Origin of the sequence: Oceanisphaera sp. (assembly GCF_048268965.1) — a bacterium.
GTDB lineage: Bacteria > Pseudomonadota > Gammaproteobacteria > Enterobacterales > Aeromonadaceae > Oceanimonas.
This window is the reverse complement of sequence record NZ_JBLWUK010000012.1, coordinates 1-57,671: the sequence shown is the minus strand read 5'-3', so window position 1 is coordinate 57,671 and position 57,671 is coordinate 1. Positions and strand designations below refer to the sequence as shown.

General features: G+C 57.5%; 50 protein-coding genes (1 of these 50 running past the window's edge). 43 read left to right on the top strand and 7 right to left on the bottom strand.

All coding sequences use genetic code 11. The features are described 5' to 3' along the window. On the top strand, positions 1 to 232 hold the end of the coding sequence (gene hslO, locus ACN0VL_RS07645; RefSeq protein ID WP_417616099.1) for an Hsp33 family molecular chaperone HslO. 629 nt of this gene lie to the left of the window's left edge; only the last 232 of its 861 coding nucleotides appear in the window; its start codon lies off the left edge, out of view; it ends in the stop codon at positions 230 to 232. Between the two features lie 170 nt (positions 233 to 402). Next, positions 403 to 2,016 (top strand): phosphoenolpyruvate carboxykinase (ATP), encoded by a 1,614-nt coding sequence (gene pckA, locus ACN0VL_RS07640; protein WP_417616097.1) that lies wholly within the window; start codon positions 403 to 405, stop codon positions 2,014 to 2,016. An 84-nt stretch (positions 2,017 to 2,100) separates the two neighbouring features. On the opposite strand, the gene ACN0VL_RS07635 is transcribed toward pckA, so the two are convergent. Both ACN0VL_RS07635 and ACN0VL_RS07630 read right to left on the bottom strand, forming a co-directional pair. Further along, complete coding sequence (locus ACN0VL_RS07635; RefSeq protein WP_417616095.1) at positions 2,101 to 4,620, bottom strand: EAL domain-containing protein; 2,520 nt, start codon at positions 4,618 to 4,620, stop codon at positions 2,101 to 2,103. A 121-nt stretch (positions 4,621 to 4,741) separates the two neighbouring features. Then, positions 4,742 to 5,662 (bottom strand): LysR family transcriptional regulator, encoded by a 921-nt coding sequence (locus ACN0VL_RS07630; RefSeq protein ID WP_417616093.1) that lies wholly within the window; start codon positions 5,660 to 5,662, stop codon positions 4,742 to 4,744. A 274-nt stretch (positions 5,663 to 5,936) separates the two neighbouring features. On the opposite strand from ACN0VL_RS07630, the gene ACN0VL_RS07625 reads away from it, so the two are divergent. The 30 genes from ACN0VL_RS07625 to ACN0VL_RS07480 all read left to right on the top strand — a co-directional run bounded on the left by ACN0VL_RS07625 (position 5,937) and on the right by ACN0VL_RS07480 (position 38,637). After that, a complete protein-coding gene (locus ACN0VL_RS07625; protein WP_417616091.1) occupies positions 5,937 to 8,240 on the top strand; it encodes an FdhF/YdeP family oxidoreductase in 2,304 nt (767 codons plus the stop codon). Positions 8,241 to 8,429: 189 nt separating this feature from the next. Then, on the top strand, positions 8,430 to 9,155 hold the full coding sequence (locus ACN0VL_RS07620) for an AzlC family ABC transporter permease (protein ID WP_417616089.1): 726 nt from the start codon (positions 8,430 to 8,432) through the stop codon (positions 9,153 to 9,155). Beyond that, positions 9,148 to 9,477: an AzlD domain-containing protein gene (locus ACN0VL_RS07615; RefSeq protein ID WP_417616087.1), complete on the top strand. Its 330-nt coding sequence runs from the start codon at positions 9,148 to 9,150 to the stop codon at positions 9,475 to 9,477. Before ACN0VL_RS07620 ends, ACN0VL_RS07615 begins: the two co-directional genes overlap by 8 nt. Positions 9,478 to 9,850: 373 nt before the next feature. Beyond that, positions 9,851 to 10,336, top strand: a complete 486-nt coding sequence (locus ACN0VL_RS07610) for an Lrp/AsnC family transcriptional regulator (RefSeq protein ID WP_417616085.1) — start codon at positions 9,851 to 9,853, stop codon at positions 10,334 to 10,336. A 49-nt stretch (positions 10,337 to 10,385) separates the two neighbouring features. Then, on the top strand, positions 10,386 to 10,631 hold the full coding sequence (locus ACN0VL_RS07605) for a Rho-binding antiterminator (protein ID WP_417616083.1): 246 nt from the start codon (positions 10,386 to 10,388) through the stop codon (positions 10,629 to 10,631). A 232-nt stretch (positions 10,632 to 10,863) separates the two neighbouring features. Then, a complete protein-coding gene (locus tag ACN0VL_RS07600) occupies positions 10,864 to 11,235 on the top strand; it encodes a hypothetical protein (RefSeq protein WP_417616081.1) in 372 nt (123 codons plus the stop codon). A gap of 66 nt (positions 11,236 to 11,301) precedes the next feature. Then, positions 11,302 to 11,595 (top strand): hypothetical protein, encoded by a 294-nt coding sequence (locus tag ACN0VL_RS07595; RefSeq protein ID WP_417616079.1) that lies wholly within the window; start codon positions 11,302 to 11,304, stop codon positions 11,593 to 11,595. Between the two features lie 248 nt (positions 11,596 to 11,843). Next, positions 11,844 to 12,272: a hypothetical protein gene (locus ACN0VL_RS07590; protein ID WP_417616077.1), complete on the top strand. Its 429-nt coding sequence runs from the start codon at positions 11,844 to 11,846 to the stop codon at positions 12,270 to 12,272. Between the two features lie 335 nt (positions 12,273 to 12,607). After that, the gene (greB, locus tag ACN0VL_RS07585) at positions 12,608 to 13,087 is read left to right on the top strand and encodes a transcription elongation factor GreB (protein WP_417616075.1); all 480 of its coding nucleotides are present in this window, start codon (positions 12,608 to 12,610) and stop codon (positions 13,085 to 13,087) included. Positions 13,088 to 13,159: 72 nt separating this feature from the next. Further along, on the top strand, positions 13,160 to 15,523 hold the full coding sequence (locus tag ACN0VL_RS07580) for a Tex family protein (protein WP_417616073.1): 2,364 nt from the start codon (positions 13,160 to 13,162) through the stop codon (positions 15,521 to 15,523). Positions 15,524 to 15,777: 254 nt separating this feature from the next. Then, positions 15,778 to 16,668 carry a polysaccharide lyase gene (locus ACN0VL_RS07575; protein ID WP_417616071.1) on the top strand — a complete coding sequence of 297 codons (891 nt, stop codon included), beginning with the start codon at positions 15,778 to 15,780 and terminating at the stop codon, positions 16,666 to 16,668. A 506-nt stretch (positions 16,669 to 17,174) separates the two neighbouring features. Continuing rightward, the gene (locus ACN0VL_RS07570) at positions 17,175 to 19,040 is read left to right on the top strand and encodes an ATP-binding protein (RefSeq protein WP_417616069.1); all 1,866 of its coding nucleotides are present in this window, start codon (positions 17,175 to 17,177) and stop codon (positions 19,038 to 19,040) included. Beyond that, entirely contained in the window at positions 19,037 to 19,420 is a 384-nt protein-coding gene (locus tag ACN0VL_RS07565) for a response regulator (RefSeq protein WP_417616067.1), read from the top strand. The genes ACN0VL_RS07570 and ACN0VL_RS07565 overlap by 4 nt, the downstream gene beginning before the upstream one ends. 3 nt (positions 19,421 to 19,423) lie before the next feature. Then, complete coding sequence (locus ACN0VL_RS07560; protein ID WP_417616066.1) at positions 19,424 to 21,550, top strand: putative bifunctional diguanylate cyclase/phosphodiesterase; 2,127 nt, start codon at positions 19,424 to 19,426, stop codon at positions 21,548 to 21,550. 6 nt (positions 21,551 to 21,556) lie between these two features. Next, on the top strand, positions 21,557 to 23,683 hold the full coding sequence (locus tag ACN0VL_RS07555; RefSeq protein WP_417616064.1) for an ATPase, T2SS/T4P/T4SS family: 2,127 nt from the start codon (positions 21,557 to 21,559) through the stop codon (positions 23,681 to 23,683). A 12-nt stretch (positions 23,684 to 23,695) separates the two neighbouring features. Then, positions 23,696 to 24,805, top strand: a complete 1,110-nt coding sequence (locus ACN0VL_RS07550) for a type II secretion system F family protein (RefSeq protein ID WP_417616062.1) — start codon at positions 23,696 to 23,698, stop codon at positions 24,803 to 24,805. A 152-nt stretch (positions 24,806 to 24,957) separates the two neighbouring features. Next, on the top strand, positions 24,958 to 25,515 hold the full coding sequence (locus tag ACN0VL_RS07545) for a type IV pilin protein (protein WP_417616060.1): 558 nt from the start codon (positions 24,958 to 24,960) through the stop codon (positions 25,513 to 25,515). 12 nt (positions 25,516 to 25,527) lie between these two features. Then, positions 25,528 to 26,082 (top strand): pilus assembly FimT family protein, encoded by a 555-nt coding sequence (locus tag ACN0VL_RS07540; RefSeq protein ID WP_417616058.1) that lies wholly within the window; start codon positions 25,528 to 25,530, stop codon positions 26,080 to 26,082. A gap of 62 nt (positions 26,083 to 26,144) precedes the next feature. Further along, positions 26,145 to 26,579, top strand: a complete 435-nt coding sequence (locus ACN0VL_RS07535; RefSeq protein WP_417616056.1) for a type IV pilus modification PilV family protein — start codon at positions 26,145 to 26,147, stop codon at positions 26,577 to 26,579. After that, positions 26,576 to 27,484: a PilW family protein gene (locus ACN0VL_RS07530; RefSeq protein ID WP_417616054.1), complete on the top strand. Its 909-nt coding sequence runs from the start codon at positions 26,576 to 26,578 to the stop codon at positions 27,482 to 27,484. The genes ACN0VL_RS07535 and ACN0VL_RS07530 overlap by 4 nt, the downstream gene beginning before the upstream one ends. Then, the gene (locus ACN0VL_RS07525; protein WP_417616052.1) at positions 27,481 to 30,339 is read left to right on the top strand and encodes a DNRLRE domain-containing protein; all 2,859 of its coding nucleotides are present in this window, start codon (positions 27,481 to 27,483) and stop codon (positions 30,337 to 30,339) included. The genes ACN0VL_RS07530 and ACN0VL_RS07525 overlap by 4 nt, the downstream gene beginning before the upstream one ends. A 140-nt stretch (positions 30,340 to 30,479) precedes the next feature. Next, positions 30,480 to 31,613: a pilus assembly protein PilM gene (gene pilM / locus ACN0VL_RS07520; protein ID WP_417616050.1), complete on the top strand. Its 1,134-nt coding sequence runs from the start codon at positions 30,480 to 30,482 to the stop codon at positions 31,611 to 31,613. Beyond that, positions 31,606 to 32,262 carry a PilN domain-containing protein gene (locus tag ACN0VL_RS07515; protein WP_417616048.1) on the top strand — a complete coding sequence of 219 codons (657 nt, stop codon included), beginning with the start codon at positions 31,606 to 31,608 and terminating at the stop codon, positions 32,260 to 32,262. The genes pilM and ACN0VL_RS07515 overlap by 8 nt, the downstream gene beginning before the upstream one ends. After that, positions 32,259 to 32,822, top strand: coding sequence for a type 4a pilus biogenesis protein PilO (pilO, locus tag ACN0VL_RS07510; RefSeq protein ID WP_417616046.1), 564 nt, complete (start codon positions 32,259 to 32,261; stop codon positions 32,820 to 32,822). The genes ACN0VL_RS07515 and pilO overlap by 4 nt, the downstream gene beginning before the upstream one ends. Further along, positions 32,819 to 33,154: a hypothetical protein gene (locus ACN0VL_RS07505; RefSeq protein WP_417616044.1), complete on the top strand. Its 336-nt coding sequence runs from the start codon at positions 32,819 to 32,821 to the stop codon at positions 33,152 to 33,154. Before pilO ends, ACN0VL_RS07505 begins: the two co-directional genes overlap by 4 nt. Positions 33,155 to 33,185: 31 nt before the next feature. Further along, positions 33,186 to 34,430, top strand: coding sequence for a type II secretion system protein GspD (locus ACN0VL_RS07500; RefSeq protein ID WP_417616042.1), 1,245 nt, complete (start codon positions 33,186 to 33,188; stop codon positions 34,428 to 34,430). A 211-nt stretch (positions 34,431 to 34,641) separates the two neighbouring features. Next, positions 34,642 to 35,061, top strand: coding sequence for a GNAT family N-acetyltransferase (locus ACN0VL_RS07495; protein WP_417616040.1), 420 nt, complete (start codon positions 34,642 to 34,644; stop codon positions 35,059 to 35,061). A gap of 93 nt (positions 35,062 to 35,154) precedes the next feature. Continuing rightward, a complete protein-coding gene (locus tag ACN0VL_RS07490) occupies positions 35,155 to 35,871 on the top strand; it encodes a pseudouridine synthase (protein WP_417616038.1) in 717 nt (238 codons plus the stop codon). Positions 35,872 to 35,875: 4 nt separating this feature from the next. Next, positions 35,876 to 37,306 carry a mannose-1-phosphate guanylyltransferase/mannose-6-phosphate isomerase gene (locus tag ACN0VL_RS07485; protein ID WP_417616036.1) on the top strand — a complete coding sequence of 477 codons (1,431 nt, stop codon included), beginning with the start codon at positions 35,876 to 35,878 and terminating at the stop codon, positions 37,304 to 37,306. Between the two features lie 95 nt (positions 37,307 to 37,401). Continuing rightward, positions 37,402 to 38,637 (top strand): glycosyltransferase, encoded by a 1,236-nt coding sequence (locus tag ACN0VL_RS07480; RefSeq protein WP_417616034.1) that lies wholly within the window; start codon positions 37,402 to 37,404, stop codon positions 38,635 to 38,637. Between the two features lie 19 nt (positions 38,638 to 38,656). Here ACN0VL_RS07480 and ACN0VL_RS07475 read toward each other — a convergent pair whose 3' ends face one another. Together ACN0VL_RS07475 and ACN0VL_RS07470 are read right to left on the bottom strand one after the other, a co-directional pair. Continuing rightward, positions 38,657 to 40,681 carry a diguanylate cyclase domain-containing protein gene (locus ACN0VL_RS07475; RefSeq protein ID WP_417616032.1) on the bottom strand — a complete coding sequence of 675 codons (2,025 nt, stop codon included), beginning with the start codon at positions 40,679 to 40,681 and terminating at the stop codon, positions 38,657 to 38,659. Further along, a complete protein-coding gene (locus ACN0VL_RS07470; protein WP_417616030.1) occupies positions 40,672 to 42,972 on the bottom strand; it encodes an EAL domain-containing protein in 2,301 nt (766 codons plus the stop codon). Before ACN0VL_RS07470 ends, ACN0VL_RS07475 begins: the two co-directional genes overlap by 10 nt. Positions 42,973 to 43,318: 346 nt before the next feature. Here ACN0VL_RS07470 and ACN0VL_RS07465 point away from each other — a divergent pair, with 346 nt between their 5' ends. Both ACN0VL_RS07465 and ACN0VL_RS07460 read left to right on the top strand, forming a co-directional pair. Beyond that, positions 43,319 to 44,251 carry a TAXI family TRAP transporter solute-binding subunit gene (locus ACN0VL_RS07465; protein WP_417616029.1) on the top strand — a complete coding sequence of 311 codons (933 nt, stop codon included), beginning with the start codon at positions 43,319 to 43,321 and terminating at the stop codon, positions 44,249 to 44,251. Between the two features lie 5 nt (positions 44,252 to 44,256). Beyond that, on the top strand, positions 44,257 to 46,155 hold the full coding sequence (locus ACN0VL_RS07460) for a TRAP transporter permease (protein ID WP_417616027.1): 1,899 nt from the start codon (positions 44,257 to 44,259) through the stop codon (positions 46,153 to 46,155). Positions 46,156 to 46,689: 534 nt separating this feature from the next. Here ACN0VL_RS07460 and ACN0VL_RS07455 read toward each other — a convergent pair. Next, on the bottom strand, positions 46,690 to 47,424 hold the full coding sequence (locus ACN0VL_RS07455) for an endonuclease/exonuclease/phosphatase family protein (protein ID WP_417616025.1): 735 nt from the start codon (positions 47,422 to 47,424) through the stop codon (positions 46,690 to 46,692). Between the two features lie 174 nt (positions 47,425 to 47,598). Here ACN0VL_RS07455 and ACN0VL_RS07450 point away from each other — a divergent pair, with 174 nt between their 5' ends. From ACN0VL_RS07450 to ACN0VL_RS07415, 8 genes are all read left to right on the top strand, one after another. Further along, on the top strand, positions 47,599 to 49,161 hold the full coding sequence (locus ACN0VL_RS07450) for a BCCT family transporter (protein WP_417616023.1): 1,563 nt from the start codon (positions 47,599 to 47,601) through the stop codon (positions 49,159 to 49,161). A gap of 227 nt (positions 49,162 to 49,388) precedes the next feature. Then, the gene (locus ACN0VL_RS07445) at positions 49,389 to 49,790 is read left to right on the top strand and encodes a DUF2170 family protein (protein WP_417616021.1); all 402 of its coding nucleotides are present in this window, start codon (positions 49,389 to 49,391) and stop codon (positions 49,788 to 49,790) included. Beyond that, the gene (locus ACN0VL_RS07440; protein WP_417616020.1) at positions 49,787 to 50,473 is read left to right on the top strand and encodes a PspA/IM30 family protein; all 687 of its coding nucleotides are present in this window, start codon (positions 49,787 to 49,789) and stop codon (positions 50,471 to 50,473) included. The genes ACN0VL_RS07445 and ACN0VL_RS07440 overlap by 4 nt, the downstream gene beginning before the upstream one ends. A gap of 1 nt (position 50,474) precedes the next feature. Further along, positions 50,475 to 51,122, top strand: coding sequence for a YjfK family protein (locus tag ACN0VL_RS07435; RefSeq protein ID WP_417616018.1), 648 nt, complete (start codon positions 50,475 to 50,477; stop codon positions 51,120 to 51,122). 133 nt (positions 51,123 to 51,255) lie between these two features. After that, positions 51,256 to 51,672: a DUF350 domain-containing protein gene (locus tag ACN0VL_RS07430; protein ID WP_417616016.1), complete on the top strand. Its 417-nt coding sequence runs from the start codon at positions 51,256 to 51,258 to the stop codon at positions 51,670 to 51,672. 9 nt (positions 51,673 to 51,681) lie between these two features. Next, entirely contained in the window at positions 51,682 to 52,299 is a 618-nt protein-coding gene (locus tag ACN0VL_RS07425) for a DUF1190 domain-containing protein (RefSeq protein ID WP_417616014.1), read from the top strand. Next, on the top strand, positions 52,299 to 53,465 hold the full coding sequence (locus tag ACN0VL_RS07420) for a glutathionylspermidine synthase family protein (protein ID WP_417616012.1): 1,167 nt from the start codon (positions 52,299 to 52,301) through the stop codon (positions 53,463 to 53,465). Before ACN0VL_RS07425 ends, ACN0VL_RS07420 begins: the two co-directional genes overlap by 1 nt. A 185-nt stretch (positions 53,466 to 53,650) precedes the next feature. Beyond that, positions 53,651 to 54,034, top strand: a complete 384-nt coding sequence (locus tag ACN0VL_RS07415; RefSeq protein WP_417616010.1) for a VOC family protein — start codon at positions 53,651 to 53,653, stop codon at positions 54,032 to 54,034. A 77-nt stretch (positions 54,035 to 54,111) separates the two neighbouring features. Here the strand turns inward: ACN0VL_RS07415 and ACN0VL_RS07410 are convergent, their stop codons facing one another. Continuing rightward, positions 54,112 to 55,647: an acetyl-CoA hydrolase/transferase family protein gene (locus ACN0VL_RS07410; protein WP_417616008.1), complete on the bottom strand. Its 1,536-nt coding sequence runs from the start codon at positions 55,645 to 55,647 to the stop codon at positions 54,112 to 54,114. 358 nt (positions 55,648 to 56,005) lie between these two features. Beyond that, on the bottom strand, positions 56,006 to 56,617 hold the full coding sequence (locus ACN0VL_RS07405) for a LysE family translocator (RefSeq protein ID WP_417616006.1): 612 nt from the start codon (positions 56,615 to 56,617) through the stop codon (positions 56,006 to 56,008). A 201-nt stretch (positions 56,618 to 56,818) separates the two neighbouring features. On the opposite strand from ACN0VL_RS07405, the gene yjjG reads away from it, so the two are divergent. After that, on the top strand, positions 56,819 to 57,508 hold the full coding sequence (yjjG, locus tag ACN0VL_RS07400; RefSeq protein WP_417616004.1) for a pyrimidine 5'-nucleotidase: 690 nt from the start codon (positions 56,819 to 56,821) through the stop codon (positions 57,506 to 57,508). The last annotated feature ends 163 nt before the right edge of the window (positions 57,509 to 57,671 follow it).

The window sequence follows — 57,671 nt, the reverse complement described above, 5'->3', positions numbered from 1 at the left end:
CTATCATCAGGAAGCGGTACGGGTGTTTGATCCACAGCCAGTGTGTTTCAAGTGCACCTGCTCTCGCGAAAAGTGTGAACAGGCACTGCTGCAGTTAGGCCAGGAAGAGGCCCAGGAGGCGGTAAAAGAAGCAGGTAAAATAGAGATGCACTGCGACTACTGCGGTCAGCACTATCACTTTAATGGTGCAGACGTGCAAAGCATCTTTAATGACTCACCAACAGTTCATTAACATTGTGTGCGATAATGGGGGCCATTGTGCCCCTTTTTTATTAATTTACTATGCAATTCTCTAAATTTTGACACTGATCCCCTAAATTCAACGAATTTACTGCTAACCTCCCCGCAATAAACCATACCAATAATTACGCTTAACCAACCCCCTTTGTACCAGGAGATAATATGACGTCCAAGGCGCAGGAATTAGGCCTTTCGCAATACGGTATCAACGATGTTACCGAGATCCTTCATAACCCCTCTTACGAGCAGTTGTTCGCCGAAGAAACCCGTGCGGATCTGGAAGGCTACGAAAAAGGCGTGGAAACCAGCCTGGGCGCCGTTGCCGTGGACACCGGTATCTTTACCGGCCGCTCTCCAAAAGATAAGTACATAGTGCGTGACGACGTCACCCGTGACACCGTCTGGTGGGCCGATCAGGGCAAGAACGACAACAAGCCGATGAGCCAGGAAACCTGGACCGAGCTGAAGGCCCTGGTCACCGGTCAACTGTCCGGCAAGCGCCTGTTCGTGGTTGACACCTATTGCGGTGCCAACCCGGATACTCGCCTGGCCGTGCGCTTCGTGACCGAGGTGGCCTGGCAGGCGCACTTCGTGAAAAACATGTTCATTCGCCCCTCCGAGGCCGAGCTGGAAGGCTTCGAGCCTGACTTTGTGGTGATGAACGGCGCCAAGTGCACCAACCCCAACTGGAAAGAACAGGGCCTGAACAGCGAAAACTTCGTTGCCTTCAACCTGACCGAGCGGGTCCAGCTGATCGGTGGCACCTGGTACGGCGGCGAAATGAAAAAAGGCATGTTTTCCATGATGAACTACCTGCTGCCGCTGAAGGGCATCGCCTCCATGCACTGCTCTGCCAACGTGGGTAAAGACGGCGACGTGGCCATCTTCTTCGGCCTGTCCGGCACCGGCAAGACCACCCTGTCCACCGATCCCCAGCGTCAGCTGATCGGCGACGACGAGCACGGCTGGGACGATGACGGCGTGTTCAACTTCGAAGGTGGCTGCTACGCCAAGACCATCAAGCTGAGCAAGGAAAACGAGCCAGAAATCTACGCTGCTATCCGCCGCGATGCACTGCTGGAAAACGTCACCGTGAAAGAAGACGGCACCATCGACTTCGATGATGGCTCCAAGACCGAGAACACCCGTGTCTCCTACCCCATCTATCACATCGACAACATCGTCAAGCCAGTCTCCAAAGCCGGCCATGCCAAGAAGGTGATCTTCCTGACTGCCGATGCCTTCGGCGTGCTGCCTCCGGTGAGCAAGCTGACCCGCGAACAGGCCGAATATCACTTCCTGTCCGGCTTTACCGCCAAACTGGCCGGTACCGAGCGCGGCATCACAGAGCCAACGCCGACTTTCTCCAGCTGTTTTGGTGCCGCCTTCCTGAGCCTGCACCCAACCCAGTACGCCGAAGTGCTGGCCAAGCGTATGGATGCGGCCGGCGCCGAAGCCTACCTGGTCAACACCGGCTGGAACGGCACCGGCAAGCGGATCTCCATCAAGGCGACCCGCGCCATCATCAATGCCATCCTCGACGGCTCCATTGAAGATGCCGAGTTCGTGCAACTGCCCTACTTCAACATGGCGATCCCGACCGCGTTGAACGGCGTGGAAGACGGCTCCATTCTGGACCCGCGCAAAACCTATGCCGACCCGGCCGAGTGGGACGTCAAGGCACAGGATCTGGCCAAGCGTTTCGTGGACAACTTCGACAAGTTCACCGACACCGCAGAAGGCAGAGCCCTGGTTGCTGCGGGCCCACAGCTGTAACCGCAGGTAAACACACGCAATAAAAAGACCCGGGCTTAGTCCCGGGTCTTTTTTTAGAGGCCATTGGCCGATCTGCAGCGGACATCAATGGGGTAAATACTTGTCGTTCCATTCCTGCAGCCAGCTTCCAACCTGTTCGGCCGGCATGGGCCGAGAGATGCCATATCCCTGAACATAGTAACAGCCCAGCTCCTTCAGCCGCTCGCCCTGCTCAAACCTTTCCATCCCCTCAACCACTACCACCATTCTCAAGGTCGCGGCCAGTTGCACCACCACTTCAATCATGCAGGCATCATGGGTATTCGATAGCAGGTTACAGACAAAGCTGCGATCGATTTTAATGCTGTCGAGCGGCAATCGTTTCAGGTGGGATAACGAGGAATAACCGGTGCCAAAGTTGTCCATCGACACACATATCCCCAGGCTGCGGCATCGCTCCAGCACGGCCACGGCAGCCTTGATGTCAGTCAGCACGGCATTTTCCTGAAACTCCAGCGCCAGCAGGCTGGGGAGAGCCTGCGGATACAGGGCCAGCAAGCGGTTCAGCTCCTTGCTGAAGTCCGGGTGCAGCAGCTGACCGCCACTGACGTTGAAACTGACTTTGAATACCAGCCCTTGCTGGCTCCATTGCGTCATTTGCGCCAGCACCTGCTCTATGACCCACATCCCCAGTTCAAATTCCATATGACTGCCGACGATAACGGGTAAAAAACCCTCCGGAGTCACTATGCCATGCTCGGGGTCATTCCAGCGCAGCAAGGCTTCCATCCCCACCACCTGCTGGGTAAACAGATCCGTCGTGGGCTGGTAATACAGCAGAAACTCTCCCTGACGAAAAGCATTAATCAGCCGCGTCAGTTGCTGCAGCCTGTTTTGCTCTTGCAGATGAAGCGCGGCATCAAAAAATACATAGGCATTCTTGCCCTGCTTTTTCGCCTGATACATGGCCTGGTCGGCATAGCGCAGCAGCAGCTCGGCATCCAGGCTGTCTTGCGGATACAGCGCCACACCTATACTGGCCGATATCCTGACACTGTGCCCGTCCAGTTCAAGGGGCTCATTCACCACGCTTTGTACCCGTTCGAGTATTTCATCGCACTCCAGGCTATTGTGCAGCTCGGTAAACAATAGCGCGAACTCGTCCCCACCCAGGCGACACATGGCATCACAGCTACGGGTGACTTTTCCCAGGCGGCGACTGATTTCGATTAACAGCCGATCTCCCGCGGCATGACCCAGGCCGTCGTTTATCGCCTTAAAGCCATCCAAATCGAGATAGCAGACCGCCAGGCGCCCGTAGTTACGCTGTGCCGACGCAATCGCGTGCTCCAACAACTCGCCAAACAACACCCGGTTAGGCACCCCAGTGAGGGCATCGTGACAGGCTCTATGCTCCAGCTCGGCCTCATGATCTTTCAAATAGCTGATATCGGAAAAGATGGCGACATGATTGAGCACCCTGCCTTCATCATCCTTTACTACAGAAATAGCCAGTAACAATGAATAGCTCTCGCCATTCTTGCGCAGGCTCGACAGCTCACCCTGCCAATGATTTTCCGTCTTGAAGTGCTGGTGCAGCTGGTTGTAGAAATCATCATCAAAATGAAAATACTGCAACACTTTGGGGGTGCGCCCCAATACCTCGGCAGACGAATAACCGGTAATGCGGGTAAAAGCCGGATTGATATGAATAATACGGTGGTCGGGATCCGTAATCATGATGCCATCGTAACTCGCCCCGAATACGCTGGCGGCCAGGCGTTGCTGATTCGCTATTTCTTTCTGTTCGCTGACATCGTGCCCCACACTCAACATGTCGCCATTGGGCAGCATGATGTTGGCCCACAGGGTAGTCAGCTTTTTTCCTGCCCGGTTGGTGGGCCGCCACTCTCTGAACACAGAGTTGTTATGAGTGCTCAAGGTAGCCATGACCTGTTGTTGCTCGGCGGGATCGGGATAAAAAAGACTGATGGGAGCCGGGTGTTCCCTGATCTCCGTAAAGCTCCAGCCGAATAGCCGCTCACATTCGTTATTCCACAGAATACAGCGCCCTTGCGCATTGAAGGCGTTAATTGGAATGGGCACATGCTCGAACAACGCCTTGAGCCGGTTCAGAAACCGCCGGGAGGAGCCTTCCCGTTTGTGGGTCCGTAATTGCCGTGTGTGCTCACGCCACAACAAGGCACCATGTGCCGCCATGGTATCCAGCAACTGGCGTTGCCGGGGCAGGAGTGCCGGCGGCGAGGCCGGATACTTAAGCAGCAATAGTCCGTTGAGTGCCTCATGCAGGATGGGCACCGCCAGATAACTTTCATCCAGGCTGGAGCCAGGCCCGGCAATGGCACAGTAGAATTTTTTCTGCTGCCAGACGGCCTGATAATCGGCGGGGGACCACCGAGGTAACAAGGGCCATGTTGAACCTGCCACCACAGACGGCGTGGGCTCATGGGCGTGAAAAAAAACAAAGCAGGCAGACAAGGCGTCTACACTAGCAGCCACCTGTTCACACAAATGACGCCAGTCATGACTGCCCTGAGCATTAATATCAGCCATAGGGTGCAAATAATCGTCCTGATGATACTGCCGTCGCATATCCATGCTCATGGTGGTTATCGCTTTAATTCAGTGATATTGATGCAGAATGACTAGAGGGCCCAGGCGCTGCCTTGCATAAAGTCCTCCCACACGGCTACAAAAACCATCTAGCAAGCACAACAAACCTTAATCATAGAACAGCTTCGTCATTTGTGTGGGCCGAGCCTGATGGCTGCCAGCATTCTTTGGCAACATCAAAAAAGCCCCTCGCCAGGACACTGGCCTGGGAGTCACCACGCATCACCAGGGCGCCAAGCCGGCTCATGGCCGGCAATGCCAAGGGCCGGCTCTCGACCCCCGGCAGCTCGGTAAACAAGGCACTGCCGGCGGGGATCAGCGCACAACCCAGACCGGAATGCACCGCCCGCATCAGCCGGTATACCGAATTGGATGCCAGCATCGGCTGCAGCCTTACCCCCTGCAGGTCGAAGACTCTTTCCAGATAATGGCGAAAGTACATGCCGGTTTTCGGCAGACACAGGGGCAGTTGTGCCAGATCGAGCGGCGTCGGCTGCAAGGGTATCCGCTCGCGCCAGGCCGCACCAAACGCCACCCTCACCCCCTGTTCCGGCAGGGCCAGGCTGTTCAATCGTGCCAGCACCTCGGGCTCGAAAAAACCGCCGCCTATATCCAGGCTGTTGTTTTCCAGTCCCTGCAGTATGGCGTCTGCGGTCATGTCGTTGATCTCGAAACTTAAGCCCGGATAACGCCGGCGCAGCAGCGCCAGTATCGGGTTGAGATCCATGCAGCTTAACGGCACCAGGCCCAGCCGCACCGTACCGGTGAGGCTGCCCTTCATGGCTTCTACCTCCAGCTTGAGATTGCCGTACTGGCTCAGCAGATTGCGGGCCCCCGCCAGCACCCGCTCCCCTTCCGGGGTAAACCCCTCGAATTGCTTGCCCCGGCGCACCAGAACCAGACCCAGCTCGTCCTCCAGCTGTTTGATGCGCATCGACAGGGTCGGCTGGGTAATACAGCAAGCCTGGGCCGCTCGGCCGAAGTGCCGTTCCCGCTCCAGGGCACAGAGATACTGCAGCTGTTTGATGTCCACGATGCCTTCACTCTTTAATCACTAATAAATATGACTGCTAGTTGTTTTGATAGATTACATCTTTCAGCACATCGAGTCTTTCGATTAGATTGCCGCCCGCCAGCTGTCTACACTGGCCCCACGATTCAACTGCCTTCGCCGAGTGTTGTGATGCCTCTCTGTCAGCCCGAAACTCTGCCCGGTTATCATCCTGTGGCCACCACCGTCGGGGACACCCATGCCCTCGGGTTGACGCCACTTCAATAGCAGCACCAGCAAGAAACCAGATACCATCATGAAGACCAAGAAAATAAAATCCTATCAGGGACCAGCCGGCGGCTGGGGCGCCCTGGCTTCCACCACCCGTTTCGTGTTCGGCAGCAAAAAACCGGCGGCCAACATCCGCAATCTGCTCAGGGCCAATCAGGTCAAGGGCTTCGACTGCCCCGGCTGTGCCTGGGGCGACGAACAGGGCAAGCATTTCTCCTTCTGCGAAAACGGCGCCAAGGCCATCAGCTGGGAAGCCACCAAGAAACTGGTCACGCCGGCCTTCTTTCGCCAGCACCCGCTGAGCCAATTGCAGCGCCAGAGCGACTATTTTCTCGAATATCAGGGACGCATCGAACAGCCCATGTACCTGAACCGGGAGACCGACCGCTACCAGCCCATCTCCTGGGACGATGCCTTCGCCCTGATCGCCAGCCACCTGCAGGCGCTGGAAGACCCGGATCAGCTGGAGCTCTATACCTCGGGCCGGGCCAGCAACGAAGCCGCCTATCTCTATCAGCTGTTCGGTCGCTCGTTTGGCACCAATAACTTTCCCGACTGCTCCAACCTCTGCCACGAGGCCAGCGGCGTGGCCCTGACTCAGGCCATCGGCGTGGGCAAGGGCACCGTCACCCTGAACGACTTCGACGAAGCCGATGCCATCTTCGTATTCGGCCAGAATCCGGGCACCAATCACCCGCGCATGCTGCACAGTCTGCGTAACGCCGCCCGAGGCGGCGCCGCCATCGTCAGCTTCAACAACCTGAAGGAACGGGGCCTGGAGCGCTTTGCCGATCCACAAAGTCCGATAGAGATGCTGACGCCAAAAGACTCGCGCATTTCCAGCCACTATTTCTGCCCACGACTGGGCGGTGACATGGCGGCGATACGCGGCATGGTCAAATGCCTGCTGGAATGGGACGCCGAGGCGCTGGCCCGGGGCGAGGCCGGCCTGCTCGACCGGGATTTTATCGAACAACACACCCTAGGGCTGGACGCCTACATCGCACAAGTGGCCGCCACCACCTGGCAGCAGATCACCGAGCAATCGGGCCTGAGCCAAGCGCAAATCACCCAGGCAGCCGCAGTACATGCCGGCGCCGAAAGAGTCATAGTGACCTGGGCCATGGGCATCACCCAACACAAGCATTCGGTGGCCACCATTCGGGAACTCGTCAACCTGCAGCTGCTGCGCGGCCAGCTCGGCAAGCCGGGGGCCGGCCTGTGCCCGGTGCGGGGCCACAGCAATGTGCAGGGCAACCGCACCGTCGGCATCAACGAGCAACCCGACACCGTCTTTCTCGAGCGGCTGGAGCAGCACTTCAAGCATCCCATGCCACGCCAGGCGGGTCATAATGCGGTAGCTGCCATTCAGTCCATGCTGGATGGCAAGTCGAAGGTGTTTATTGCGCTGGGGGGCAACATCGCCGCCGCAGCACCCGATACCCATGTCACCGCCCGGGCCCTGGCCCACTGCGAGCTGACGGTACAGATCAGCACCAAGCTCAACCGCAGCCATGTGATGGCCGGTAAAGAGGCGCTGATTTTGCCCTGCCTGGGCCGTACCGAACAGGATATGCAGGCCAGCGGCTCCCAGTTCATTACCGTGGAAGACTCCTTCAGCATGGTGCATGCCTCCGAAGGCGTGGGCAAACCCAAGAGCCCGCACCAGCGCTCGGAAACTGCCATCGTCGCCGGTATCGCCCAGGCCACTCTGGGCAGCAAACCGCTAGACTGGCTGGCGCTGGCCGATGACTACGACCGCATTCGCGAACACATTGCCGCCACCATTCCCGGCTTCGAGCGCGTTAACGAGCAACTGCAGCAACCCGGCGGTTTCTACCTGGGCAACAGCGCCGCCCGCTATCAGTGGCAGACCGACAGCGGCAAGGCCAACTTTGGCGCCGACGCCCTGCCCGCCAGCCTGATCCCGGAGGCCATTACCAACCGAGCCCAGGGCATGCTGTCTACTCTGCAGACCCTGCGTTCCCACGATCAGTACAACACCACCATCTATGGCATGGACGATCGCTATCGCGGCGTATACGGTCAGCGCATGGTGGTGTTTATGCACCCGGACGAGATCAAGCGCCGCGGGCTGAAAGAAGGGGACTGGGTCGAACTGGTCAGCGTCTGGCTGGACGACACCGAGCGCAAGGTCGGTGGCTTCAAGGTAGTGGCCTACGATATTCCGCCCGGCGACGTGGCGGCCTATTACCCGGAAACCAACCCCCTGGTACCACTGCACAGCGTCGGCGACGGCAGCGATACGCCCACCTCCAAGTCGATTCCGGTGTTGATCCGCAAGCAGGAGGCGGAGCGGATTATTTAAGCACGATAAACGCTGTATACTCTCGCTCCAAACGCACCAACGCCAGCCCTGCGGCTGGCGTTGGTGCTCTGCATCGCTCAACGTTAACCCGGCGCGCACGAGTCGCTCTGGTATTGAACGCCTAGCGCCTGTTGCGCCTGTTGCGCCTGTTGCGCCCGAAACTACATGAACCTACAAGGACAATCAAAGATGTCATCAAGCGGCAAACGCACTTTTTTTGAAGGGGTAAAAGATTTGCTGCCGATGGTGCCGGGGGTCTTGCCTTTTGGGCTTATTGCCGGGGCCAATGGCACCAGCCTGGGGTTCAGCCCCGAGATGACCATTGGCATGACATTGCTGTTTTTTGCCGGTTCGGCACAGCTGGCGGCCTATCAGTTGATTCAGGAGCAGGCCTTACCAGCGGTCATTATCTTCACCGCGCTAATGGTGAATATTCGTTTCCTTATCTACAGCGCCACCTTCGCCCCGCTGCTGCATTCACTGAAGACCCGTCACAAATGGCCCCTGGTCTATCTGATAAGCGATCAGGCCTATGGCTTGTGTGCAACGCGCTTTACGCACGACCAGAGTGACAGGGAGAAGCTGTATTATTTCGCCGGTACGGCAGTGGCGCTGGCGGTAAGCTGGGTGGGCTCAGTCATCCTCGGCCTGCTGGTTGGCGAACAGATACCGGCCGCGTGGTCACTGGAGTTCGCCATTCCCCTGGCATTCGTCGCCATGCTGGTATCGAGTATCCGCAACCGGGCCTCGCTGATCACCGCGGTGTTTTCGGCTCTGGTGGCGATCAGCCTGATCCAGCTCCCCTATAATCTGGGCTTTATTGCGGCCATTATCGGCGGGACCACCATAGGTCTGATTGCCAGCTCTTTCATCACCAAAATCAGCCTGAAGGCACAAAGGGACAACAATGGATAACCTGACACTCTGGTTGATATTCATCGCCGTCGGCATTGGTACCTTCGCCATTCGACTGTCGTTCGTTCACCTCCATGGCAGGGGAAGCTTCAATATTGGCAAGCACCAAACCACATTGCAGCTGCTGGCTCCCGCCGTGCTGGCTGCGCTGTCCATCCCTGCCGTCATATTCCAGGATAAAACCACCCTGGACTCGGTGAGCATCGCACAGATAACGGCGGCCCTGGTCACGGCCATACTGGCCTGGGCTTTCAAGGGGGTCTTCTGGCCCTTGTGTCTGGGCATGATCACCTTCTGGATACTGAAGTTTTACAGCTTTTAGGATCTGCCTTGCTCGGCCGACAGCAAGGCCCTCCGCCCTGACATGCGCAAGGAACCAGGTTGCCGCTTCCGAACGCCAGAAACACCAAAGCCAGCCTTTATGGCTGGCTTTTTGTGCTCTGCATCGGGCTTGTGGCCCTAGCTCCCGGCCTTTCACCCTGTTCGAGTGTGGCCTTTGTGGTGCTTGCCGACGGGGTAAATCGGCTTGCAACAGGCTCCGAGGATATCGGTCTGCTTGTCTCCAGAAGATGAAACTATGTTAGCGCTTTCTTTGGGGTGAGTGGTTGCGAATAAAAGGCTAAATTCATCTTCTTAAGCAATAACTCACCCCTTATACTACCAGCAGAGCACAATCATTCCACCAGGTGAAAATATTGAGCAATTTATTACAACTCGACCGAACCGACCGCCGCATCTTGGAGCTGATGCAACGCCATGGTCGCATCAGCAACCTGGAGCTGGCCGAGCGTATTGGCCTGTCACCCTCGCCCTGCTCGCGGCGGGTCAAGGCGTTGGAAGATGCGGGGTTGATTGCCGATCACGTGACCTTGCTGAACGCAAGTAAACTCGGTTTAAGCCTGCAGGCGTATATTCATATCTCCCTCGACCGGCATACGCCCGAGCGATTCGAGTCCTTCGATACCGCCATTCATGGCTTTTCCGAAGTATTGGAGTGTGACCTGGTGACCGGCACCGAGGCCGATTATCAGCTAAAAGTAATAGTGCGTGATATGGAACATTATCAGCAGTTTTTACTTGGCAAACTCACCCGCGTGAAGGGGGTAACCGGCGTGCGATCCAGTTTTGTGCTGCGCCGTATCAAACACGAAACCGCCCTGCCGCTGGATCATCTGGGGTGACGCTATGAGGGGTGAGGGGTAAAAGTGTGGTTTTTTGGAGAGCGACACCATGATGAGCTGTGAACAACACGACTATATCGAGATTGCCTGCCTGTATCGGTATCCGGTGATCCTAACGCTGGCCTCGGGCGACGAGTTAAGCGGCATCGCCCTGGATACCGCTCGTAACGAGCAGCGGCAGGAGTGCATCAAGATACAGAGCGATGACGCGGAGCACCTGATCCCGCTTGCGTCCATTACCCGTATGGCGGCGAACGTCGCCAACCCGCACTTTCGGGTAATCAACTTCGATTGAATCGCCACCAGCCCTATTCCCGAAGGCGGACAAGGGACCCGATCAACCGTTTCGTTGCTATGGTAAGTAATACCGCATAACAGGTGTGGTTCTGGCGCCTACAAAGGCACTGGACCCCCGCCTTCGCGAGGGTGACGATAAAGACAAACCAGCGCCAAAATCCACATCAGTCATAAGAGATTACTTATGTTCATAGTGTGCTCGCCGAACCGCCATCAGGCCAGGAGATAAGATGAAGCTATCCTCGGAAGAATCCTTGTACCTCGCCAGACGAGCACGGCTCATTCATCATTGGCCCTGGATGGGCAAGATACTGCTGGCACTGGTTATAGCGCTCACCGCCTGGCTGTGGACCTCGACACCGCATCTGGTCAACCCCTGGGCGGTGGCGGCAGACCTGCAATCCGGCACCCTGCCCGAGTCCAGCCTGCCGCTGATGGCGGCGCTGCTGCCGATGATGACCCTCACCCTGCTGCTGTTCATTGTTCTGGCTATCGGGCTTGCCTTCTCCGCCTTCGCGAATGAACGACGCCTGATCCGGATTATCAACCGACGCCTTGCCTCCGAGCAGCGCTTCCCCGAGGATCAGCCTGAAGACAAATAACCGGACTCCCTGCTATCCGGCGCTTCCTGCCAGCCCTGTGACTCATCCTCTTTTGGAGCCGCAACCATGCTGATTGCCTTATTGCTGTTGCTCGCCCCCGTGGTGTTTTTTTTATTCAGTCTACCGGTTTCCGGCAGATTACGTCCCAGCCTACGCCTGATATATCGACTGCTCGGCGGTATGCTGGTCTTTATCGGCAGCGCCGCCTCCCTCTATTTTGCAGCTTACAGCGGTGATCAGGGCGGCATTACCGCGTTTTATCTGCAAATTGCCGTTATCATGGCTTACGCCCTGCTCTCTTTATTAGTCATTATCATCCACTTGCTATGGCCATCTGCCTCAAACCGTCATAACGGCTGACAGAGCTTTTAATTATTTATAACGAATCCATAGAGGAAATGGACTCGTCACCATTCTTTAGCTAACATTCGAACGACTCCATGCGACAAAATTAGTCATATCATGAATTTCGCGTACTACATAAATAAGGGATCAATCCTGATCCTGATTTTTGTTTTAGCCGAGCCGCTGACTATCTGACATAAAATGGAGTTTTATTTCAGTAGCCAAGCTATTAACCAGATAATATTCACTTTCGGGATGAAAAAATGAAAAAGAAGTCTATGCTCACGCTCGTTTTGGCTACATCTCTGACCACAGGATGTGCATCAGGATTGAACTCTGTGGAAAAGCGGGAATATCGTACTTTTGAGCACAACAATGTGCTGGTGCAGGACAAAAACCCGGCTACCGGCGCCGCACTTGGCATCCTCCCCGGTGGCGGCTCTTTCTATGCCCGTGAACCAGGCCTCGGCGTCGTGAACCTACTTTTTTGGCCCTTATCCATATTGTGGGATCCTATTAGTGGTTATGAAGGCTCCAAGGAAATCAACTACTCGCTCACTAAACAAAAGTTGCGAAAAGACAAGGAAAAGGAAATCTCAAAGTTAGATGACAAACTGGAAATCGGAGCTATCGACCATAACCAATACATTCTTGCCAAACGTGAAGTAGAGAAAAAATATATATTTGAATAAAAGTAGGGCTACCGCCCTGATTGAACAACTTATTCACTAGATAAGTGGCGCGAGCAAGCTAGGTGAATTCCTTATTGCTCCCGTCATTATTTTTCCTTTCCCTCATTCCCCTGATATCCAGCGGCGGCGAACGGTGCCAGATGCCCTCACCCTCGTTATTTTTCCAATCATCGCTGTGCCACCTGGCCACCTCGCCCGGGTATAACGACCGACCAGGACAAAACCTACTCTGCTGCTCTGCTGCTCTGTCACCCCCGAGACCTTCAAAGGCTTTCTTCTTCTGCAACGCTGAGACACAATGGTTGGCACTTGTTTGGCCATTGAAAGAATGCTTGATGAAAACCAACCTGATCACTCGTGCCGGCTGGCACAAGCTGGACGAAGAACTCAAACAGCTGTGGAAGGTAGAGCGTCCCGCCGTCACCCAGTCGGTGTCGGAAGCCGCCGCTCTTGGCGACCGCAGCGAGAACGCCGAATACATCTACGGCAAGAAACGGCTGCGTGAAATAGACCGCCGGGTGCGCTTTTTGATGAAGCGGCTGGAGGCCCTGAAAATCGTCGACTACGATCCACGCCAGGACGGCAAGGTGTTCTTCGGTGCCTGGGTGGAGCTGGAAAACGAAGACGGCGAGGTGGTGCGCTATCGCATAGTGGGTACCGACGAGCTCGACACCAGAAACAACTACATCACCATCAACTCGCCCGTGGCCCGTGCCCTTATTGGCAAGCAGGTGGACGACGAGATTCAGGTACAAACTCCCTCTGGCCTGAAAGAGTGGTATATCAACAAAATTCAGTACACCCCCTTTGAATAAGCCTCCGCTTTTCCTTTTTCTTTCTGTAATTGACAGGGCGCACTACGCCGCCCTGCCCGGAGCCCGATGATTATGACCCAGATCCATCACACCCTGGCCACCGAGCTGGCCGTCTCGCAACAGCAGGTAGACGCCGCCGTGCGACTGCTGGACGAGGGTGCCACCGTGCCCTTTATTGCCCGCTACCGTAAAGAAGCAACCGGCGGCCTTGATGATACTCAATTGCGTAACCTCGACAGCCGACTGGGGTACTTGCGCGAGCTGGAAGACAGGCGTGGCGTGATCCTCAATTCGATTACCGAACAGGGCAAACTCACAGACGCGCTAAAAAAAGAGCTGCTGGCGGCCGACACCAAAACCCGGCTGGAAGATTTATATCTGCCCTATAAGCCCAAGCGTCGTACCAAGGGACAGATTGCCATAGAAGCCGGCTTGCAACCGCTGGCCGACACCCTGTTTGACAACCCCAACCAGGATCCACAGCAAACCGCAGCCCGCTTTATCAATATTGAGGCCGGTGTCGCCGATGAAAAAGCCGCCCTGGATGGCGCCAAATACATCTTAATGGAGCGCTTTGCCGAGCAGGCAGACTTGCTGGAGGCCGTACGCCAGTATTTGCAACAGCAAGGTCAATTGCAGTCACGTCTGGTCGCCGGACAAGAGCAAACCGGCGCCAAGTTTAAAGACTATTTTGAGCATCAAGAGCCCATCAATCGCGTGCCGTCACACCGTTTATTGGCCATGTTGCGCGGCCGTAACGAAGGCGTGCTCAGCTTGTCGCTGACCGTAGACACCGAGGCCAGCAGCCACCCCTGTGAAGCCATTATTGCGCGCTTTATTGGTTGGCAGCCTCAAGGGCGCGCCGCCGATACCTGGCTGGCCGGTGTAATAAGCTGGACCTGGCGGGTGAAGCTGTCGCTGCAGATGGAAACCGAGCTGCTGGGCCAGGCCCGCGAGCAGGCCGAAGTGGAAGCCATCAAGGTGTTTGCACTGAATATGCAAGACCTGCTGATGGCGGCCCCCGCCGGCGCACGCGTGACCATGGGCCTGGATCCGGGCATTCGTACCGGGGTAAAAGTGGTGGTGGTAGACGGCACCGGCAAGTTGCTGGCTCACGACACTATTTATCCGTTTGAACCCTTCAAGAAGGTGGAGCAGAGCCTGCGGACCCTGGATGAATTGTGTCGCCGCCACCAGGTCAGCCTGGTCAGCATAGGTAACGGGACCGCCTCGCGAGAAACCGAGCGTCTGGTGGAGCAACTGATCAAGCAAAGCCCGGAGCTCAAGCTGCAAAAAGTGGTGGTGAGCGAAGCCGGTGCTTCCGTCTATTCGGCCTCCGAGCTGGCAGCCAACGAATTTCCGGATCTGGATGTTTCTTTGCGCGGCGCCGTGTCCATTGCCCGCCGCCTGCAAGACCCCTTGGCCGAGTTGGTAAAAATCGACCCTAAAAGCATTGGCGTGGGCCAGTATCAGCACGATGTGTCGCAAACGCAACTGGCCCGTAACCTGGATGCGGTGGTGGAAGACTGCGTAAACGCCGTGGGCGTGGATGTGAATATGGCCTCGGCCCCCCTGCTGACCCGAGTGTCTGGTCTGACGCCGACGCTGGCAAAAAACATTGTCGCTTATCGGGATGAGCTAGGGGTGTTTACCGAGCGCAAGCAACTGTTAAAAGTGCCTCGCCTGGGGCCCAAGGCCTATGAGCAATGTGCCGGCTTCTTGCGTATTCGCGACGGCAAAAACCCGCTCGATGCCTCATCGGTACACCCGGAGGCCTATCCGGTGGTGAAGCGAATTCAGGAACGCCTGCAGCAGCCGGTACAATCGCTTATCGGCAACAGCAGCCTGCTGAACAGCCTGAACCCGCAAGACTATACCGACGAAGACTTCGGTCTGCCCACGGTACAGGATATTTTGAAGGAGCTGGACAAGCCGGGCCGGGATCCTCGCCCCGAGTTCAAGGCTGCCCGCTTCATGGAAGGCGTAGAAAAGCCCTCGGATCTGATCCCGGACATGGTGCTGGAAGGCGTAGTCACCAACGTCACCAACTTCGGCGCCTTCGTGGATATCGGCGTGCATCAGGACGGTTTGGTGCATATCTCTGCCCTGACCGACCGTTTCATCAAGGATCCGCGCGAGGTGGTAAAGGCCGGCGACATCGTCAAGGTGAAGGTGATGGAAGTGGACTTGCAGCGCAAACGCATCGCCCTCACCATGCGTCTGGAGCAGAATGCCGCCGACCATGGCAACGGTAACCGTAGCGGTGGCAATAACGGTGGCCAGCGCCGGGAAGAGCGCAAGCCAGCGGGTCACCGCGGTGCCGCCGGTAATGGCAGCCAAGGCCAGAACAACAGCCGCCCTGTCCGCAAAGAACAAACCGCCCCGCAAGGCGCCATGGGCGCGGCCCTGGCCGCCGCCTTGCAGAAGAAAAAGTAAGATCTGCGTGACAGACAGGCCGGAGTACTCCGGCCTGTCTGCATAAAGAATAAGGTTAGGCCGGTGTTAAGTAACCGAAACGGCAGGCGCATCTTTCGGCCCTGGCGCGGAGGGTCGGCGAAGCAGGCCCCGCTAGGGTCTCGTATACGAGCTCTGTCGAATAAAACCTCAACGTTATAGCTGATTGCCCATTCCCCTCAGCCTCACTTCATGCCTAAACTGAGCCCAGTAGGCACAAGATGAGGTGCACGGTCATGAAAGAGCATAACGATGGCAAAAGTCTGTCCGGGGGAACCCCGCCAGAGGCGTCTTCCGGGGTGGAGCGCCAGCCATGGATGCCAATTGGAGCTGCAGAGCGGGTGATGTCCATGAATAAAAGCCAACTTTCACTTCAGACAATGCTTGCTGTTTTTTTGCTTTTATTGAGCAGGCCGATTGATGCGAAAACGTACAACTCCAATTGGGTGTCATTTAATAGCTGGCCCGCCTGGACTGCTTATGGCAAGACACAAGTAGAAAAAGATTTTGGTAATTACAAAGTCCTGCAAGGTGGCAATCGATTAAGCATAGACAAGCAGAAGAGATTGAGATTTTATTTACCTAAAGGCTCTCTCGGCAGCTCACAGGGCGGAGGGATAATAAAGTCATCCATTGTCAAAAAAAATAATTACAGTTTCTCTTTTGATATTAGATTTGATTCAAGATTCCCATGGAGCAAGGGTGGGAAAATTCCAGGATTGAGTGGTGGTAAGGGCTATACTGCTGGCAACCCCGCATGGAATGGTGACGGCTTTAGCATACGCATCATGTGGAGAGAGGGAGGACGGTTAATTCCTTATGTATACCATATGGATCAGCCAGGTAAATACGGAGATACTTTTGGATCGACAATAGGCTACATAAATAGCAAGAAAAAATTCAACATCAAATATTGGGTAAAGCTGAATAACGGAAATAAAAAAGATGGTATTTTAAAGATTTTTATCGACAACATTCTTAGATTTGAAAAAAGAAACATTAGATTTAAAAATGACGATAGTAAAATCGATACGGCTCATATCTCTGTATTCCCGGGTGGCGGAACTGACGATTGGAAAATGACCGGAGATGGCTATATAAGAATAGACAATATCAAGTGGCAATAATTAGCTGTCTCGCAGGGTGGTAGAGACAATCAGCTGATGCTGCTGAGTGTTGTGCTGGTGTCGCTGGTTAGCGCGGTGCGGCTGCGTACCCCCGAATCTGCCCCATTACCGGAGTCGGGCCAGTAAAAACGACTGCGGAACTCCTCTCCGTTACGCTCATCGTCTACTGCCCATTGTTATAGCCAACCGGGCTTCCCGGCTGTGGCCAAGGCCTGTAGCAAAAACAGACAGGTAAATGGTTAATTTGTTGTCATATGAGTATAGTTGTGCTTAATTGAACTAGTCATGATAGCCAGTATACCAACGAAATGAACTGCTCAAGCGCACCCACGGATGGGGCCAGCCCTACGGTATTCATGCAGGAGTTTTTAGATGCAGACAAGGATTGTCTCGCCATACACCACCCGGAAGGAAACGGACATAACGCCTTCACAGCGCCGTGTCGCAGGCAGCTCCCCCTTCCTTCATAAACCGAAGTCTTCGCTCTTCGTCAGGAGGCCAGGACAATGTCAGCCGTCTTAACCTCACGCTTGTTCGAATGGCGCGCCGATCGCAAAGGCCTGGCAGTCATTGCTATCTCGCTGCTGATCATCGGCTGTATTACGGCCATCATCTCCCACCACCTGAGTCAGCAGAAAGAATCATGGCTGCATAGCCAGGGGCAGAGTCTGGTCAAGATCATCAGCGCCATGCCGGTCGAACAGCTTGTTTCGAACATGGGCAATAATTCGCTGATGAACACCATGCACAATGCGCTGCTGGACAAACATTTTGCCTATCTCTCTCTGGTCAGCCCCGATGGCATCCCCCTCACCCAACACACCGCCGTCGGAGTCCGGATTCCTGCTCTGAACATTCCCCGCGAACCGGCATTCTGGTTCGGCGAACAAGAAATAGCAGCGGCCGATGGCTCCCCGAGCATACTGGAATTTCATGCCCCCCTGCTGCAGGATGGACAGCTGCGGGCCTTTGTCCGAGTGGGCTTCTTCGCGCCCGGCTGGAGCGGCCTCACGGCCCAACTGCCCTTTCTCGCCACCCTGGCCTTCCTCGTTTTCAATCTGGGCTGTGCCATCTACTTCATGACTCGGCTGGATCGGGGTCGGCTGAACACACTGAATGACCAGCTGGGGCAGCTGCTCAACGGCAACCAAATTGGCACTCTCCAGCTCGAAGCCGACGGTGAACTACTCGAGTTTATCCAGCGCTTCAATGGCGTCATGGCACAGGTTAACGAGCAGCAGCAACATCAGGCAGTGAGCAACCACGAACTGTTGCTGAACAGCAAGTTGGTGACATTCAAAAACTCCCGGCTGAACTCCATTCTACAGACCTTGCCCGATGCCGTTTTTGTGCTCGACGACACTGGCCGACTGTGTTTTTCGAACAGCAAGCTGCGCTATTACCTGGACCTTCAGACACCGCTCAACGAAGGGGCGACCATGGCCGAGTGGTGTCCCTATTCCGATCTCATCCGATTCAGCAATCAGAGCAACAATACGGCGCTCGGTGCCAAAAAAACCAATGAAATAACCCTGACCATAGCGGGCAACACCGAACGTTCAATTCGTTTCCATCGCTACCCCCTGTTCTCGCCCAGCCGCCCGGACAAGACCTTCGGCACCCTGATCGTCGGTCGGGATATCACCGAGCAGCAGCTGGCCGTCGCCCATCGCGGCGAGTTTATCGCCCAGGTCGCACACGAACTGAAAACACCGCTCAATGTCCTTTCCATGTACAGCGAGGCGTTACTGGGCGAAGACGGGCACTCGGCAGACTTTCGCATCGAAGCCTGCAATATCATTCACGACGAAACCGAACGGCTCTCGAATCTGATCAACAACCTGCTCAACCTGAGCAAGCTGGAAAGCGGCACCATCAAGCCGGAGCGTCATCACGTCCGGCTCCATGACTTGCTAAAAGACGTCCTGAGCACGATTTCCGCCGGCACTCGCAACAAGGATATCCATTTCAAGTTCGATGTGCCCAACGAGATGCCGCCCGTTTACCTGGACAAGGATCTGCTTCGTATCGCCGTCACCAACCTGCTGACCAACGCCATCAAGTACAACCGCAAGAACGGCACCGTCAGCCTGCGCGGGCAGGAGACCGACAGCAGCATCATCATCATGGTCGAGGACACCGGCATTGGTATTTCCGAAGCCGACTGCTCCCGAGTATTCGAACGGCATTTCCGTTCCGCCAACGAGCAAGTGAGCCAGCGCCCGGGGCATGGTCTCGGCCTGTCGCTCACCCGGGAAATCGTCGGCTTGCTGCATGGCAGTATCAGCGTGCAGAGCGATCTGGGCCAGGGATCCTGTTTTCGCATCCAGTTTGATAAAACCGTCGGCCTGTTACAAAAGGTACCAACATGACTCTAAGCATATTACTGGTAGACGACGAACCCCATATTCTCAGGATCATGCGCCTGCAACTGGAGCGACAGGGTTACCAGGTCAGCACCTGCAGCAATGGCGAAGAGGCCTTCGCCCATCTGCAGGCAAGCCCGCCCGATGTGTTGATCACCGATATCCAGATGCCCAGAATGTCGGGAGAGCAATTATGCAAGAAAATTCAGGTGGAAATACCCAACCGAAGCTTTCTTATTGTGCTGCTGACCTCACGTACCGAGATCGAGCACCGCATCTGGTCACAGGACTTCCACAACCTCTGGTTTTACGAAAAGCCCCTCAGCATGCGTCAGCTGACATCTGAGCTGGGTAGCTATTTCGAAGCCCGCCGTTCGGAGGCCTGAGCCATGTCCTTACTCGAACTGTCGACGGTCGATTTCAAACGCTACCTGCACTATGCCGCCAACCAGCTTCCCCAGCTGCAAGGATGGCTGGTGCAGGACCAGAACGGCAGGGTAATAGAAGCCTCCGAGTCATCGGAAAGCCTGGAGCCCGGCTGGTTCACCCATCTGGCGCCAGGTCCGGAACATGCAGCAGAATGGGTGCAGCAACAGGGAGACAACACCGTCATCACCCACGTCATCAAGACCGACAATGATATTATCTGGGCCAGACTCTACCTGGTGTTACAGGGCAATATTGATGAGGCACTCGAGCTGAGCCGCTTTATCCGGGACAGCCTCAACCACGAGATAGCACTGCTGTACGAGCTCAACAGCATGGCCACCGAGCTGTCCGACCGTTACGAAGAGCTCCATCTGATCTATGACATCGACACCCAGCCACTCGGTTACGAGAAAAGCCAGTCTGCCATCAATCAGCTGGTAAAGGGCTGTGTCGACTATCTGTCCGTGGATTTCGCCTACCTGTGGCTGCCCAGGCAAAAAATAGAGATAGCCCAGGGCGCCGACCAGGCCAAACGAGACGAGTTTCAGTACGCCATGAGCGGCTGCCGGCAATACTTTCTCGACCATGTCACCGCCTCCGGCGAGGCATTCGTGGTCAACAGTTTCGATGAACTGGCACGCCATTGCTGCGACTGCGAACTGCCTTACAAAATCACTATCTGCCCCATCAAAAGTCAGGAAAAGAACTGTATCGGTTTTCTGATGCTGGCGAAAATGATGAACAGGAACGACTTTACCAACAGCGATCGCAAGCTGTTGAGGGCCATGGCGGGCAAAGTGACCAAGGCCATTCTCAGTATCTACGACGACAAAACCGGTCTGGTCAAGCACGAGGGCTTCGCGCACCAATTGCAGCGCGCTCTGCAAGCCAAGCAAAACCAAAGCTTCCACCACTCGCTGATCCTGGTCAATATCGACAAGTTCTCGGTGATCAATGATGTCATGGGATTCGACGAAGGCGACAAGTTGCTACTGCGGGTCACGCATATTCTGAATGCCTGCATCCGTAACAGCGATACCCTGTCCCGGCTCACCGGTAATACCTTCGCCCTGCTGTTACCCAACTGTTCGATGCAACATGCGCAGAAAATCGGCCAAAAAATCATCGAAGACATAGGCAACCTCAGCGTCACCAACGGTGAACAACACCAGAACATCAGCTGCCGTGTTGCCCTTTCGGGGATAAAACACGAAAACCAGTCCGTTGACCGATTGCTGTCCAGCCTGAACATCGCACTGGATATCGCCAGGGAGCAGGGCGGCAACCGCCTGCAGATCTGCAGTCAATACAATACCGAGCAAACCTCTCGCTCCGAGGCCATGCGCTGGATTGGCCGCATTCAGGAAGCGCTGCGCAGCAACCGCTTTGTGCCCTATTATCAGCCCATAGTCCCCCTGCAACCCGATAACACCGAGGAGTCACACGGTGAGATCCTGCTGCGCTATATCGATGACACCGGCGCCGTCATCGCGCCCGGTGCATTCATGTTCGCCGCCGAGCACTATCACCTGATGCCGGCAATCGATCTGCGTGTCATCGAGCTGGTACTGGAGCAGCTTCCCCTCGACACCCCAGGGCTCTGGTCCATCAACCTGTCGGGACAATCCATCTCGGAACCGGACTTCGTCAAGAAAATCGTCAACAGGATCAATGCCCACGGCATCAATCCCAAACGCCTCTGCTTCGAAGTCACCGAAACCACCGCCATCCGCAGCCTGACCGATGCCCAACTCTTTATTGCCGAACTGCGCGAGATGGGGTGTCGCATCTCGCTGGATGACTTTGGTACCGGTCTGAGTTCTTTCAGTTACCTGCGTGAACTCGAGATCGACTATTTGAAGATTGATGGCTCTTTCATTCGCGCCATGGCCCAGGATCCCACTGCCCACATCATGGTCAAAGCCATCCACAAGGTGGGGCAGTCCATGGGACTTAAAACCATAGCGGAATTCGTTGAAACCGATGACCTCCGGCAACAGCTGGTCGACATAGGGGTTGATTACGGACAAGGCTACCTGTTCAGCAAGCCGATTCCCCTGGCTGATTTTCTGAAACAAGGATACTGATTGCAGATGGATCATCAGAGCAATGACAACGCCGTTCAAGCGCCTCCGCTCGGTGGAGCGGAGGCCTCGGGCCCGGTCTCAGTGGATCAGGGCGCGGTCATGCACACCAAAATTGGCGTCATCTCCTATATCACCCCCACCCGCAAGCTGACGGAGCCGGGGATGATTACCGCACTGATGGACTGTGCCAAAGGCTGCATCGAACGTGGTGAGTGGCAGCAAATCATCGATCTGACCCATATCGAACGCATTAACAGCCCCGCCCTGGAGTGCCTGCTGGACATTGGCGAACAGCTGGCGTCCCTCGGCGGCTGGCTCAAAACCACCCATGCCCAGCCCTCGGTCAGAGAAGTGCTCCATTTCACCGGCATCGGCAACCAGATTGACCTCGAAGAGCTGTCTCAGGAAATACTGTCGCCCGGCACCGACAAACCGGAAGAGCCGGCTCGCCTGGGCGATATTTTGCTGTCCCGTGGCGCCATCAGCGAGCAGCAGCTGCAAGAGGTGATCGGCCTGCAGGACAAGCTCAACAAGCGCATGGGGGACATTCTGCTGGAAAAAGGCTGGATCGAAGAGTCCCTGCTGCTGGAAGCCCTGGGCAGGCAGCTGAAGCTGCCCTTCATTAAACTGCGCCCGGGTCTTTACGATCCGGATATCGCGCTGCAGATCCCGGCTAAAACCTGCAGGCGACTGGGCATAGTGCCGCTGTTTCGGCTGCGCCACGAGCTGCTGGTTGCCACCGCCGATCCCCAGCACATGCCGGCTTTCACCGAGCTGGAAGAACTGCTCAGGGTACATGTCAGACCCGTGCTGGCCTGCCGTGAAAACATTCAGGGAACCCTGAACAGCGTCTATACCGACGGTGGCGACTCGCTTACCGATGAATCACTGGATCTGATGGACTCGCCAGATCAGGATCTGGAGCTGGTAGAAAACGCCTACATAGACGACTACTCCCGGATAGACGAGCTGGCAGAGGGCAGCCCGGTTATCCGGCTGGTTAACTCCATCTTGCAACGCGCCGTCAACGACAATGTCAGCGATATTCATATCGAGCCGGGCCGCAGCACGGCACGGGTGCGGTTTAGGATCGACGGTCTGCTTTATCAGGTCATGACCCTGCGCATGGAGTTGCTGCCGGCACTGGTGTCGCGGTTGAAGGTGATGGCCAATCTGGATATCTCGGAGCGGCGCCTGCCTCAGGACGGCCGGATTCAGGTGCAAACCCGCAACCGCCTGGTCGACCTGCGCTTCAGCTCGCTGCCGGGCCTGTACGGCGAGAAAGTGGTGCTGCGACTGCTGGACAAACAGCATTCTCTGCTGGATATCAACAAGCTCGGCATGAGCGAGCACAGTCTGGCGCAATACCGGCAGATGCTGCAGCGTCCCTATGGCCTGATCCTGGTCACGGGGCCAACCGGCAGCGGCAAAACCACCAGCCTCTACGCGGCCATCAATCACCTCAACAGTGTCGAAAAAAATATCGTCACCATAGAAGATCCGGTCGAATATCAACTCGATATCATCAACCAGAACGAGGTGAAGGAGAACATCGGCCTGTCCTTTGCCAAGATACTGCGCCACGTGCTGCGCCAGGATCCGGATATCGTACTGGTCGGTGAAATCCGCGACCGGGAGACCGCCTCCATTGCGGTGCAGGCCGCGCTCACCGGTCACCTGGTACTCTCCACGCTGCATACCAACACCAGTGCCGGCGCCGTCGTACGCATGATCGATATGGGCATAGAGCCCTACCTGCTGTCCTCGGCGCTGGTCGGGGTCGTGGCCCAGCGGTTAATAAGAACCATCTGCAGCCACTGCAAGACCCAGTATCTGGCGCCGGTGGAGCTCTGCCAGCAGCACGACTGGCCCACCGACGGCAGCGTTATGCTGTCTCGAGGCCGCGGCTGCAGCGAATGCTACGACTCGGGCTTCAAATCCCGCCTCGCCATCCACGAACTGATACCGACCACGCCGGCGCTACAGCAACTTATTTTGCAGAATCCCAGCCTGAACCTGCTGGAGGACTATCGTATCGAGCAACAGATTCCCTCCTTGTTCGAGGATGGACTGGATCGGGTACGCCGCGGCCTGACCACGGCCGAAGAGATATCCCGGGTGATCAATGTCTGAGGAAACGGCCTGATGCCACTGAACATGAAAAAGCCCACGCCCACGCCAACGGCGCGCGCTACCCCCTTCGCCGGCCTGTTCCAGAAACGGCTGAAGCCGAGCGATCGGCTGTTTTTCAGCGAACAGCTCTCGTTGCTGCTGGAAACCGGCACCAGCATACTGCCGGCGTTAAAGACCATCAGGCTGCAAACCCGGCATCCGGCGATGCACGTCCTGCTGAGCGATCTCGAACAGCGCATTGCCGATGGTCAGCCTTTGTCCCAGGCGCTGTCGCATCATCCCCGGCTGTTCAATTCAACCTATGTCAACCTGGTGGCGGCCGCCGAAGGTGGCGGCTTTCTGAACAAGGTGCTGCAGCACCTGGCCGAACTGGACGAGCGCCGTGAGCAGCTGCGTCAGCAACTGAAAAGTGCCGCTTCCTATCCGATGTTTCTGGCACTGTTTTCGGTGGCGGTGATGTTGTTCGTGCTGGTAGTGGTGTTCCCCAAATTCGCGGACATGTTCGTGGCCATCCGCGACCAGCTGCCCTGGACCACCACTGTGCTGATGAATACCAGCGACATCATGCGCCAGCACTGGCCCTGGCTCTGTCTCGCCACCGCGCTGCTGGCGGTGGGCGGATACATCTGGGCCGGCAGTGCCGCGGGCCGACAGCGGCTGGACAGCTGGCGTATGACGCTGCCCGGCATCCGTGGATTTTATATCCGTCTTTATTTAACCGAGTCGTTGCGGGTACTGGGACTGTCGCTCAGTCACGGCGTGCCTCTGGTTACCGCGCTGGACGCCACTCGCGAGGTGATCGGCAACCGACAGTTTCAACAGTTTATCGGCCAGCTGCAGCAGAATGTCATCGAAGGCAAGGGCTTGTCTTACGGCTTTGAACAGGCCGGCTGGACCCCCTCTCTGGTGCGTCAAATGCTGCGTACCGGTGAAGATACCGGCAACCTGCCCAAGGTCATGTTGCGGCTGACCGAACATTATGAAAGGGAGGTACGCAAGCACCTGAACACCCTGACCAAGCTCGCCGAGCCGCTGATGTTGCTGGTGATGGGGCTGGTCGTCGGGGTATTGGTCAGCTCGCTGATATTGCCGATTTTCAAGTTGTCCCGGGTCGCTTACTGAGTGGCATCGCGTACAGGTATGACAACAGGAGGCCGCCAACGCGACAATAATTCTGTTCTTTAAGGAAGATTTTCAAACCCTGGGCTACAGTAAAAAGCAAAGACCCAAATGCACACCTTCATGCGCTAGTGCTAATAACGAGAGGCTGTTCCATGAGCATAAAAAACGTGAACATAAAAAAGAAGCTACTACAAGGCTTTACCCTGGTTGAACTACTGATTGTGGTGATCATACTGTCGATTCTGGCCGCCATCGTCATTCCACAGTTCAGTGCCTCCACCGACGATGCCAAAACCGCATCCGCCCAGAGCACCCTGGCCAACCTGCGCTCGATGATCGGTCTCTACTACCAGCAACACGGGGTATATCCCGGCAACGGCACGGCAGTATCAGGGGATGCATGTACGGGCACCAAAGGTACGGGAGATGGCTTAATTGCCAACGCCGCTCAAACCTTTACCGATCAGCTGACGCTTTACACCAATAACGCCGGTGGTGCCTGTTCCATCAGCGACACGGTCAACCACCGTTTTGGCCCCTACTACAAGAAAACAACGCTACCCAGCGACCCCTTCATGGATGTAGCGACCCTGACCGTGATCGAAACCGGTAATCTGCTGATGACCGCCGACGGCACCGATGGCGGCTGGAAATACGACCGCAAGACCGGCAAGATCATCATCAACCACACCTCATACGACGACCTGTAATGGGTGATAGCCATGTCGGTGGTCCTGGTGCGCCAGCGGGGAAAGAGCCTGGCCGAGCTGCTGGTGGTGGTCACCCTGCTCGGCGCCCTGGCGGTGATTGTGGTGCCCTCGTTGACGGTGCTGGGGCCGGAGCGGGTCGAGCTGGCCGCGGTCGAGGTGGCCGGTGCCATCCGCTTTGCCCAGAGCGAAGCCCGGCGTAGCGGGGCCGAGCACGGTGTGCTGCTGGACACCACCGCTCAACGGCTGCGGGTGTATCGCATCGACGACTCTGGCCCCTCGCCTGTAGTGATGTTCGATGTGTATCACCCCCTCGACAAGCAGCTCTATGACCTCAGGTTCGCTACCGATGCCCGCTACCAGAAGGTCCGGCTCGACGACGCTACCTTCGTCTATCAGGACGTCGCCGGCAGCCAGCAGGACATCGGCTTTCTGGCCAGCGGCGAACCCCGCTATCTGGATGCCGGTACACCGCGGTTGCTGGTCAGCGGCACCGTCACCCTGAGCGACGGCAATCATCGGCAGCAGCTGAATATCGCTCCCAGAACCGGTCGGATCACCCAGCCATAATCTCAATCACTGCTATAACAACAAAAAAATAATAATAATCACGACGAGCAAGGAGTGCGCGCATGAACAACAGAACGGGAAAGTCCCCCAGGTCGTCCTCCCAGCAGGGGTTTTCCTATATTGAGGCCCTGATCGCGACCTTTATTATCGGCCTGAGCCTGGTGCCGGCCATGGAGGCCCTGCAGTCCGGCAGCCAGGGGGCCGCCATCAACCAACAGCAGGTCATCGACAGACCCCTGCTGGCCAGCAAAATGGAACAGTTGCTGGCCAGCGACTACAGTCAGCTCGGTGCCGAGGTGGCGGGCACTACCACCCCCAGCAGCTTGTCCGACACCGTCGTCAGCAGCGATGGCCGCAGCCTGCAACGTCAGGTGTATCTGGCTTATTATGACGGAGAACCCAGCGATCTCTTTGCCAGCGCCGACACCGGTTTGTTGTGGCTCAGGGTCGAACTGGCAGGCACCGCCATGGCCCTGGAAACCCTGGTCAGCCAATGAAACCGCTCGTTATTGCCTCTCGTCTGCGCCAACAGGGTCTGACCCTGCTCGAACTGCTGGGTGCCGTGGCGATACTCTCGTTGCTGATGGCCGGATTGGGCGGCCTGATCGGCTCCGCCCTCGAACTGCAGAGCGAAGGCCAGACAAAAAATACCCTGGCCCATGAGGCCCATTTTGCCATGACCCGCATGACAGAGTCGGTACAAAACAGCCGCCACCTGCTGCTGCCGCTGGTCGACAACCCCGACACCAGCTGGTCTGAGCATATCCGCGTAGAAACGGTGCCGGCCTCACCCCCCGAAGGCAGCAGCACCCTGGCCACGGCGGTACTGGCGGTCACCCTGAGCCCCCGCCAGGACCTCGACGGCGACGGCTGGGCCGATGCCAACAACGATAAAGACTTTCTCGACCTCAACAACAACGGGCTGCGCGATCCGGGCGAAGCCGAGCTCATCGACGAAGATCTCGATGCCGATCATACCCGGGATGGCGCACCCGGCATCATCGGCATCGACGACGATGGCGATGGCAGCGTCGACGCGTCTTCGGCCAGCAATCAGGCCTGGGACAACGACGAGCAGGGCGGCAACCCAGGCTCCTCTTCCGACGACGATGGAGACGGGCAGATCGGCGAAGACAGCTTCGAGCCGGTGGTGTATTACCTGAGTGGCGACCAGCTGATCGAGCGCTGGCCGTCCTTCAGCGACCAGAATGGCGACAGCCTGGTGGATGGGCGCGACTACACCGAAAGCGTGATTGCCGAGGGCGTGACCCTGCTGCGCATCGAGCGGGTGCCCCTGGGTGGCAGCCGCGCCCAGCTGGTGGATATTACCCTGACACTGACTCAGGATGCCGATAACAGCATCAGCCTGCAGCGCCGTGTGCGGCTGGGAGGGGGACTGTGAGTCACCAGAGCCGCCGTCACCAGCGCGGCTACCTGCTGCTGCCGGTGGTGATCACCCTGGCCTTGCTGGCCAGCGTTTCTTATCTGCTCAGCCACAGCAGCGCCCTGCACCTGGCCAGTAGCCGCGGCGAGGCAGACCGGCTCGAGGCTCGCTATGTGGCCGAAGCCGGCCTCAACCATGCCAATTGGCAGGCCCAGTTTGCCAACTGCACCAATTATCCCAGCCTGAACAATCAACCCTTCGGCAATCACAGCTACAGCACGGTGATCAGCCCCACCGGGGGCTCGCCGATCAGCATCACCGCCAGCGCCCTGCTGGACAACGGCAGCCGCTACAGTATCAGCCGTGACGCGGTCGATACCTATGAATCGCCGATTACGCACACCCTGGTACTGGGCGAAGATCCCGGTGCCGACACCCGAATTGACAATTCCCTCTTGAACGCAAACTCGAATTTCGGCCGTGCCGAACTGCAAATTGGCGCACTGTTGAGCACCCGCCACAGCCTGGTGAGCTTCGGCCTGTCGACCCTGCCCGACGGCATTCGCCTGATCGGCGCCGAACTGCGGCTCTATCAAATTAATACGCTCGCTAGCGGCGGCAACCTGACGGCACACAGGGTCTCAAGCAGCTGGGTGGAAGGAACAGGCAGCCAGGACGGCGCCACCTGGAATACCCATGATGGCAGCAATGGCTGGAGTAGCCCGGGGGGCGACTATCAGGCCACGCCCATTGCCAGCGCACAGGCTCGCCTGACCGCCGGCTGGGTCAGCTGGAATATTGGCGCTCAGGTCTCGCGCTGGCTCGACGGCAGCGAAGCCAACTACGGCCTGTTGTTGAAAACCGATCTGTCCTCGACCCTGAGCTTCGCCTCAAAAGAACATAGTGACGCCAGCCTGCGCCCACAGCTGGTGCTCACCTATGCCTGCCCCTGCAACGCCGGCGATGACAGCACCAGCCTGGTGCTGCAGCCCAGCGCCGCCGGCGGGGCAGACACCTACCTCTATGACGACCCCTGGGGGACGACCCGAGGCACAGAAACCAGAATGCGCATCAGCAACAGTGGCAATCTGGATAAACGTGGCTTGCTGAAGTTCGACCTGTCCACCATTCCGACGGCCGCCCTGATCACCTCGGCCACCCTGGAACTGAATCTGGAAGGCATAGGGTCGGGCGAGATCGCCGACATCTCTCTGCACCGGGTCACCCGTGACTGGCATCAGACCCAGGCCAACTGGAGCCTGGCCCGAACATCGGAAAACTGGTCCAGTCTGGGTGGCGATTTCGAGCCCACGGCGCTCACCAGCGCCGAAATTGACCCGCTCGCCCTGGGAGCCACCCAATGGGACATCACCGCCCTGGTCGGTGACTGGGTCGCGGGCGTTCAGGACAACCACGGCCTGATGCTGCTGGGCAGCCCCGGCGTCAACCATGCGGATTTCAGCAGCAGCAACCACGCCGCCGCCACCCAGCGGCCGAAGCTGACCATACAGTATCACTGCCCCTGCGGCGCCCAGTGTACGGCCCCCGAGCCCCCATCCTGCAGTGCCTTGTTCATTCCCGATAGTGTTGCCGGCGAATTCAGCACCGTAGGGCAGGACTACGGCTATGACTACACCAGTGGCATCACCCCCGTGCCGGAGGGTATGTCGTTTAATGGGACCAGCGTCCCTGCTGGCGGCGGCTGGGTTGCCGTGGGCGACTCTGGCCGGCTGGTGCTGCTAAACCGTGACGGCCAGCTGCTCGACGATACCTTCAATACCGGCCTGTCCAGACTTGATGGCATCACTTATGTGCCCGAGGGCGAGCTGGCCGGCCAACTGCTGGCGGTCAATAGTAGCTATATCTACCCGATTGACCCGGCCTCGCCGCCATCCGACGTCTCAACACAAGGGGTACGGCTCGGCTTTATCTCCAATCTGCGCGGCGCCAGCTACATCAAGGGCGGTAGCCATGACGGTCATATCGCGCTGGTCGATAAGGGCACCGGCGGGCTGGTCATCATCGATCAGAGCTTCGATCGGGTACAGAGTAGCTCCCTCACTCTCAAACCGGGGACCTCCCCAAGCTACAACTTAGCCGCCGAAGGTATCGCCCACCTGCCCGACACTGACCAGTTCTGGGTCACCGACATCACCCTGGGTGAGGTGCATCGTTACTCGGCACAGGGCGCCTGGCTGGACAGCTACCCGGTCGCCGGATTCGGCATTGCCAAACCCTCCTCGGCGGCCATCGATCCGCAGACCTGCGCCCATGTATTTGGCAGCCCTCGCGACCGTAGATATGGGCTGCTGATCCGCACCAGCCAGGACGACGATACCAGGACCAGCATACTGATCGCCACCGGCGACACCTTCATCAACGAGGGCGACCCTGCCACCCGTTCGGGCGGTGGCCCCGGCCTCGGGATCGGATTAAATAACCACAACCAGCGGCGGTCGGCCCTGCTGAGCTACGACCTCGGCGGCCTGCCGGCCGATGCGCTGATCAGCAGCGCCAAGCTGCGCCTGTATGCCAACCACCGCACCGGCAACCAGGACTGGACCCTGCAGGTACACCGCATTAAGGAAAGCTGGACCGAAAACGGCGCCACCTGGCTCAGCCGCGACGGCAGCCACAACTGGAGCGGAGGACCCGGCGGCTACTACGCCCCGACTGTGGTGGCGTCTCAGCTCTTTACCGGTATCGCCTGGTATGAATTCGATGTCAAAGAGCTGGCGCAGGAGTGGCTGGACGGCGCTTCACCCAATTTTGGCATGCAGATCATCGCCGATGCGCCAAAACGCCAAGGTCTTGAATTCAGCTCCCGGGAGGGCCCCCATGCACCACAGCTGGTTATTGTCTATGGCAACTGACACACTGCTCCGGCGCCGCTCGGCGCTAACACCGGATCTTGCCCGGACGCCTCTGCCGCTGCGGGTGTCGCACCCACGTTTGACAACAGGAAGTATGACGATGACGTTTATGGCTATGTCCATGTTTGACAAGAGGAAGTATGGCAATGGCTATGTTCAAGTCCATGGCATTTAACATGCCGGTTGCAAGCTGGCTCAGGCGTCCCCGCACTCATGCCATCGGGCTTGAACTGTCGCTGAACCGCCTCAACCTGGCCCAGTTCAAGTCGCAACCCCCTGGCGGGTTGCCGATACTGCAGGCGGCCTGTTCGCTGCCCTACCCAAGCGACCGGGATACCCTGCTGGCTTCTCCACAGAGCCTGAAAGCCCTGTTGGCCAGCGCCTTCAAACAGTATCCCTTTCGCGGCCGGCGCGTCACCACCCTGCTGCCCGCAGACAAGGTTCGCACCCTGTCGCTGAGTTATCCGCTCAAGCCCGGGCAGGATGAAACCGACATCATACTGACCACCCTGGCCCAGCGGCTGAACGAACGGCTCGAAGATCTGATCATTGATTACATACCGATACGCACCACAGATGACAGGCCCGAACGACTGGTGCTGATCGCCATGGCCCGCCGCAGCGAGGTTATCGACTATCTGGAGCTGCTGCGCCGGGCCGGGCTTGACGTGGCCTCGGTTGAAATTGGTCAGACCGCCATCAGCCGTCTTATCCTCTGGCTCAATGGTCATGTGCCGGACCGTAACAGCCTGGTGATCAATTTTGGCAACGACAACAGCTACCTGACCATGATTGCGGGCCGGCGCCTGGTGATTGACCATAGCATCGACTTCGGCGAGGCCACCCTGCTCAAACGACTGGCCTCGGAGCTGGATATCTCCGGCCTGCAAGCCCGGGCCCTGATGCGCTCGGCCGATACCGATGGTCAGTCGGAACAGTGGACGTCAGCCCAGCCCTGCAACGACAACGCACGAACCCTGGCCCTGGACATACTGCTGCCCGACCTGATACAGCTCAAGGACGAGATCCGTCGAACCCTGATCTATGCCGCCTCCGAGCTGCACGGCCAGCCGGTGCACAACCTGTATCTGTTCGGCAGCCTGGCCCGCTGGAACGGCCTGCGCGAGCACCTGCAAGGGTTGATCGAGATTCCGGCACAATATCCAGACCCGCTGGGCGCCTTTCAGGGGGAGCGCTGGCACACATCGGATGGCCAGCAGGATTTCTGTATTGCCACCGGCCTGGCACTGAAGGAGCTGACACCCCATGCATGAACTGGAGCTGATTCCGCCGGACTACCGCGCCGGCCGGCTGATAATACGCCGCTGCATTTTCGGCGCCGCGCTACTGGCGGTGGCCAGCCTGCTGCTGCTGCTGGCCACAGTGCTGTTGTCTCGTTATAACGACCGACAAGAAAACCAAATTTTCGCCATGCAACAGCAGCATAACGACATTCGCTACCAGCAAAACCAGCTGCAGGAGCTGATCCAGACTCGAGTCTCGCTGCAGCGAGAATTGCGCTTTCTCGAAGGGCTGCGCAGCGGTGTGGCGGTCTCCGAGCTGCTGGGTGCCGTCGACCAGGCACTGGGGGACAGCCCGGTCTGGTTTCAGGAGTGGAGCTTTCGGCGAGCCAGCAGCCTGGTCGACAAGCCAGCGGGTAGCTCGACTCTGGGATATTTCATTCTGATCAAGAACGAAGACAGCCCCGCTACCCAACAGGAAGCACTGAAGCTGGACATGCAGATGACGATTCGCGGGCAATCGGACGATTACCTGGCGTTGTCTCATTTCTTGCGCCAGCTGTCCGAACAGCCCCAGATTGCCGAGGCCAACCTGAATCGTACCAGCCTGCGCCGCTACACCAATGGCGAGGTGCTGGACTTTGAATTGACGGCACAACTCAACTCGGGTGAGACACCATGAAACCGAACATCAGCTTCGATCTCACGCCATCCAGAACCTGGCTGCTGGCGCTGGCCGGGGGCGGTTTCTTGCTGCTGATGGCGCTGATCACCTATCTGCTGCTACCGGAGCTGAAACGCTACGAAGTGGCAAAAAACACCTTGCTGTTGCATCAGGGGTCACTGCCGGAGGGGCAGCAGCTCGACAGCCAGCTCGAGCAGCTGCGTACCGAGGTAGACACCCTGAGGCGCACCATTCACGGCGACATGGCCCAGCGCCCGGCCAAGCAGCTGGGCAGCCATGTTATCGAGTCGCTGCAGAATCTGTCCTGGCAAAACCGGATGCAGCTGACCAGCCTGGTGCCTCGCACCGGCAGCCGTATCGACGCCTTTCAGGAGCTGATCTTCGATATCGAGCTCAATGGTAGCTATATGGACTTTTACCGCTGGATCCGCGAGCTGAACGACCAGCTCGGTTTTGTAGTCATCGCCGCCTTCGACATGAGGCCGGTCCGCACCCAGAGCGATGACTCCCACATCGATATCAAACTCACCATAGTGGCGTACAAGGCGGAATCATGAACCTGAAATCTCTTTACCCGGTCGGCCTCTGGCTGCTGGCTGCCACCGCCCTGGCAGACACCGGCATGCCATTACGGGATCCTTTTGTCCGACCCCAGACCGAATTGTCGACCCGCCCCACTCCGACGCCCATCGCTTCGGCACCCGGCTTTACGCTGCGCGCGCTGCTGGTGGCCGGCGATAGCTCGCTGGCCAATATCGACGGCACCATACTGGCACTCGGGGATGAGTTCGACGGATATCGATTGATCTCGGTCACTCAGGAAGAAACCCTGTTCGAAAAAGGTTCAAACAGGTATCGTATCTCTCTCAAGGAACGAACGTCCCAATAATGAAAATAAAGAAGCAGGAACTTCAATCACCATGTCTATGATTCAGCTCACTCCGGCCATCAAGCGCCTGATTCCCTTGTTTATTCCCATTATTATTTTCCTCAGTCCGATCGCGCAGGCCAAAAAGGTGTCGCTCAACGTCAACAACGTCGACATTGCCGAAGTCATGGACATGCTGTCGCGTCAGCAGAAGTTGAATATCATGTTGTCGACGGGGGTATCGGGTGATGTATCGGTCAACCTCTACGAGGTCGAGGTATCCAATGCCATTCAGATGATCGCCGAGTCGGCAAACTTCGTGGTGGAGCGTCGCCAGGGCAGTTATTTTATTCGCAAGCGCGAAGACGTCGGCAAATACAGCTACAACAACCTGACCAGGCTGAAAACATTCAAGGTCCAGTATTCGGATCCCGTCGCCATTATGGATATTCTGAGCAAGTATATTTCCAGCTACGGCAATATCACCGCCCTGCCGGAGCGCGGTTTGCTGGTGGTAGAAGACAAGCCGGAATTTCTCACTCGCATCGGCGAGCTGCTCGCGGAAATCGACCGCCAGCCACGACAGATCCTGATTGAGGCCAAAATATTCGACGTTACCCTGACGGACTCCGATGTCTTCGGCATCGACTGGAACACAATTTTTAAAGGTGGTCAGGGTATTATTGGCACCAGAGGCCTGGATCCCGGCACCGACGGCATTTTCATCAATCTTTCCACGCCGGATCTGGATGTTTTCTTCAACGCCCTGCAAACCAAGAACCGGCTGCACACAGTCTCGACACCCAAGATACTGGCACTGGAAGATCGGGAAGCCAGCACCGTCATCGGCGACCGACAGGGGTTCAAGGTCACCACCACCATCAACCAGATCACCACCGAAAGCATCGATTTTCTTGAATCCGGCGTGATCCTCAAGGTTAAACCGGCGGTCGATGAATCCAACCGGATCCTGCTGCAGATCCACCCTGAGGTCAGTACCGGCAGCGTAAGCCCACAGGGAATTCCCTCCCAGAGCACCACAGAGGTCACCACCCAGATGCTGGTTAACAGCGGTCAGACGGTGTTTATCGGCGGGCTGATCCGGCAATCCACCGATGAAGAAGTCAGAGGCGTGCCTATTCTGATGCATATTCCCTTGCTGGGGCGCCTGTTCAAGCAGTCAACCTACCGGGACGTGCAGACCGAAACCGTGGTGCTGATCACCCCTTATCTGGTTCAGGATGGTATGCCGCCCCCGCCAACCGAGCCGCGGCTGACGATGAGCATCTCACCCTGACACGTTTAACGCGGGAGCATTAAAAAGATGAACGTCTGGGTGCTGGCCGGTATTGTCGCCCACTCTGGTTCCGGCAACAGCCAGGCTTTGTCCTGATATTGCCGAGCACTCCCGTACTGGCGCAGGTGTGGTGCGTTGGCCAAAGACAAAGCCTGCACCGGGCGCCAGACCTATGTAAAATACGCCTTTTCCCCTTGCACCTGGAGCCCTCATGACCGTCACCCTAGTCCCTTACGACACCGAACATCAGCCACAGATCCGCGCCATTCGCGAGGCAGTCTTCATGCAAGAACAAGGGGTATCGCCCGAGCTGGAGTTCGACGGTCTGGATGCCTCTGCCATGCATGTGCTGGCGGTAGTGGACGGCGAATATGTGGGCACCGGTCGTATGCTGGACGACGGCCATATCGGTCGTATCGCCATTTTACGCAACTATCGGGGCTTGGGGCTGGGTGCCAAAGTGGTGCAGACGCTGGTCGCCGAGGCCAGCCGCCTGGGTTATCCGCGGGTGTACCTGGGCGCGCAAACCCACGCCGTCGACTTCTATGCCAAGCTGGGTTTCACCCCCTATGGCGACGAGTTTATGGATGCCGGGATCCCGCACCTGTCCATGGAAAAGTCGTTAGCCTGAATGTCGGTGCCAAGGCCTGTACCCTGTTCTCGGACTGACCCCGAGGGCGCAGCTGTGCGATAATGGCGCTCTTTGCCATCTGCCGGGTTTGCCATGCGCCTCGATAAATTCATCTGCAAGAGTACCGAGCTGAGCCGAACCGAGGCCAGAGGGGTCATCCATGCCGGCGAGGTGATCGTCAACGATGACCTGGTAACCGATGAGGCGACCCAGGTACATGAGAACAACCTGATTACCCTTGCCGGACGGCGGCTGCTTGCCCGGCCCTCCCGTTACCTCATGATGCACAAGCCAGCCGGCACCCTGTGCTCGAACGTGGACGGTGTCTATCCGTCGCTGTTTCATCGGCTGAATATCGACCGGGCCGATGATCTGCATATCGTCGGCCGTCTGGATGCAGATACCACAGGTCTGGTGCTGCTCACCGACGACGGCCGCTGGTCGTTCAATATCATACGGCCACAGCAACAATGTGAAAAAGTGTACCGAGTCGGCCTGCGCGATCCGCTGGCACCAGAGGTGGCCGCCCGCTTTGCCCGGGGCCTGCTGTTGCAGGGAGAAAGCTCCCCCACCCTGCCGGCCAGGCTGGAAGCGGTTGCCCCAAAAGAGGTGCTGCTCACCATTACCGAAGGCCGCTTTCATCAGGTAAAACGCATGTTTTCGGCGGTTGGCAACCGGGTACTAAGCCTGCACCGGGAACAGATAGGTGCCGTTCGCCTGAATGTGCCGCTGGGCCAGTGGCGCCACCTCACGACCGATGAGGTTGGCAGCTTTTTGAACCAGACCCTAGCCACCCCAGCAGAAGGATAAGCCCATGTTGTTCCCCGTGATCCTGGCCGGCGGCCATGGCTCCCGCCTGTGGCCCCTGTCGCGCCAGCAGCATCCCAAGCAGTTTCTGCCGCTGCTGGACACCTCAATGTCTATGCTGCAGGCCACCCTCAAGCGGCTGGATGGGCTGAAGTCGGCGCCGCCTCTGTTGATCTGCAACGAGCAGCATCGCTTTCTGGCCGCCGAACAAGTGCGCCAGCTGAACGGACAGCAAGCGCAGATCTTGCTGGAGCCGATGGGGCGTAACACGGCACCGGCTATCGCTCTGGCGGCGCTTTATGCTTCTGAACAAGCCGCTGGCGAACACGCGGAAGACGTCGTGCTGCTGGCGCTGCCCGCCGATCATGCCATCGAGGATGTGCCTGCCTTTCATGCCGCCGTCAATGCGGCCCTGCCCCTGGCTCGCGCGGGCAAGCTGGTCACCTTCGGCATTCCGCCCAGCCGGGCGGAAACCGGCTATGGCTACCTGCGACGGGGCCAGGCCATAGGGCAAACCGGCGGTTTCGAGGTGGCGCAGTTTGTCGAAAAACCGGATCGGGAAAAAGCCGAGGGCTATCTGGCCGCCGGCGGTTATGACTGGAACAGCGGTATCTTTCTGTTTCAGGCCAAACACTATCTGCAGGAGCTGGCCCGCTTTCAGCCCGAAGTGCTGACCGCCTGCCGGGTGGCACTGGCCGGCAGCCAGCGGGATCTCGACTTTATCCGGCTCGACGCCGAGGCCTTTGCCGCCTGCCCGGATATTTCCGTGGATTATGGGGTGATGGAACACACCAGCGTCGCCGCCATGGTGCCACTGAAAGCGGGCTGGAGCGACGTCGGCTCCTGGTCGGCACTGGCAGAAGTGCAGGGCCGGGACGAACAGGGCAACACACTGCGCGGCGACGTGCTGACCGAGCAGGTTGGCAACTGCCTGATCCATGCCGAGAGCCGCCTGGTGACCGCACTGGGAGTCAGGGATCTGATGATAGTCGAAACCAAAGACGCGGTATTGGTAGCCCATAAAGACAGAGAGCAGGACGTAAAACGGCTGGTAGCACGGCTCGAGGCTCAGGGCCGCCAGGAGCACATCATTCACCGCGAGTGCTATCGCCCCTGGGGCAAGTTCGATGCCATCGACAGCGGCCCCCGTTATCAGGTGAAGCGGATTACGGTGAATCCCGGCGCCAGCCTGTCGTTGCAGATGCATCATCACAGGGCCGAACACTGGGTGGTGGTCAGCGGCACCGCCCGCATCACCCAGGGCGAGCAGACCCGGCTGCTGACCGAAAACCAGTCGGTGTACATTCCGCTGGGGCAGCGGCACGCGCTGGAAAATCCGGGCAAGATACCCCTGGAGCTGATAGAGGTGCAGTCCGGCAGCTATCTGGGAGAAGACGATATCGTCCGTTTTGAAGACCACTATGGCAGGAAAACATAGCTATAAGGCGTAAGGCGTAAGGCGTAAGGCGTAAGGCGTAAGGCGTAAGGCGTAAGGCCAGCATTCTCGCGAAGATGACAACAGGAACAAATAACATGAAAAAAGTACTGGTGATTGGCTATGTCTGGCCCGAGCCCAATTCCTCTGCCGCCGGCAGTCATATGCTGTCGATTCTGCGGCTCTATAAACAACAGGGCTGGCAGGTAGAGTTTGCCACCCCGGCTCAGCGTACCGAACACATGGTCGATCTGGCCGCCGAGGGTATTAGCAGCCGGAGCATTGCGCTCAATTGCGACAGTTTCGATGCCTATGTCGCCGAATACCAGCCTGATGTCGTCATGTTTGATCGTTTCATGATGGAAGAGCAGTTCGGCTGGCGGGTTGAAAAAAATTGCCCCCAGGCGCTGAGAATACTGGATACCGAAGATCTGCAATGTCTGCGCCAGGCGCGTCATCAGGCCCATAAAGCCGACCGCGAGATGACCACAGCGGATTTGTTCAATGACATCGCCAAACGGGAAATTGCCGCCATCTTGCGCAGCGATCTGTCGCTGATTATCTCGGATGTTGAAATGCGATTGCTGCAGGAGCGCTTCAAGGTAGACGGCCGCCTGCTGCATCACCTGCCGTTTATGGTTAATCTGCAGCGGCTGCCGACTCACACCGCCGCTTATGCGAGTCGCCAGCACTTCATGACCATAGGCAACTTTCGCCACGCCCCCAACTGGGATGCGGTGCTGTATTTACAGCAGATCTGGCCGTTGATCCGCAAGCAGCTGCCCGAGGCCGAACTGCACATTTATGGCTCCTACCCGCCGCCCAAGGCGACGGCGTTGCACAACCCCAAAACCGGCTTTCTGATCAAGGGTTGGGCAGACGATGCCTTCGAGGTGATGGAGCAGGCGCGCATTTGCCTGGCCCCGCTGCGCTTTGGCGCCGGCATCAAGGGCAAACTGCTGGATGCCATGATCATGCAAACACCCAGCGTGACCACCCCGATTGGCAGCGAAGGCATGCATGGTGCTGCGCCATGGCCGGGTATGATCGCCGACGATGCCGAGGCATTCGCCGCGGCGGCGGTGGCGTTATACAAGGACGAGCAGGCCTGGCTGGCCGCCCAGCGCCAGGGAACCGAACTGCTGCACAGCCGCTATAACGGAGCCATGCTGGGTGAACAACTGATCGCGCGCATCGAGGCCACGGCCGCCAACCTGGACCAGCACCGGCTGCACAACTTTACCGGCAGCATGCTCCGCCACCACAGCATGATGAGCACCAAGTACATGTCCCAGTGGATTGCCGCCAAGAATGCTGGGGCGAACAAGGGCTGAGGGCTAGCGCTCTGGCCGCTTAGGCCACATCGTCGGCATGCTGCGGTACCGAGGGCGCCACGAAGAACCCCTGCTTGCCGGCCTGTTTGGCGTTATACATGGCGTTGTCGGCCACTGCCAGTGCTTGATGATGATTATCAAACCCCCGGTGCAACTGGGTAATGCCGATGCTGACGCCCAGCTGAAATGACTGACCGGCCACCTCGACGGGGGGCACAAAGGCGTCCAGAACCCGTCTGGCCAGGGTCTCGATATCCTCTTGCTGAACCGGGCCGGAAAACAGAATGGCAAATTCGTCGCCGCCCAGGCGGGCCACCGTATCGTAAGGGCGCACGCTTTGCTGCAAGCGCAATGCCACCTCTTTGAGGGCGGCATCGCCGGCCTCATGGCCAAACCGATCATTAATCGGCTTGAAGTTATCCAGATCCATATAAAACAGCACCGAGTCAGCACCGCTGCGCCGGCTGCGCTCCAGCTCCTGTTCAAGAATGCGGGTAAACAGCGCCCGGTTGGTCAACCCGGTGAGAAAGTCGAAATGCGCCAGCTGGTGCAGCTTGCGCTCCGCCTCTATGCGCTTTCTCAGCGTGTGGCAGAACAACTGAATACCGATGGCGGTGAGCACGGCAAAGAACAAGGACACCATCAACAACAGGTTGCGCAGCTTGGCCATGCCCTGCTTGAAGACGGCGTTATCGATAACCGAGACCAGCCACCAGTGAGGCGGTTGCAGCTCGGCCTGGTCACTCGTTCTGGCCCCTACTCTCGGACTCATGCTGCCTAGCCCCGGATGATCGGGCGCGGTCAGCTTCTGGTAGACGTACAACCCTTCTGGTGCCCGGATAAAGCCGGCGCTATGTTCCTGCATCTGCTTCCAGGCAGTCGGGTGACTGTTGGCAAAACTGTGGTGCCGCCGCTCTTCAAGCACAGAGCCCCAATGCCGCTCTTCCTCGACGCCATACAGCCAGCCCCCCTCATGGTGCAGCAGCATCAGCTGATTCAATAATGGCTCCCCCGCCGGTGCCAGTCCCTTCAGCCAGTGGCTCGCCATCAGGTTGACGATAACGATGCCCTGCTTGGTACCTGTCTCATCGAACACGGGCGTCGCCAGACGGATCACCGGGTTGTGCGGCACTTCTATCCGGCCATGCTCGATATTCAGATCCAGTTCGGAGATGTAAATTTCCCCTTTCTCCGCCTGCATGGCCCTCACGAAATAGTCGTGGTAACGCTTGTTCTGGAGCTGCCCGGCTGGCACCTTCACCAAGCGCCCCTGATCGCGCTCTACTCGAACCCGCTCTTCCCCCTGACGGTCAATCAGTCGCAGCTGGGCATAGCTGGGCCTGACCTTCAAATAGGCCAGATAGTCGGTGACCAGCTGCTGTTCATCCAGGTGAAATCCGGTGGCTGCAACTCGGCGCTCCGCCTGCCCGGCAAGCAGAGTGAGGTCGAGAGCCACCTCGTGCAGACTGGCCAGCAGCTCTCGCCGCCGGATGTCGAGGGAAGACATTTCCGCCGCACTGACTTCTGCATACTGGTGCTGTTGCTGTTGCTGATAGACGGAGAGCAAAACGATGCTGGCACAGATCATCAAACTCAGATAGGCAAACAACGCCCCCCAAAACAGGGACGAGGAGGTTTCGTCGTTCTGAATGTACCGGCTGCGCCGCATGGGCAGCAAAACTTGCCAGTAAATCAGCAGGCCACTCACTACCGACAGCAAGGCGGCGTCAAACAGAGCCATCTGCCAGCCATGGTCATCCAGCGGCAACAGCAGCATGATCAGCAGCTCGGTCACAAAAACGATGGCCCCGACCTTCAGCTGGGCATCGGGCCTGAGCCCACCGGCATGCCCCAGATCCCGGCTCGTCAGACAGAAAAACAGTATGATGGCCGTGAGTGCCACCGCGGTGGCATCAAACAGCGTGACCAGCCAGAACCCCAGAATATCCAGCCCGAGCGGCCTCATCAGCAGCATGATGGCCAGTTCGGTAAGGGCCATCCCCGCCATATAGGGCAGCAGTACCCGACGATGGTTCAAAGACATGGTTTGGCATCTCCCTGTGTGCCGACCGCCCCGGGTACTTTCTTCTCCGCCCCTGCGACCACCAGCCGCTCGAACTCCGCCACCGGCATGGGCCGGCCAAACAGATAGCCCTGAAAGTAGCGGCACCCTATGTCCCGCAGCTGCTGGTGTTGTTCGTCCGTCTCCACGCCTTCGGCAATCACCTCCAGCTGCAAGCTGCCCGCCAGCGCACAAATGGCTTTGATGATGGCCAGGCTGCTGCCGTTTTCCGGCAGCTCGCGCACGAAGGACTGGTCGATTTTCAGCTGATCCAGCGGCAGCTTCTGCAAATAGGCCAGTGACGAATAGCCGGTGCCGAAGTCGTCAATCGAAAAGCGGATACCCTGGGCCCTGAGTTGCTGCATACAGCTAATGGCCGCCGGCATATCGTCGAGCAACATGGTTTCGGTCAGCTCCAGCTTCAGCCGGTGCGGGTCGGCACCGCTCCGGGCCAGCAGTTGGAGCAGCGTGTCGACGAAGTCGGCCTGATACAACAGCCGGGCACTGAGGTTGACCGCCAGGCTGAGGGTGGCGGTAGCCGGCGATTGTCGCCATTCTGCCAGCCGGATACAGGCCTGGCGCAGCATCTGCTCGTCAATCTGCTCGACCAGCCCGGCCTGTTCGGCGACCTCGATAAAGACGCCCGGCGCAAGCAGCCCCTGCCGGGGGTGCTGCCAGCGCGCCAGCACCTCGGCACCGGTCACCCGGCCGTTTTCATCCAGCTGTGGCTGCAGATAGGGGATAAACTCGTCGGCCTGTAGCCCGCGGCCAATGTCTTCCTGCAGGCGCAGTCGCGTACTGACCGCCTCCTGCATGGCCGGATCAAAGAAACGTATGCTCTTCTTGCCTGCCGCCTTGGCCTGATGCATGGCCAGATCGGCCTGCTGTATCAGATCGCTGGCGGTGCTGGCGTCGTCGTTGAACAGGGTCACCCCGATACTGACGCTGATATGCAGTTTGAGTGCATTAAGCTGGTACGGTTTTCCCAGCGTGGTCAGCAGCGCTTTGGCGCGTTGCTCGGCCTGGGTAGCGGCCTCCTGATACTCGCCGGGCAGACTCTCGATCATCACCACAAATTCGTCGGCACCGAGCCGTGCCACCGTATCTCCGGAGCGTGTCGCCCCCCCGAGGCGTTTGGCAACCAGGCGCAGCAACAGATCACCGCAGTGGTGGCCATGCAGGTCGTTGATGTTCTTGAAGCCGTCGAGATCGAGAAACAGCAGAGCGGCATACTGGCCACTGCGTGTCCCCGTGCTCATGGCGTGCTGTACCCGGTCGAGCAACAGGCTGCGGTTGGCCAGGCCGGTCAGCGCATCATAGAAGGCGAGATGCCGGATGCGCGCTTCGGCGGCCTTGCGCTCGGTAATGTCGTCCATCGATGCCACATAGTGGGTAACCTGTCCCTGAGGATTGTGCACCGCGCTGATCGACAGCCATTCCGGGTAGACTTCGCCATTCTTGCGCCGGTTCCAGATCTCGCCCTGCCAGTTGCCTGTTGTCGACAGCTGCTGCCACATTGCCTGATAGAAGGATGCATCATGACGCCCGGAGCTGAGCAGGTTGGCTTGTTTGCCGATCACTTCGTCCTGGTGGTAACCGGTGATGGCACTGAATGCCTGATTGCAGCGCAGAATAAGGCTGTTTCTGTCGGTGATCATCATCCCCTGCTGGGTTTCGAAGGCGGTAGCGGCAATGCTCAATTCCCGCTCGTCACGGCCCCGGCGAATGATATCCCCGAGCATCCAGCCCAGGCAGACGGTAGCAAGGGGCATCACCAGCATCATGGACATACTGGCTTGCAAGGTGGTGCTGGAAGCGGGCCGCCAATTAAACAGCAGCAGTATCAGAAGATGAAGGAGCAGGCCGAAGATCAGCAAGACCCAGGGGCCTCTACCGACCCGGTCGCGCTGGTAAAAATAACGGTACCCCAGCCCCATCAGTACCGACAGGGTGATAACAACCAGGCCCGACCAGGCCCCCACTCCGCCCAGCCAGAGGCGATAGCCGCCCGCAATCAGACCGGCAATACCGGCCACCAGGGGACCGCCAAACAGCGCCGCCATGCTCAGCACCACGCTGCGGGCATCGAATATCAGACCGCTTTCCGGCTCCATGGCTATCATCATGCCAACCACACAGGTCAGGCCGAACAGTAAACCGGAAGTCAGTTTGGTGGCGCTGTCACTTTTTTTGTCCCAAAAGCGATGATTGAGCGCTTGCAGCCAGCACAGCGATAACAGCAAGGCCGCGTTTTCAACAAGATGGATAATCAAGACATCAACTCACTAGGGACCCATGTGACACAAACTACAGAGGCGGTATAAGAATGGCAACCATACAGAATCAGCAACCAGGCATGTGAACATGCCAGGCGTCACAATACGTTGATCCAGATCAAGTCATCGCTGGTACCCCGGGCTGCCAGCGGCTGATCTGTCGCAGGCATTGAGCCTATAAGGTGATGTTCTACCCCGATTTGTCACATTTTTGGCCCGTAAATGGCGCTATATCACGGTTAATTTCACACACCTTGTGATAGCCTCAAACTAGGCTACAATAACGAACTCTCAACACATTTCTGGCTCGGTAACGAGCAGCCCCCACTCAAGGAAGCCCCCTATGACATCTTGGTTAAAACATGCATTGGTCACCCTGTCTCTGGCCGTCGCTCTGCCTGCTGCCGCCGCCAACTATACCATTGGTACCGGTAGCCAAAGCGGCACCTATTATCCTCTGGGTGGCATGCTGGCTCAGACCTGGAGCCAGAACATAGACGATTTCAATATGCGTGCCGAAGTCACCGCCGCCTCGGTAGAAAACATTATCAAGGTCGCTTCCGGTCAGCAGCTGGTCGGTATGGCCATGGGTGACTCAGTGCTGGCCGCCGTGAATGGTGAAGCCCCCTTCAAACGCCCGATGGATGTAGCAGTCTTGTTTGCACTCTACCCCAACGTGGTGCAGTTTGTTGTTCCCGCCAACTCCGATATTCAGTCGGTCAGCGATCTGAAAGGCAAAAAGGTCTCTCTGGGCGCCCCCGGCTCAGGTACCCGGGTGGGTGCCACCAATATTCTGAAGGCACTGGGCGTTAACGACGATGACTTCAAGGCGCAAAGCCTGAACTTTACGGCCACAACCGAGGCACTGGCCAATGGTCAGATCGACGCTGGTGTGCTGATCGGCAGTGCCGGTATCGGTGCCATCACCGAGCTGGCCCTGACCCGCGATATCCGCATTCTGTCCTTCTCTCAAGAAGAGCTGGACAAGGTCCATGCCGCCCTGCCTGCCTATGCCGGCATGGAAATTCCCGCCGATACCTACAACAAGGTGCCGGCCTTCAACGCGCCTGTAGTGTGGAACGTGCTGGTGGTCAAAAAAGATCTGGACCCGGCCCTGGCCACCCAGATGATTGAAACGGCTTATGGCGACATGGGCAAGATTCAAAAGGTGATTTCCGATGCCAAAAACACCACGCTAGAAAACATGGATCGCTTGCAAGGTGCGCCGCTGCACGAAAGCAGCCAGGCTTTCCTCAATGAGAAAAAGGCCGACTAAGCTCTATGCAACAGCCCTCACTAAGCAACGAACCCGCCCGCCTGGGCGGGTTCGATTATCTCATTGGCGCCATTGCGCTGGCGCTTACCCTGTTTCAAATCTGGCATGGCCTGGCTGCAGAGCTATCGGCGCCGGTATTTTTGCCCACACACTTGAGCTGGGTGCTGGTATTGGTGTTTCTGGTCAAACCCACTTTTGCTCGAACGGCGCCCCCCGCTGTATATAGTACCGGGCGCTTGTTGGACTTTGCCTTTGCCGCCATCAGCGCCTGGATTGGCTTTCGTCTTGCTCAGTTTGACTACGACGATTTAAGCTTCTTGTTCGATGGCCTGGGCACGGTCGATCTCTATGCCGGTGTGGCACTCATAGTGCTCTTGCTGGAGGCGACGCGTCGTACCGTGGGTTGGGTAATGAGCGGCATTGCCATTCTGTTTTTAGCCTACGCCATGCTGGGCAATGCGCTGCCCGACAGTTTCGCCAGTAAAGGCTTCGATTTACAGGAAATTATCAGGTTCCATATTTTTTCTACCAATGGGGTCTTTGGTGCGCCACTGGCCATCTCTGCGGGGGTGGTGTTCGTGTTCGTGCTGTTCGGTGCCTTGCTGCAGGTCACCGGTGCCGGCCAGTTTTTTATTGACTGTGCCTTTGCCATTGCCGGCCGCTATCGCGGCGGCCCGGCCAAGGCTTCGGTACTGGCCTCGGCGGCACTGGGCTCCATTTCCGGTTCTGCGATTGCCAATACGGTCACCACCGGGGCCTTGACCATCCCCATGATGAAGAAGCTGGGCTACAAGCCGGAGCAGGCTGCGGGCATTGAAGCGGCGGCCTCTACCGGTGGGCAGATTATGCCTCCCGTCATGGGGGCCGGCGCCTTTGTGATGGCGCAGTTTACCGGCCTGCCCTATGCAGAAATATTACTGGTCTCTATTGCACCGGCCATTCTCTACTTTTTTTGTACCTTGCTCTATGTGCATTTAATGGCCTGCAAGTTAGGCCTGAAAGGCATGGATAACGTGCAAAAAGTAGCCGTGGTGGTCAAGCAGGGCTGGCATTACCTCTTGCCGCTGGTGATGATCACCTTGCTGCTGTTGATGAGCTACTCCCCGGTGCTGGTGGGTCTGGCCGGCTGTTTGGCCATTGTGGTGGCGGCCTTTAGTCGCCGCAAAACCTGGGTGCCGTTTTCTGCCATACTGGCCGGCTTGCGCGACGGTGCGCTCATGATACTGCCGATCAGTGCCGCCTGTGCCACCGCCGGTATTGTGGTGGGTGTAGTGGGGCAAACCGGTATTGGCCTGCAGTTTACCCAGGCGCTGCTCGCCCTGTCCGGTGGCTATCTGTGGGGGGCCTTTATCCTGATTGCCCTGGCCGCCGTGGTGCTGGGCATGGGCTTGCCGGTTACCGCCGCCTATATAGTGCTGTCGGTCATGGCGGTGCCTGCGCTTAACGAATTCGGTCTGCCGGTACTCACCGCGCACCTGATCGTGTTCTGGCTGTCACAAACGTCCAACGTGACGCCACCCATTGCCCTGGCTGCCTTTGCCGGTGCCGGCATTGCGGGGGCTTCACCCATGAAGTCTGCGGTGCAAGCGTTCAAGCTCGCCTTTGGCTTTTTCATCATTCCGCTGATGATGGCGTATTCCGGTCTCTTGTGGCAGGAAGACGACACCGCCCTGCGGTTTGCCTTGGCCATTATGGCAACCCTGGGCCTCATTGTTGCCTTTGCCTGTGGCATCGAAGGCCGGTTATTCAACAACTTAAGCATGCTGCCTCGGGTGCTGTTGCTGGTCATCGCGGCCTTGATGTTGATTGAAAGCCCCATGATCCGCCTTGCTGGCCTGGCCATGCTGATACTGACGCTGTTATGGGACTGGAAGTGGGGTCGCAAAGAGTCGGTGCCTGTTTAAGCTCGGCGCCTTGAGGCCGCTGGCTAACAAACTGACACAGTGACCACCGAGCGAGCACCACCAACAATACAACCGTCAGTGGTAAGTTAAGCAACTGCAAAAGCACATCCTGAGTTATCAGGATGTGCTTTTTTATTGACTGACGGTTTATAACTTGAGTCCCGTCTCTCAGTCATAGCTATTTCTTAATCGCGGTGTTGCTTGTCAGGCAGAGGGCACTACTCCTCCGACTCGCCGTAAATACGGTCCCTGTAGGCTCAGCCGCGCCATCCCTGGCGCGGATGGTCGGCTGAGCAGACACCCTCTGCCTTCCCATTGACACCGGTGCCGTCGGTCAGTGATGTTCACCGAAGACTCGGAGCCTAAAAAGAGGCCGCTGGGATTGCCTCAACCGACCATCACATGACAGGGACGTCATGTGTTTGAGCGCTACATGGAAGTACTTGAGCGAGTCGGAGGAGACTTCCCGGCTGCCTCTGAGCACTACACACTGAGCAGAGTTGTCACTAAGAGGCAGTTTTATGGGGGGATAGATTAACGGGAGAACTGTGCGTAAATCGGGTTGTGATCCGATACTGTGGGGGTGTTGATGGCGATGGCCGAGCGCAGCTTTAAATCGCGATAAAAAATAAAATCCAGTGGCTGGCGTCGGTAGGTCTTAATGTAGTGCGCGTCTTCCATCACGGCTTTTTTCAGCCCCATGGCGCGGCAGAATTGCGCCAGGTACAGGCGGCGAGAACGACTCCAGACGTTAAAGTCTCCGGCCACAATCAAGGGCCCCTGATGCCGTACCAATATCTGTCTTAATACGGCAATTTCCTGGTGAAACTGACCGTGGCGCACAAAGTTGATGGCATGAATATTGGCCACCAGCAAGCTGTCTCCGCCCTGCAGCGGGTGATGGGTAATCACCTGGCTCTTGTGCGTCGCAAAGGTCAGCTCCCGCCCCTGACTCAATACGGCAGTGATATCGTCAAAGGCACACTGGCCCGCAGTCAGCACGCCAAACAAATGAGAGGGGGTTTGAATATTGGGAGAGACAGCGTACGACCAGCCGTCTAGTTGCAGCCGCTGGCTCAGCGCCAGCTTGGCCTCTTGCAATAACAACAGTCGAGTGGGAAATTGCTCCAGCAGCTGGGTTAAACACAGCTGAAATTCCGGGCTCAGCGTCAACTTTTGGGTGTTCCAGCACATGATGCCCAGCTGGTCGTCGTCCAGCGGCTGATGCTGATGAACCAACTGATGAGGCGTCACTCGAGGACGAAGCATAGCAATCTCCTGCCCTGTCAAGAAAGGTGTATTCATCTTAGCAGAAGCAACGACAAACTTTCTTGCTGCTTTTTACTAAAAAACCATCATTTATTGCTTATTTTCCATTCCATTTTAATTGTTAGTGCTAGTTGTGTATAATTGGTGCGTTCATGCATTGAACAAAGTGAATTAATGGAATCTTCTACACCCCGAACGACCGACAAACGTATCGTGGCCAGCCTTAGTGGCGGCTTCCTCCTCCTCTTCGTAATACTCGCCCTCTTCGACCTTCAACAAATGACCCAATGGATCAACCTCAGCTTTGCCTGGGTGCTCGATGTATTCGGCCCTTTGTGGCAGGTGTGGATGCTGGCAAACCTGGTCATCGCTCTGGTGTTGGGGTTTACCCGCTACGGTGATATCCGTCTGGGCGGCAACGGTCGCCCCGAGAGCTCAACCTTTCGTTGGCTGGCCGTTATCATGTGTACTCTGCTGGCCGGGGGTGGAGTGTTTTGGTCCGCCGCCGAGCCCATGTACCACTATTTAAGTACGCCTCCGGTGTTTGCCGATACCGACTCGGGCATATCGGCCGTGTCGGCGGCGCTGGCGCAAAGCTTTATGCACTGGGGTTTTCTGGCCTGGGCCGCCTTGGGCACCCTGTCCGCCATCGTCGTGGTCTATGCCCACTATTACAAAGGCATTGCCATGCGCCCGCGCGCGCTGCTTTATCCCTTTTTGGGCGAAAAAGTGGAAACGCACTGGCTGGGCACTGCCGCCGATGTGGTGTCCATTGTGGCGGTGGCCGCCGGCACCATAGGTCCCATTGGCTTTTTGGCAACACAGTTGGGGTTCAGCTTCGAGGCGTTGCTGGGCTGGGAAAACAACTACATCTTGCAGCTGGCGATTCTGGCCGCCCTGGTCGCCATTTATACCATCTCGGCTTCTACGGGGATTGAAAAAGGCATTCAGTGGCTGTCCAGTGCCAACGTGGTGTTGGCGGTGATTTTGCTGGCCACCATTTTGCTGGCCGGCCCTGGCGGCTTTATTATTGATGCCTTCCTCAATGGCATGGGTGTGTATCTGCAAGACTTTATGCCCATGGCACTGACCCGCCACGACAACGAGTGGATGGGCTGGTGGACGCTGTTCTTCTGGGGCTGGTTTATTGGTTATGGCCCCATGATGGCGATCTTTATTGCGCGTATTTCGCGCGGCCGCACCTTGCGCGAGCTGGTCATGGCGGTGGCCATTATGGCGCCCCTGGTGACCAACTTCTGGTTTGCCGCCCTGGGCGGCGCCGGTATCTTCTATGAGCAGGCCCTGGCCGGCAGTGTGTCCGAGCCGCTGCAAGCCGCCGGCTTGCCCGCCGCCTTGCTGGCCGTGACTCAGCAGCTGCCTTTTGCCGAGTTGATGGTGCCCGCCTTTCTGGTGCTGACCGTGATCTTCGTCGCCACCACCGGTGACTCCATGGCCTACGCCATTGCCATGGCCATTAGTGGCGACCGTACTCCCCGCACCCGGGATCGCATCTTTTGGGCGCTCACCATGGGGTTGGTGGCCGCCGTCTTGTTGCGCATGGGAGAAGGTGGCATTAGTGCCCTGCAATCCTTTATCGTGATCACCGCCGCTCCCGTGTCTTTGCTCCTGCTACCCGTGCTCTGGACCGGCCCTAAAATGGCCCATGCCATGGCCTTCGAGCAAGGCATAGTCACCCACAAGCTGCGCAGTGAAGAGCTGGCCCAAACCAAGCTCTGACGCAACCGGGGGCAACGGCAATGCCGTTGCCCCTTTTTACTTTCATTCCACTGGCTTTTATTTCCTGTTAGCCTCTACTATCTGTTGTGGCTTGTGCCGCTTGAATCACGCGCAACACCCACACTGATTAAAAACAGTCTGAATAGCACAGGGAACCCACCTTGTTCTATCTTGTCTGGTGTTATGGTTTACATCACACTGCTACCGACCCCAACTGGAGTACCCGCATGTCTTGGACCCTAGTACAGCTGCATGAACTGCTTTCTAAATGTGAGGGCTGGCAATGCACCCTTGAGAGTGATTCTTTACTGCTGACCAATACCGACGGCCTGGAAGCCTATCTGGCCGTTGCCGGAGAGCAAATTATCGTTGAAACCCTGTTGTTTCCCGCCACTCAGGTTGTCGATGCCGCCGGCTTGAACGACACCATATTGCGTACTCATCAATTATTTCCGCTGACCACGGTCGGCATCAGCCACATTAACGACACCGATTACTACATCGCATTTGGTTCTTTGGCTTCGGGCTCTAAAGAAGAAAGCGTGATCATTGAAATAGACACCCTGTTCCGCAATACCGAAGCCTTTCTCGATTTATATCAGGATTATCTGCAAGGAGTAGAAGCATGAGTGTTTGGAAAAAACTGGTGACCGCCATCAAGGGTGGCGCCAATGAAGCTGCAGAGTCCATTGCCGATAGCCAGGCGCTGCGCATTTTAGAGCAAGAGATTCGTGAGGCGAAACAAGAGCTGCGCCGCTCCGATGAGGCCCTGACCAGCATTATGGCCAAGCGCAAGCTGGCCCAGCAAAAAGTCACTGCCATAGGTGACAGCATTGCCGAATACGAGGCTCACGCCCGCGCCGCCATGAGCAAAAACAACAAGGATCTGGCGCTGGAGTGCGCCCAGCGGGTGGCCGAATTGAAAAACGAGCAGGACGGCGAGCAAAGCTATGTCGATCAGTTTGCCGGCTCGGAACAAAGCCTGAAAAACAACATCACCGCCGCCAAGAGCCGCCTGCGCCAACTGGAGCAGCAGCTGGACGTGGTGAAGGCCACCGATAGCGTACAAAAGGCCCAGGCGGCGGTATCGTCTCGCCACAGCGGCGCCAATACCAAGATGAAAACCGCGGTAGAGTCGCTGGATCGCATCAAGCAAAAACAAACCCAACGCCAGGCCGAGCTGGATGTGGCCGCCGAGCGTGCCGCCAGCGAAAGCGGTGACGCCCTGGAGCAGAAACTCAAGTCTGCCGGCATTACCGGCAACCAGTCTGCGGGTGCCGAAGATGAACTGGCTCGTATTTTAGGTAAATAACATGTTCGACTGGCTGAAAAAGAAAATACAGCCGCCTGTGTCATCCCCCGAGCCTGCCCCGGAAGTACTGGGGCTGCGCCTGGGGGGCGGGTTTGAGCTGGATGCGCTCAAGTTGTCACTGCTTGATGGCAAGGTCACCTTTGCCGATGCAGCCAGCACCCAGATTATTCAGGCCGTGGGCCGGGTCATACTCGACGAAAGCCATCAGTTGCTGCGCTTTTATACCGACGACGACGGCTTTGTTCAGGTATTGCTGAGCGGCGGCACCACAGACGACTGCGTGGCCGAGGTCAAGCTTTGGTATTTTTACCAGACCCGCCCGGTAGATGGCGATGCGGCCTGGAACCGGCTACTCGACAGTGAGCTGGTGCAACCGGAGTGGAACCTGGATGGCCAGGTCTTCACCAGGGCCTGGGACAATACCCGGCCGGTGGCCATGACCGAAACCACCTGGCTCAAGGACGGCAGCCCCAGCGACACCGATCAATTCGTGATGATCTACGAGCGGGCGCTGGCAGACACCGAGGATGAGGTAGAGGTGCTGATGGTCGCGGCAGAAGAGAAAATACTGCAGCAGCGGGCCGAACACAGCCTGATACTGAGCACCGGGATTGACCTCAACCCGACCGACTTCAGGTTTGTGAGCTGAAGAGCATCGGACAAGGGCGAGATCTGGCGGCATGGTTCAGGCCATGTCGCGGCAAGCCTGTTGATGCTTCGCCCGGCAGGCTCTGCCAACAATTTGCGGCTTTTCATTTTCAAAACGGAATAAAAGGATACTCATGGACGCTTTAGTCACTTCACTCTCGGGCCTTGGCCCCTTCTTGCTGTATTTCTCCCTGTCCATTCTGATGCTGCTGGTGTTCAAGTGGCTGTATGTACTGATCACCCCCTGGGACGAATGGAAGCTGATTAAAGACGAACAAAACCTGGCAGCGGCCATTGCCCTGATTGGGGCCTTTATCGGCTTCTCGCTGGCAGTCGCCAGCGCGGCGGCCAACTCGGTATCGCTACTGGACTTCGCCGTCTGGGGCGTCATTGCCCTGATTGCCCAGCTGCTGGCCTTTGCCCTGGTACGACTGGTGTTTTTGCCAAAAATAGCCGCGCGTATCAACGACGGTCAGGTGTCGGCAGGGGCCGTGGTCGGCGGATTATCCGTGGCTGTCGGGCTGCTCAACGCCGCCTGCATTACTTACTAGGGAGGCACAATGAAACGTTCAAAACGTCAGTTGCTGTCTCGCATGAGCAGCCGCCTTGGCAAACCGGTTAGCGCGGCCATTGCCGGCTCTGTCTTGCTCAGTGCCTGTGGCCAGAGTGAAACCGAGGTACAGGTTTATCAGTCTCCGGATGACTGCGGCAACAGCCACCCCGATCTGGCCGAACAATGTCGGGCCGCCTATCAACAGGCATTGGCCGAGTCGGCAGACACGGCACCCAAGTACAATAGTCGCCACGACTGCGAAGCCGACTTTGGCGGCGGCAGTTGTACTCCCTACCAGTATCAGGGCAACAGCTGGTTTATGCCGGCCATGGCCGGCTTTATGTTTGGCCGCATGCTGGACGGTAGTCGCTATTCCCACACGCCGGTATACAGCTCTCGCAATCCCTATTCGCCCTACTACGGCCAATGGACAACCGCCAACGGGCAACAGCTGGGTAGAGCCAGTTATGGCAAGCGCATCTCTGTAGGTAAAGACGCCCTGGCGCCCAAGCCCAAGGTCACTCGCACTATTTCACGGGGGGGCTTTGGCTCCACGGCGCAGGCCAAGAGCAGCTGGAGCAGCAACAAGAGCAGTAGTCGAACCCGTCGCAGCTGGGGCGGCTGATGCTAAGAGTGAGCCATAAAGAGCGCCCGCTCTGGCGCGCTCAGGCCGAACAGCTAGGGTTTGGCTTTCATACCATGTATGGCGAACCTTACTGGGATGAAACGGCCTACTATCAGTTTACCCTGGCACAAATTGAACAGGATATAGAAGCGCCCACCGCCGAGTTGCACCAGATGTGCCTGGAAATAGTGGACATGGTGGTGCGCGACGAGCAACTGCTGGCGCGCTGTGCAATTCCTCCGGCGCAATGGCAAGGCATTGCCGATGCCTGGCAACGACGGGATCCCAGCCTGTATTCCCGGCTCGATCTGGCCTATAACGGCCGAGGGCCGGCCAAGCTGTATGAAAACAATGCCGACACCCCGACCAGCCTGTTTGAAACCGCCTTCTGGCAATGGTTATGGCTGGAAGACAACGTGGACCACGGCTGGCTGCGCCGGGATGCCGATCAGTTCAATCTGCTGCAAGAGCGACTGGTAAACCGTTTTGCCGAACTGGCGGCGCGCAACCCTGGCCAGCGCCTGCATTTTTCGTGCTGCAAGGACACAGTCGAGGACAGAGGCACGGTGCAGTATCTGGAAGACTGCGCCCGCGAAGCCGGGCTAAGCACCGCATTCGTGCACATAGAGGACATAGGTCTGGGCGAAGGTGGTTGGCTGACCGACAGCCAGAACCACACCATAGACTGGATGTTCAAGCTGTATCCCTGGGAGTTCATGTTTCAGGAACACTATGGCGAGCATGTATCCAGCAGCCAGGTAAACTGGCTCGAGCCGCTGTGGAAAGCCGTCTTGTCCAACAAGGCCTTGCTGCCGTTGCTGTGGCAGCGTTTTCCCAATCATCCCAACCTCTTGCCCGCCTACTTTGGCGACGACCCCAAGCGCAGCGCCTTGCAGGACTATGTGCAAAAGCCTCTGTTCTCCCGCGAGGGCGCCAACATCAGCGTGATCCGCCAGGGCAAACTGACGGCCGCCGTCGATGGCCCCTACGGTGAAGAAGGCTTTATTGTGCAGGCCTATCACCCCCTGCCAAAGTTTGGCCAAAACCATACCCTGGTAGGCAGCTGGCTGATAGATGATAAACCTGCCGGCATGGCCGTGCGTGAAGACACCAGCTTGATCACCCAGGACTTGTCTCGTTACCTGCCCCACATCATCCTCGGTTAACCCTTCAACTTCACCCAAAAACACCGAATGGCCGCCTACGGTGGCAATATACATCGATAATACGAGATCCCCTGCCCTTGGTCGCGGCGAGGATCCGCTGAAGCGCATACCGGCGCTACAAGCCGCCGCTTTAAACGTGACCGCTTGGCCTAAGCTTAATGAGCACTCCTCGACAAAGGATCGGAATGATGAAAACGAACCCTGTAGTCTGGTTTGAACTCTATGTGGCGGATATGGCGCGAGCGCGTAAGTTTTATGAAGCTGTGCTGGGCGTGAAGCTGGAACAGGCAGAAGCCATGGAAGGAGACTGGCCTGAGATGTGGATGTTTCCGGGCGAAGAAAACGCCAATGGTGCCTGCGGCGCCCTGGTAAAGATGGAGGGCATGTCACCCGGTAGTGGCGGTACCCTGGTGTATTTCAGTTGTGACGACTGCGCCGAGCAGGCCCGGCGGGTCGTTGCCAGCGGCGGACAGCTGGTTCGGGACAAGTTCGCCATCGGCCCCTATGGTTTTATTGCCCTGGCCGTGGATACCGAAGGCAACATGATTGGCCTGCATTCCATCAGCTAGAGTCTGCAAGCCTTCACAAAACGGCGCCGCCTGATGACTCAAAGCGGCGCCGATTGGTATAACAGCTCACCTTCTACTCAACCCACCTCGGCCAACTCGTCGATGCTGAAGCGGCGCATGTTGCCTTCCTGCTCTACAGCCAGATGCCAGGACAAGGCCTGCTCCAGGCAGTGTGGCGTATGGCCGCCCCGACCACTGGCTTCTTCAAAATAGGCGCGCAGAGCCGGACGGTAGGCGGGATCGGCACACTGCTCTATGACCACCAACGCCCGCTCCCGTGGCGCCAGGCCACGCAAGTCGGCCAGGCCGTGCTCGGAAACCAGAATATCGACGTCGTGCTCGGTATGATCCACATGGCTGGCAAAAGGCACGAAACTGGAGATGTCGCCCCCCTTGGCCACCGACTTGGTAACGAAGATAGACAACTGGGCGTTACGGGCAAAATCGCCAGAGCCACCTATGCCGTTCATCATGCGGGTGCCACACACATGAGTCGAATTCACGTTGCCGTAAATATCCGCTTCCAGTGCGGTATTGACCGCAATAATACCCAATCGGCGCACTATGCCCGGATGGTTGGATAGCTCTTGCGGCCGCAGTATCAAGCGATCCCGATAGGCATCCAGATTGTTCCACACCGATTTGCCTCTTTCTTCCGACAGGGTAATGGAACACCCGGAGGCGAAGTCCAGCTTGCCCGCATCCAGCAGATCGAAGGTGGAGTCCTGCAACACTTCCGAATACATGGTCAGATGTTCAAAGGGACCATCGGCCAGACCGCTCATTACCGCATTGGCCATGGTGCCAATGCCCGCTTGCAGTGGCAGCAGTGACGGCGCCAGGCGACCTTGCTCCACCTCCTGGGTAAAGAAAGCAATCAGATGATCGGCAATTCGCTGCGTGTCCTGGTCTGGTGGCAGCACGGTGGACGGACTGTCGGACTTGTCGGTGATCACTATGGCCAGTATTTTGGCCGGATCGATGGGAATATAAGGCACACCGATGCGCGAGTCCGGTGCGACCACCGGAATGGGCGGACGCGTGGGGCGCATCTGGGGAATATAGATATCGTGCAGCCCCTCCAGCGCCAGGGGAGCAGAGAGATTGAGCTCTATGATCACCTTGTCGGCCAGAATGGCATAACTGGCCGAGTTGCCCACCGAGGTGGTCGGCACTATGCCACCGTCTTCGGTAATGGCGCAGGCCTCTACAATCGCCAGATCCAGTTTTTCCAGCTGCTGGTTACGCAACAGCTCCACGGTTTCGGACAAGTGCTGATCCATAAACATCACCCGACCGTCATTGATCGCACGGCGCAAGGTGCTGTCGACCTGAAACGGCATCCGCCGCGCCAGCACATTGGCCTCGGTCAGCAGCTTGTCCAGATCGTTGCCCAGCGAGGCACCTGTCATCAGGGTAATGGACAAGGGTTCCTTGGCGGCCATTTCGGCCAGTGCCAGCGGCACCGCCTTGGCTTCACCGGCTCGGGTAAAGCCGCTCATGCCCACCGTCATGCCGTTTTTTATATGCGCCGCCGCCTGTTCGGCCGTGCAGAGTTTGCTTTGCCAAGGTGCCCATCGGCAACGTTGTGCCATGATCGTTTCATCCAACATTCCAGGATTCTCCTTGCTGCTGCGCCCGACTCGGTCTGCGCTTGCTATCGCCATACATCATGAATATGAAACCGCATATTGTTTCAGTGTCGGTACATATTCGCACATTAATGCAGCACGAAAAGAGCAAATACGTCGATCTACGACTAAAAGACCATAAGGAAGCAGCTAGTTTCACCCTCTTGTTATTCCTTGGCAGAATAAACAAATAACAGCCAGAGCTGCAAAATGAGCGACTTCCGAGCAACTGCTAAGAAGATGAGAACTTCGGGTGATTCAGCGTCTATACAGCACCGGGCACGCCGCTGAACACCGACGCCCTGTGCGGCCAACGGTTGAAGCAGGGGCCGCAATCAGGCTACCACACCACCTTGAGTGCCAGCGCCAGCAGCACCATGCCACTGAGCCTGTCGATCCAGATCGACTGCTCTTTCAGCCACGCCAGCACGGGCCCCCGTGACAGCACCAGCGCCACCAATACATACCAGAGGGCATCAATGCCCCCGGCGGTCAGCATCATGATGCCGCTTTGCTGCCAGCCGGTATTGGCATGCACAAACTGGCTGAACAGGGCGACAAAAAAAATGGCCAGCTGCGGATTCAAGAACGCCACCATAAAGCCTTCAAATGCCCCTTGCCGGCCAGCCACGCGATGAGCATTTTCAGCCCCGGCACCTTGGGGTTCGGGTTTTGCCAGCAAGGCCTTGATGCCCAGCCAGGCGAGAAAGGCAGCGCCACCATAGCGGATAGCATCAAATAACAACGGATTACTGGCAATGAGCAGCGCCAGGCCCAAGGCCGTCATCAGGGCATACAAACCCACCCCCGCACCATGGCCCAGCGCCGTCAGCACGCCGTGGTATTGCCCTCCCCTCATGGTGTTACGCATCACCACCGCCAGGCTGGGACCTGGGCTAATGGCGCCCACCACACAAATAGTGACCAGTGCCAGCCAGCTAGAAAACTCCATCTTTTCCCCTCATCTTGTCGTTCATTCACCGTCGATACCCTGTGATGCTTGCTGCAAGGAAAATACCTTAGCGCCCAGGTCAGCACAAACGACTTTAACTTATTATTAGTGGTTGTATTTACTCGACCGGAATCCCTAAACTAACTGTTTTTTCACTGCCCATACACAAAATTACCGCCAAAACGCCGGAGCAATCATACGATGCGCTATTCATGGATCCTGTTCGACGCCGACGAAACCCTGTTCCACTTCGATGCTTTTGCCGGATTAACGCGCATGTTCGCCACTTTTGGCGTTAATTTCACCAAAGATCACTATCAGCACTATCAGGCGGTAAGCGCCCCGCTGTGGGTGGATTATCAGAACGGCGTGATTAACGCCGCCCAATTGCAGCATCGGCGTTTTCGGCACTGGGCCGAGCGGCTGGCGGTTTCTACCGAGCGGTTAAACAGCGACTTTCTCGCCGCCATGGCAGAAGTCTGCCCGCCCCTGCCTGGTGCAACCGAGCTGATTAGCGCCCTCACAGGGAAAGCCAAGATGGGGATTATCACCAACGGCTTCACCTCCATGCAGCACACTCGTCTGGCGCGGGCCGGTTGGCAGCAGACCTTTGATACCCTGATTATTTCCGAACAGGTGGGGGTAGCCAAACCGGACGCGGCCATTTTTGAGCATGCCTTCGAGCAAATGGGTCACCCACCCAAAGAACAAATTCTCATGGTCGGCGATAACCCCCATTCCGATATTTTGGGTGGCTTGAACGCCGGCATTCACACCTGCTGGCTAAACAGCAACGGCCGCACCGCCCCCGAGGGCATCAAGCCCCACTTTGAGGTCAGCTCCCTCAACCAACTGCAACAGCTGTTGTTGCCACTACAGGGTGAGGAGTGAGGGGTGAGGGGTGAGGGGTGAGGGGCAACATCATAGACAGGATCTTAAGCGGTAATACCATGAAATAAATAGAAAAAAGGCTTCAATTGTGATCTGATGTTAGTCGCCAAACAAAACAATAAAACACAACGAAGCCGATGACTATTATCCATCTAAAACAGCG

What these genes read in the sequence shown, in the direction of transcription:
- ACN0VL_RS07605 (WP_417616083.1), top strand. Translation starts at nt 10,386, where the DNA reads ATGATGAGCTGTGAACAACACGACTATATCGAGATTGCCTGCCTGTAT.
- ACN0VL_RS07460 (WP_417616027.1), top strand. Translation starts at nt 44,257, where the DNA reads ATGCAACAGCCCTCACTAAGCAACGAACCCGCCCGCCTGGGCGGGTTC.
- ACN0VL_RS07575 (WP_417616071.1), top strand. Translation starts at nt 15,778, where the DNA reads ATGAAAGAGCATAACGATGGCAAAAGTCTGTCCGGGGGAACCCCGCCA.
- ACN0VL_RS07615 (WP_417616087.1), top strand. Translation starts at nt 9,148, where the DNA reads ATGGATAACCTGACACTCTGGTTGATATTCATCGCCGTCGGCATTGGT.
- ACN0VL_RS07515 (WP_417616048.1), top strand. Translation starts at nt 31,606, where the DNA reads ATGCATGAACTGGAGCTGATTCCGCCGGACTACCGCGCCGGCCGGCTG.
- ACN0VL_RS07560 (WP_417616066.1), top strand. Translation starts at nt 19,424, where the DNA reads ATGTCCTTACTCGAACTGTCGACGGTCGATTTCAAACGCTACCTGCAC.
- ACN0VL_RS07415 (WP_417616010.1), top strand. Translation starts at nt 53,651, where the DNA reads ATGATGAAAACGAACCCTGTAGTCTGGTTTGAACTCTATGTGGCGGAT.
- ACN0VL_RS07490 (WP_417616038.1), top strand. Translation starts at nt 35,155, where the DNA reads ATGCGCCTCGATAAATTCATCTGCAAGAGTACCGAGCTGAGCCGAACC.
- ACN0VL_RS07600 (WP_417616081.1), top strand. Translation starts at nt 10,864, where the DNA reads ATGAAGCTATCCTCGGAAGAATCCTTGTACCTCGCCAGACGAGCACGG.
- ACN0VL_RS07420 (WP_417616012.1), top strand. Translation starts at nt 52,299, where the DNA reads ATGCTAAGAGTGAGCCATAAAGAGCGCCCGCTCTGGCGCGCTCAGGCC.
- ACN0VL_RS07620 (WP_417616089.1), top strand. Translation starts at nt 8,430, where the DNA reads ATGTCATCAAGCGGCAAACGCACTTTTTTTGAAGGGGTAAAAGATTTG.
- ACN0VL_RS07550 (WP_417616062.1), top strand. Translation starts at nt 23,696, where the DNA reads ATGCCACTGAACATGAAAAAGCCCACGCCCACGCCAACGGCGCGCGCT.
- pilO (WP_417616046.1), top strand. Translation starts at nt 32,259, where the DNA reads ATGAAACCGAACATCAGCTTCGATCTCACGCCATCCAGAACCTGGCTG.
- ACN0VL_RS07580 (WP_417616073.1), top strand. Translation starts at nt 13,160, where the DNA reads ATGACCCAGATCCATCACACCCTGGCCACCGAGCTGGCCGTCTCGCAA.
- ACN0VL_RS07455 (WP_417616025.1), bottom strand. Translation starts at nt 47,424, where the DNA reads ATGCTTCGTCCTCGAGTGACGCCTCATCAGTTGGTTCATCAGCATCAG.
- ACN0VL_RS07625 (WP_417616091.1), top strand. Translation starts at nt 5,937, where the DNA reads ATGAAGACCAAGAAAATAAAATCCTATCAGGGACCAGCCGGCGGCTGG.
- ACN0VL_RS07565 (WP_417616067.1), top strand. Translation starts at nt 19,037, where the DNA reads ATGACTCTAAGCATATTACTGGTAGACGACGAACCCCATATTCTCAGG.
- ACN0VL_RS07425 (WP_417616014.1), top strand. Translation starts at nt 51,682, where the DNA reads ATGAAACGTTCAAAACGTCAGTTGCTGTCTCGCATGAGCAGCCGCCTT.
- ACN0VL_RS07535 (WP_417616056.1), top strand. Translation starts at nt 26,145, where the DNA reads ATGAACAACAGAACGGGAAAGTCCCCCAGGTCGTCCTCCCAGCAGGGG.
- ACN0VL_RS07405 (WP_417616006.1), bottom strand. Translation starts at nt 56,617, where the DNA reads ATGGAGTTTTCTAGCTGGCTGGCACTGGTCACTATTTGTGTGGTGGGC.
- ACN0VL_RS07430 (WP_417616016.1), top strand. Translation starts at nt 51,256, where the DNA reads ATGGACGCTTTAGTCACTTCACTCTCGGGCCTTGGCCCCTTCTTGCTG.
- ACN0VL_RS07480 (WP_417616034.1), top strand. Translation starts at nt 37,402, where the DNA reads ATGAAAAAAGTACTGGTGATTGGCTATGTCTGGCCCGAGCCCAATTCC.
- ACN0VL_RS07495 (WP_417616040.1), top strand. Translation starts at nt 34,642, where the DNA reads ATGACCGTCACCCTAGTCCCTTACGACACCGAACATCAGCCACAGATC.
- ACN0VL_RS07530 (WP_417616054.1), top strand. Translation starts at nt 26,576, where the DNA reads ATGAAACCGCTCGTTATTGCCTCTCGTCTGCGCCAACAGGGTCTGACC.
- pilM (WP_417616050.1), top strand. Translation starts at nt 30,480, where the DNA reads ATGGCAATGGCTATGTTCAAGTCCATGGCATTTAACATGCCGGTTGCA.
- yjjG (WP_417616004.1), top strand. Translation starts at nt 56,819, where the DNA reads ATGCGCTATTCATGGATCCTGTTCGACGCCGACGAAACCCTGTTCCAC.
- ACN0VL_RS07555 (WP_417616064.1), top strand. Translation starts at nt 21,557, where the DNA reads ATGGATCATCAGAGCAATGACAACGCCGTTCAAGCGCCTCCGCTCGGT.
- ACN0VL_RS07540 (WP_417616058.1), top strand. Translation starts at nt 25,528, where the DNA reads ATGTCGGTGGTCCTGGTGCGCCAGCGGGGAAAGAGCCTGGCCGAGCTG.
- greB (WP_417616075.1), top strand. Translation starts at nt 12,608, where the DNA reads ATGAAAACCAACCTGATCACTCGTGCCGGCTGGCACAAGCTGGACGAA.
- ACN0VL_RS07475 (WP_417616032.1), bottom strand. Translation starts at nt 40,681, where the DNA reads ATGTCTTTGAACCATCGTCGGGTACTGCTGCCCTATATGGCGGGGATG.
- ACN0VL_RS07570 (WP_417616069.1), top strand. Translation starts at nt 17,175, where the DNA reads ATGTCAGCCGTCTTAACCTCACGCTTGTTCGAATGGCGCGCCGATCGC.
- ACN0VL_RS07505 (WP_417616044.1), top strand. Translation starts at nt 32,819, where the DNA reads ATGAACCTGAAATCTCTTTACCCGGTCGGCCTCTGGCTGCTGGCTGCC.
- ACN0VL_RS07485 (WP_417616036.1), top strand. Translation starts at nt 35,876, where the DNA reads ATGTTGTTCCCCGTGATCCTGGCCGGCGGCCATGGCTCCCGCCTGTGG.
- ACN0VL_RS07450 (WP_417616023.1), top strand. Translation starts at nt 47,599, where the DNA reads ATGGAATCTTCTACACCCCGAACGACCGACAAACGTATCGTGGCCAGC.
- ACN0VL_RS07500 (WP_417616042.1), top strand. Translation starts at nt 33,186, where the DNA reads ATGTCTATGATTCAGCTCACTCCGGCCATCAAGCGCCTGATTCCCTTG.
- ACN0VL_RS07440 (WP_417616020.1), top strand. Translation starts at nt 49,787, where the DNA reads ATGAGTGTTTGGAAAAAACTGGTGACCGCCATCAAGGGTGGCGCCAAT.
- ACN0VL_RS07635 (WP_417616095.1), bottom strand. Translation starts at nt 4,620, where the DNA reads ATGAGCATGGATATGCGACGGCAGTATCATCAGGACGATTATTTGCAC.
- ACN0VL_RS07410 (WP_417616008.1), bottom strand. Translation starts at nt 55,647, where the DNA reads ATGTTGGATGAAACGATCATGGCACAACGTTGCCGATGGGCACCTTGG.
- ACN0VL_RS07545 (WP_417616060.1), top strand. Translation starts at nt 24,958, where the DNA reads ATGAGCATAAAAAACGTGAACATAAAAAAGAAGCTACTACAAGGCTTT.
- pckA (WP_417616097.1), top strand. Translation starts at nt 403, where the DNA reads ATGACGTCCAAGGCGCAGGAATTAGGCCTTTCGCAATACGGTATCAAC.
- ACN0VL_RS07590 (WP_417616077.1), top strand. Translation starts at nt 11,844, where the DNA reads ATGAAAAAGAAGTCTATGCTCACGCTCGTTTTGGCTACATCTCTGACC.
- ACN0VL_RS07465 (WP_417616029.1), top strand. Translation starts at nt 43,319, where the DNA reads ATGACATCTTGGTTAAAACATGCATTGGTCACCCTGTCTCTGGCCGTC.
- ACN0VL_RS07595 (WP_417616079.1), top strand. Translation starts at nt 11,302, where the DNA reads ATGCTGATTGCCTTATTGCTGTTGCTCGCCCCCGTGGTGTTTTTTTTA.
- ACN0VL_RS07445 (WP_417616021.1), top strand. Translation starts at nt 49,389, where the DNA reads ATGTCTTGGACCCTAGTACAGCTGCATGAACTGCTTTCTAAATGTGAG.
- ACN0VL_RS07435 (WP_417616018.1), top strand. Translation starts at nt 50,475, where the DNA reads ATGTTCGACTGGCTGAAAAAGAAAATACAGCCGCCTGTGTCATCCCCC.